Source organism: Kitasatospora sp. UYEF31 (assembly GCF_057291755.1).
Genome location: NZ_JBXAWK010000024.1, coordinates 1 through 57,278, shown reverse-complemented (window position 1 = coordinate 57,278; position 57,278 = coordinate 1). Strand labels below are relative to the sequence as shown.

Annotated in this window: 50 protein-coding genes (1 of these 50 running past the window's edge); 13 read left to right on the top strand and 37 right to left on the bottom strand. The window is 69.5% G+C overall.

Going from position 1 to position 57,278, the window contains the following annotated elements; genetic code table 11:
• The 3 genes from AC0Z36_RS14610 to AC0Z36_RS14600 all read right to left on the bottom strand — a co-directional run.
• Positions 1–123, bottom strand: partial view of a phosphatidate cytidylyltransferase gene (locus AC0Z36_RS14610; protein WP_485463283.1) — the 5' portion only. The gene continues 717 nt to the left of window position 1, outside the view; 123 of the gene's 840 nt are visible here — the first part of the coding sequence; its start codon is at positions 121–123; the stop codon falls past the left edge of the window.
• The gene (locus AC0Z36_RS14605; RefSeq protein ID WP_485463282.1) at positions 120–695 is read right to left on the bottom strand and encodes a CDP-alcohol phosphatidyltransferase family protein; all 576 of its coding nucleotides are present in this window, start codon (positions 693–695) and stop codon (positions 120–122) included. The genes AC0Z36_RS14610 and AC0Z36_RS14605 overlap by 4 nt, the downstream gene beginning before the upstream one ends.
• Positions 696–789: 94 nt before the next feature.
• Positions 790–1,407 (bottom strand): hypothetical protein, encoded by a 618-nt coding sequence (locus AC0Z36_RS14600; protein WP_485463281.1) that lies wholly within the window; start codon positions 1,405–1,407, stop codon positions 790–792.
• 124 nt (positions 1,408–1,531) lie between these two features.
• Here AC0Z36_RS14600 and AC0Z36_RS14595 point away from each other — a divergent pair, with 124 nt between their 5' ends.
• Together AC0Z36_RS14595 and AC0Z36_RS14590 are read left to right on the top strand one after the other, a co-directional pair.
• Positions 1,532–1,759: a hypothetical protein gene (locus AC0Z36_RS14595; RefSeq protein WP_485463280.1), complete on the top strand. Its 228-nt coding sequence runs from the start codon at positions 1,532–1,534 to the stop codon at positions 1,757–1,759.
• A 411-nt stretch (positions 1,760–2,170) separates the two neighbouring features.
• The gene (locus AC0Z36_RS14590; protein WP_485463279.1) at positions 2,171–3,400 is read left to right on the top strand and encodes a C40 family peptidase; all 1,230 of its coding nucleotides are present in this window, start codon (positions 2,171–2,173) and stop codon (positions 3,398–3,400) included.
• Between the two features lie 98 nt (positions 3,401–3,498).
• Here AC0Z36_RS14590 and AC0Z36_RS14585 read toward each other — a convergent pair whose 3' ends face one another.
• Both AC0Z36_RS14585 and AC0Z36_RS14580 read right to left on the bottom strand, forming a co-directional pair.
• Positions 3,499–4,152: a class II aldolase/adducin family protein gene (locus AC0Z36_RS14585; RefSeq protein WP_485463278.1), complete on the bottom strand. Its 654-nt coding sequence runs from the start codon at positions 4,150–4,152 to the stop codon at positions 3,499–3,501.
• A gap of 195 nt (positions 4,153–4,347) precedes the next feature.
• A complete protein-coding gene (locus tag AC0Z36_RS14580) occupies positions 4,348–6,087 on the bottom strand; it encodes a BCCT family transporter (protein ID WP_485463277.1) in 1,740 nt (579 codons plus the stop codon).
• Between the two features lie 384 nt (positions 6,088–6,471).
• On the opposite strand from AC0Z36_RS14580, the gene AC0Z36_RS14575 reads away from it, so the two are divergent.
• Positions 6,472–7,143 carry a hypothetical protein gene (locus AC0Z36_RS14575; protein ID WP_485463276.1) on the top strand — a complete coding sequence of 224 codons (672 nt, stop codon included), beginning with the start codon at positions 6,472–6,474 and terminating at the stop codon, positions 7,141–7,143.
• A gap of 9 nt (positions 7,144–7,152) precedes the next feature.
• Here the strand turns inward: AC0Z36_RS14575 and AC0Z36_RS14570 are convergent, their stop codons facing one another.
• The 3 genes from AC0Z36_RS14570 to AC0Z36_RS14560 are packed head-to-tail and all read right to left on the bottom strand — an operon-like array spanning position 7,153 to position 9,750.
• Positions 7,153–8,103: an ABC transporter ATP-binding protein gene (locus tag AC0Z36_RS14570; RefSeq protein WP_485463275.1), complete on the bottom strand. Its 951-nt coding sequence runs from the start codon at positions 8,101–8,103 to the stop codon at positions 7,153–7,155.
• Positions 8,100–8,900: an ABC transporter permease gene (locus AC0Z36_RS14565; protein WP_485463274.1), complete on the bottom strand. Its 801-nt coding sequence runs from the start codon at positions 8,898–8,900 to the stop codon at positions 8,100–8,102. Before AC0Z36_RS14565 ends, AC0Z36_RS14570 begins: the two co-directional genes overlap by 4 nt.
• Positions 8,893–9,750: an ABC transporter permease gene (locus tag AC0Z36_RS14560; RefSeq protein ID WP_485463273.1), complete on the bottom strand. Its 858-nt coding sequence runs from the start codon at positions 9,748–9,750 to the stop codon at positions 8,893–8,895. The genes AC0Z36_RS14565 and AC0Z36_RS14560 overlap by 8 nt, the downstream gene beginning before the upstream one ends.
• A 309-nt stretch (positions 9,751–10,059) precedes the next feature.
• Here AC0Z36_RS14560 and AC0Z36_RS14555 point away from each other — a divergent pair, with 309 nt between their 5' ends.
• Positions 10,060–10,836, top strand: coding sequence for a superoxide dismutase family protein (locus AC0Z36_RS14555; protein ID WP_485463272.1), 777 nt, complete (start codon positions 10,060–10,062; stop codon positions 10,834–10,836).
• 102 nt (positions 10,837–10,938) lie between these two features.
• On the opposite strand, the gene AC0Z36_RS14550 is transcribed toward AC0Z36_RS14555, so the two are convergent.
• Positions 10,939–12,000 carry a hypothetical protein gene (locus AC0Z36_RS14550; RefSeq protein WP_485463271.1) on the bottom strand — a complete coding sequence of 354 codons (1,062 nt, stop codon included), beginning with the start codon at positions 11,998–12,000 and terminating at the stop codon, positions 10,939–10,941.
• Between the two features lie 344 nt (positions 12,001–12,344).
• Here AC0Z36_RS14550 and AC0Z36_RS14545 point away from each other — a divergent pair, with 344 nt between their 5' ends.
• Positions 12,345–13,559, top strand: coding sequence for a nitric oxide synthase oxygenase (locus tag AC0Z36_RS14545; protein WP_485463270.1), 1,215 nt, complete (start codon positions 12,345–12,347; stop codon positions 13,557–13,559).
• Positions 13,560–13,645: 86 nt separating this feature from the next.
• On the opposite strand, the gene arcC is transcribed toward AC0Z36_RS14545, so the two are convergent.
• The 9 genes from arcC to AC0Z36_RS14500 form a co-directional block, all read right to left on the bottom strand.
• On the bottom strand, positions 13,646–14,581 hold the full coding sequence (gene arcC, locus AC0Z36_RS14540; protein ID WP_485463269.1) for a carbamate kinase: 936 nt from the start codon (positions 14,579–14,581) through the stop codon (positions 13,646–13,648).
• 170 nt (positions 14,582–14,751) lie between these two features.
• Positions 14,752–15,753 (bottom strand): ornithine carbamoyltransferase, encoded by a 1,002-nt coding sequence (argF, locus tag AC0Z36_RS14535; RefSeq protein WP_485463268.1) that lies wholly within the window; start codon positions 15,751–15,753, stop codon positions 14,752–14,754.
• A gap of 135 nt (positions 15,754–15,888) precedes the next feature.
• Positions 15,889–17,133 carry an arginine deiminase gene (locus tag AC0Z36_RS14530; protein ID WP_485463267.1) on the bottom strand — a complete coding sequence of 415 codons (1,245 nt, stop codon included), beginning with the start codon at positions 17,131–17,133 and terminating at the stop codon, positions 15,889–15,891.
• Between the two features lie 57 nt (positions 17,134–17,190).
• Positions 17,191–17,919, bottom strand: coding sequence for a nucleoside/nucleotide kinase family protein (locus AC0Z36_RS14525; protein WP_485463266.1), 729 nt, complete (start codon positions 17,917–17,919; stop codon positions 17,191–17,193).
• 98 nt (positions 17,920–18,017) lie between these two features.
• Complete coding sequence (locus tag AC0Z36_RS14520) at positions 18,018–20,636, bottom strand: polynucleotide kinase-phosphatase (protein ID WP_485463265.1); 2,619 nt, start codon at positions 20,634–20,636, stop codon at positions 18,018–18,020.
• A complete protein-coding gene (locus tag AC0Z36_RS14515; protein WP_485463264.1) occupies positions 20,633–22,126 on the bottom strand; it encodes a 3' terminal RNA ribose 2'-O-methyltransferase Hen1 in 1,494 nt (497 codons plus the stop codon). Before AC0Z36_RS14515 ends, AC0Z36_RS14520 begins: the two co-directional genes overlap by 4 nt.
• A 105-nt stretch (positions 22,127–22,231) precedes the next feature.
• Complete coding sequence (locus tag AC0Z36_RS14510) at positions 22,232–23,038, bottom strand: hypothetical protein (RefSeq protein WP_485463263.1); 807 nt, start codon at positions 23,036–23,038, stop codon at positions 22,232–22,234.
• 378 nt (positions 23,039–23,416) lie between these two features.
• A complete protein-coding gene (locus AC0Z36_RS14505; protein WP_485463262.1) occupies positions 23,417–25,027 on the bottom strand; it encodes a class I SAM-dependent RNA methyltransferase in 1,611 nt (536 codons plus the stop codon).
• Positions 25,028–25,222: 195 nt separating this feature from the next.
• A complete protein-coding gene (locus AC0Z36_RS14500; protein WP_485463261.1) occupies positions 25,223–27,277 on the bottom strand; it encodes an APC family permease in 2,055 nt (684 codons plus the stop codon).
• 355 nt (positions 27,278–27,632) lie between these two features.
• On the opposite strand from AC0Z36_RS14500, the gene AC0Z36_RS14495 reads away from it, so the two are divergent.
• The gene (locus tag AC0Z36_RS14495; RefSeq protein ID WP_485463260.1) at positions 27,633–28,295 is read left to right on the top strand and encodes a potassium channel family protein; all 663 of its coding nucleotides are present in this window, start codon (positions 27,633–27,635) and stop codon (positions 28,293–28,295) included.
• Positions 28,295–28,954 (top strand): potassium channel family protein, encoded by a 660-nt coding sequence (locus AC0Z36_RS14490; RefSeq protein ID WP_485463259.1) that lies wholly within the window; start codon positions 28,295–28,297, stop codon positions 28,952–28,954. The genes AC0Z36_RS14495 and AC0Z36_RS14490 overlap by 1 nt, the downstream gene beginning before the upstream one ends.
• Before the next feature lie 126 nt (positions 28,955–29,080).
• Here the strand turns inward: AC0Z36_RS14490 and AC0Z36_RS14485 are convergent, their stop codons facing one another.
• From AC0Z36_RS14485 to dut, 11 genes are all read right to left on the bottom strand, one after another.
• Positions 29,081–30,460: an NsdA family TPR-like regulatory protein gene (locus AC0Z36_RS14485; protein ID WP_485463258.1), complete on the bottom strand. Its 1,380-nt coding sequence runs from the start codon at positions 30,458–30,460 to the stop codon at positions 29,081–29,083.
• A gap of 235 nt (positions 30,461–30,695) precedes the next feature.
• Positions 30,696–31,505 carry a DUF3159 domain-containing protein gene (locus tag AC0Z36_RS14480; RefSeq protein WP_485463257.1) on the bottom strand — a complete coding sequence of 270 codons (810 nt, stop codon included), beginning with the start codon at positions 31,503–31,505 and terminating at the stop codon, positions 30,696–30,698.
• A gap of 8 nt (positions 31,506–31,513) precedes the next feature.
• Positions 31,514–31,912, bottom strand: coding sequence for an OB-fold nucleic acid binding domain-containing protein (locus AC0Z36_RS14475; RefSeq protein WP_485463256.1), 399 nt, complete (start codon positions 31,910–31,912; stop codon positions 31,514–31,516).
• Positions 31,913–32,106: 194 nt separating this feature from the next.
• Positions 32,107–32,781 carry a response regulator gene (locus AC0Z36_RS14470; RefSeq protein ID WP_485463255.1) on the bottom strand — a complete coding sequence of 225 codons (675 nt, stop codon included), beginning with the start codon at positions 32,779–32,781 and terminating at the stop codon, positions 32,107–32,109.
• On the bottom strand, positions 32,778–35,360 hold the full coding sequence (locus tag AC0Z36_RS14465) for a DUF4118 domain-containing protein (RefSeq protein WP_485463254.1): 2,583 nt from the start codon (positions 35,358–35,360) through the stop codon (positions 32,778–32,780). The genes AC0Z36_RS14470 and AC0Z36_RS14465 overlap by 4 nt, the downstream gene beginning before the upstream one ends.
• Positions 35,361–35,456: 96 nt before the next feature.
• Positions 35,457–36,188: a potassium-transporting ATPase subunit C gene (locus tag AC0Z36_RS14460; protein ID WP_485463253.1), complete on the bottom strand. Its 732-nt coding sequence runs from the start codon at positions 36,186–36,188 to the stop codon at positions 35,457–35,459.
• Position 36,189: 1 nt separating this feature from the next.
• On the bottom strand, positions 36,190–38,271 hold the full coding sequence (gene kdpB, locus AC0Z36_RS14455; protein WP_485463252.1) for a potassium-transporting ATPase subunit KdpB: 2,082 nt from the start codon (positions 38,269–38,271) through the stop codon (positions 36,190–36,192).
• Between the two features lie 44 nt (positions 38,272–38,315).
• The gene (gene kdpA, locus AC0Z36_RS14450) at positions 38,316–39,980 is read right to left on the bottom strand and encodes a potassium-transporting ATPase subunit KdpA (RefSeq protein ID WP_485463251.1); all 1,665 of its coding nucleotides are present in this window, start codon (positions 39,978–39,980) and stop codon (positions 38,316–38,318) included.
• Entirely contained in the window at positions 39,980–40,069 is a 90-nt protein-coding gene (kdpF, locus tag AC0Z36_RS14445) for a K(+)-transporting ATPase subunit F (protein ID WP_485463250.1), read from the bottom strand. The genes kdpA and kdpF overlap by 1 nt, the downstream gene beginning before the upstream one ends.
• A gap of 450 nt (positions 40,070–40,519) precedes the next feature.
• Positions 40,520–41,320, bottom strand: a complete 801-nt coding sequence (locus AC0Z36_RS14440) for a DUF3710 domain-containing protein (protein WP_485463249.1) — start codon at positions 41,318–41,320, stop codon at positions 40,520–40,522.
• A 117-nt stretch (positions 41,321–41,437) separates the two neighbouring features.
• Positions 41,438–41,920, bottom strand: coding sequence for a dUTP diphosphatase (gene dut / locus AC0Z36_RS14435; RefSeq protein ID WP_485463248.1), 483 nt, complete (start codon positions 41,918–41,920; stop codon positions 41,438–41,440).
• Between the two features lie 221 nt (positions 41,921–42,141).
• Here dut and AC0Z36_RS14430 point away from each other — a divergent pair, with 221 nt between their 5' ends.
• Together AC0Z36_RS14430 and AC0Z36_RS14425 are read left to right on the top strand one after the other, a co-directional pair.
• Positions 42,142–43,035, top strand: a complete 894-nt coding sequence (locus tag AC0Z36_RS14430) for an SDR family oxidoreductase (protein WP_485463247.1) — start codon at positions 42,142–42,144, stop codon at positions 43,033–43,035.
• Positions 43,036–43,106: 71 nt separating this feature from the next.
• Positions 43,107–43,562, top strand: a complete 456-nt coding sequence (locus tag AC0Z36_RS14425; RefSeq protein WP_485463246.1) for a DUF3093 domain-containing protein — start codon at positions 43,107–43,109, stop codon at positions 43,560–43,562.
• Positions 43,563–43,753: 191 nt separating this feature from the next.
• Here the strand turns inward: AC0Z36_RS14425 and AC0Z36_RS14420 are convergent, their stop codons facing one another.
• Positions 43,754–44,050: a DUF4193 domain-containing protein gene (locus AC0Z36_RS14420; protein WP_485463245.1), complete on the bottom strand. Its 297-nt coding sequence runs from the start codon at positions 44,048–44,050 to the stop codon at positions 43,754–43,756.
• Positions 44,051–44,727: 677 nt separating this feature from the next.
• Here AC0Z36_RS14420 and AC0Z36_RS14415 point away from each other — a divergent pair.
• Positions 44,728–45,444, top strand: a complete 717-nt coding sequence (locus AC0Z36_RS14415) for an ABC transporter permease (protein WP_485463244.1) — start codon at positions 44,728–44,730, stop codon at positions 45,442–45,444.
• Between the two features lie 146 nt (positions 45,445–45,590).
• Here the strand turns inward: AC0Z36_RS14415 and AC0Z36_RS14410 are convergent, their stop codons facing one another.
• From AC0Z36_RS14410 to AC0Z36_RS14400, 3 genes are all read right to left on the bottom strand, one after another.
• A complete protein-coding gene (locus AC0Z36_RS14410) occupies positions 45,591–46,541 on the bottom strand; it encodes an acyl-ACP desaturase (RefSeq protein WP_485463243.1) in 951 nt (316 codons plus the stop codon).
• Positions 46,542–46,763: 222 nt separating this feature from the next.
• Positions 46,764–48,185: a sensor histidine kinase gene (locus AC0Z36_RS14405; RefSeq protein ID WP_485463242.1), complete on the bottom strand. Its 1,422-nt coding sequence runs from the start codon at positions 48,183–48,185 to the stop codon at positions 46,764–46,766.
• Positions 48,182–48,853 (bottom strand): response regulator transcription factor, encoded by a 672-nt coding sequence (locus AC0Z36_RS14400; RefSeq protein WP_485463241.1) that lies wholly within the window; start codon positions 48,851–48,853, stop codon positions 48,182–48,184. The genes AC0Z36_RS14405 and AC0Z36_RS14400 overlap by 4 nt, the downstream gene beginning before the upstream one ends.
• 415 nt (positions 48,854–49,268) lie before the next feature.
• Between AC0Z36_RS14400 and AC0Z36_RS14395 the strand changes: the two genes are divergently transcribed.
• Complete coding sequence (locus AC0Z36_RS14395; protein ID WP_485463240.1) at positions 49,269–49,442, top strand: hypothetical protein; 174 nt, start codon at positions 49,269–49,271, stop codon at positions 49,440–49,442.
• Between the two features lie 54 nt (positions 49,443–49,496).
• Here AC0Z36_RS14395 and AC0Z36_RS14390 read toward each other — a convergent pair whose 3' ends face one another.
• Positions 49,497–50,315 (bottom strand): inositol monophosphatase family protein, encoded by an 819-nt coding sequence (locus AC0Z36_RS14390; protein WP_485463239.1) that lies wholly within the window; start codon positions 50,313–50,315, stop codon positions 49,497–49,499.
• Positions 50,312–51,508 carry a ferrochelatase gene (locus AC0Z36_RS14385; RefSeq protein ID WP_485463238.1) on the bottom strand — a complete coding sequence of 399 codons (1,197 nt, stop codon included), beginning with the start codon at positions 51,506–51,508 and terminating at the stop codon, positions 50,312–50,314. Before AC0Z36_RS14385 ends, AC0Z36_RS14390 begins: the two co-directional genes overlap by 4 nt.
• Positions 51,509–51,722: 214 nt before the next feature.
• Here AC0Z36_RS14385 and AC0Z36_RS14380 point away from each other — a divergent pair, with 214 nt between their 5' ends.
• Entirely contained in the window at positions 51,723–53,027 is a 1,305-nt protein-coding gene (locus AC0Z36_RS14380; RefSeq protein ID WP_485463237.1) for a D-arabinono-1,4-lactone oxidase, read from the top strand.
• 14 nt (positions 53,028–53,041) lie between these two features.
• Here AC0Z36_RS14380 and AC0Z36_RS14375 read toward each other — a convergent pair whose 3' ends face one another.
• Complete coding sequence (locus tag AC0Z36_RS14375; protein WP_485463236.1) at positions 53,042–54,175, bottom strand: hypothetical protein; 1,134 nt, start codon at positions 54,173–54,175, stop codon at positions 53,042–53,044.
• A 622-nt stretch (positions 54,176–54,797) separates the two neighbouring features.
• Between AC0Z36_RS14375 and sepH the strand changes: the two genes are divergently transcribed.
• Positions 54,798–55,838, top strand: a complete 1,041-nt coding sequence (sepH, locus tag AC0Z36_RS14370) for a septation protein SepH (protein ID WP_485463235.1) — start codon at positions 54,798–54,800, stop codon at positions 55,836–55,838.
• Between the two features lie 82 nt (positions 55,839–55,920).
• On the opposite strand, the gene AC0Z36_RS14365 is transcribed toward sepH, so the two are convergent.
• Entirely contained in the window at positions 55,921–56,763 is an 843-nt protein-coding gene (locus AC0Z36_RS14365; protein ID WP_485463234.1) for a sulfurtransferase, read from the bottom strand.
• Positions 56,764–57,278: the final 515 nt, after the last annotated feature.

Here is a 57,278-nt window from a genome sequence, read left to right as displayed (position 1 = left end):
GATGGCGACCCAGGTGGTCCACCGCTTGATCAATTCCTTCTGCCGGGAAGCCCCGACGGCCAGCCCGCCGGCGCCCAGCAGGCCCGCGAGGAGTGGCAACGCGTCCATGACTTCGGTGCTCACGACGCACACTCCCGCTGGACGCGGACCAGGCGGAGCAGCGCGGTCAGGACCGAACCGACGGCGACGACCCACAGGACGGGAACAGCCCAGCCGGTGGCGGCGGCCACGATCGCGAGCAGGCAGCGCTCGGTCTTGCCCACTGGGCCACCGTTGAGCCGCGGTGTCCCAGCGGCGGCTCCGGCGATGGAGACCCACGAGGGCAGGGTCGCCGCGGCGGCGGCGGACATGACCAGCCACAGCGGAGCCAGTGCGGCGAACGCAGCGATGACGATCAAGTCGGCCGTACGGTCGCCGAGTTCGTTGAGGACGCTGCCCCAGCGGCTCGTGCGGCCGGTCGCGCGGGCGAGTGCGCCGTCGAGGTTGGCGAAGGCCAGCCGCCCGGCGAGCATAGGAGCGACGGCGCAGGCGGCCCACGGAGCGGGCAGCCACACCAGGGCGGCGGCGGCACCGGCGGCGCAGGCGACTCCGGCGACCGTCAGCGTGTCAGGGGAGACGTGATGGGCGCTGAGCGCGTGCCGCGGTGCGGCGAGGCGCTCGGCGTACCAGGGCTTGAGTGCGTACAGACCGTTCATGGCTGTCAGCCTGGTCCGCGGACGGCTCAGCGCCGTGCGTACGGATACTCAGTTCGTTCGCACATGTGTACTTAAGAACAGCCGCACCACCACGTCAGACGTTGACACTCAGCGGGTACGGCAGCGGCTCCGGGGCGCGGCCGACCAGCGCGCACGCGGAGGTGTGGAGCTGGGCGATGTCGACGGCGGCGTCCCACGCCCAGTCGTCGGTGTTCACCATCAGTGCGGGGTCGGTGGCCAGACAGCGCAGCGCGAAGCCGGCGAGGTCTGCGACCAGGTCATGCTGTCCGCGTTCGTACAAACAGTCGAGCTGCACCGCGACTTCGTACACCCGGCGCGCGGTGCTGGTCGAGGCCTCCCGGCTGTCCGGCAGGCTGCGGATCAAGCGGCGCAGGCGGGGCAGGTCCGGTTGGTCCTCAGTGCCGAGGGCCGGTTCGAGCTGGGGCGGCCGGGGGCCCGCGCCCAGCGTCCGGCGCACCCCCGACGGGGGCAGTGCCACCGAAAGCCGGGCCCCCGGAAGCCGGGCCTCCGCAGACCGGACGGGGTGAGCCGCCGCGCCGCGCTCTGCGAGCAGCCGGTCGAGGGCACTGCCCTGGATCGGCGACCCCGTGCCGGGCGGTCCAGTGGTGGGAGACCCGGCGTCGGGCAGGACGGTGGGGAACGCCATCGCCGTGGGATCACTGGTCGTCCGTATGTCCGTGAGCGTTGCCATGCGTCCATGGAAACCCCGCACCACCGCCCGTGTGGCCCGATCACTCGAACGAGCGACAAAGAAGCACCTGGGAGTTGCGGAATTCCACCGGCTTCGGTAAATGCTGCGCAGCTGCTGTTCACGCATGACCGGATCTTCCCACTGGCACCTGTGGCGTCAGGACGACAACGGCGTGCGCTTCCTGATCGCTGTGCACGAAGAACTGGAAGCCGCCGAACGTCGGCTGGTGGACCTGGAACCGGGCGTCGCGCACAAGCAGCTCCACTGGACCGCTGAGGAGCCGGGCGGCGCGGCGCGGGTCCGGGAGCAGGTCCGGGAGCAGGCCCAAGGGCGGGACCGACAGCGGGACTAAAACGGCATTTCAACCAGCCGTGACGGTTGGTTCCCAAAACTCGGGTGGCTTGTATCCACCAGGCGTGCCGACCTGACGGTTGTTCAATGCCGGTCGCGGGTAAATCCGTTCGCCTGTCGCCGCACCAGCCGCTCCCGCCTGGGCTTTTGTGGATCTCCGCCGACCCCTGCCGTATCCGTTCCGGAGCCGAATCACCACCTCCGTCCCGGTTCGCGCAACGGAGCCGTGGATTTCGAAGACACCGGATCCGTACGTTCCGCAGGCTAAACCGGACGAATAGCACTGGATGTGACCTTCCTAATAGCGCTCCGCTTTTAGGCGAAACAACTCCCGTGCTCTCGCTCTACTGGGCCGGTCACGACTGTCAGGCCCCGGCAGGACCGGGGCCAACGGAGCGAGGAGGTACGGCACATGCCCGCACACGACGAAAACCGCTACGACGAAGACCGCTACGCCGGAGCCCAGCCAGACCACGGGCAACCCGACAACGGGCAACCCGACAACGGGCAACCCGACCAGCGGCACAAGGGGCAGTTCGGCGGACTGCAAGGAGCGGCGAGTGCCGACAGCGCGGGGCACCGGCCCGGGGCCGGAGACTGCACGGCGGCCCTCCCCCGGTTGGAGGATCCGACCACGGAACTTCCGCTGCTCACGGATTCCTCCGAGAGTCTCCTTCCTGGCCTCATCCCGGATTCCAGAACGCTCAGGTTGCGAAGCCTCCCGCCCCGTCGCGTGCGGCTGACCGCCGCTGCGGCGGGGCTGGTCCTGATCGCGTCCGCGGGTGTTGCGGTGGCGCTGACCGACGACGGCGGATCCCACCGGGGTGACCGCAGTGCGGCCGAGCCGCCGCCGGCCCTCTTCGCCGCGCCCGCACCGGCGGTGCCCGCACCGGCGCCCGCACCGGCGGTGTCCGATCCGGCGTCACCCCCGGCGCCGACGCCGCCGCTGGTGTCCGGCCCCGTGCCGGGCGGCACGGGGCCCAGCGCACCGGCTTCCGGCGCAGCGGACGCAGCGCCGGAAGCCGGTGCGTCCGCGGCGCCGGTAGCCCCGGTTGTAGTTCCCCCCGCCACCAAAGCTCCGGCGGGCAGGAATCCGGAACCCGCCAAAACCGCGACCAAGACACCGGTGAAGGCCCCGCCGGCCAGGAACACCCCTGCGGCCCCGCCCAAGAGCAAGGCCCCGGTCGCGCCCAAGCCCCCGGTCGCGCCCAAGCCCCCGGCTCCCAAGACGGCTCCCGAACCGCCGGCCGCGAAGCCGCCGGCGCAGAAGCCTCCGGTCCCCGTGTCCGCCGCGGACCGGGGTGGCAAGGCCGTGCAGTTCGCCTACTCGCAGCTCGGAAAACCGTACGCGGCCGGTGGAAACGGCCCGTCGGGCTACGACTGCTCGGGCTTGACGAGTGCGGCTTGGCGGGCCGCCGGGGTCACCCTGCCGCGTACCTCGCAGGGGCAGTACGGGGCCGGGCCCAAAGTGTCCAAGTCCCAGCTTCAGCCGGGTGACCTGGTGTTCTTCTACTCCGGGCTGAGCCACGTGGGGATCTACACCGGCAACGGCCAGATCATCCACTCGCCGAAGCCGGGTAGGCGTGTGGAGATCGTGTCGCTGGATTCGATGCCGTTTACGGGGGCTGTCCGGCCCGGGTGACCCCTCGACGGGGCCGGTGCGTCGATCATGCCCGGACTGCTGTGGACGGAGATCAATCCACCACGTTCGGAGCATGACCGGCGCGGCGGCGGGTGCGCCTACCCGGCGCGGCGCGGGAACACCGGCGCGTTGGCCATCCGTACAGTCACCGCGTCGAGTTCCGCCGCCGTGAGGATACGCGGGGTGCCGACACCGAGGGACCGGATGTACACCTCGCACAGCCACTCCAGGACCCGGGACTTCTCGAACGCGTCGGCGAGTGACGCCCCCAGGGTCACGCCGCCGTGGTTGGCCATCAGCGCCGCGGTCCGGCCACCGCTCAGCGCCGTACGTACATTTGTCGCCAAATCGTCAGTGCCGTACGTCGCGTACTCAGCGACCCGCACATCGTGCCCGCCGAGCAGCAGCACGTTGTAGTGGACCGCCGGGAGCACAGGCAGCGTGGTCGCGACGGTCGCGCCGAACACCGAGTGGGTGTGCACGACAGCGGCGGCGTCCGTGGAGTTGTAGAGCGTCAGGTGCAGCGGAGTCTCGGAGGACGGCTGACCTCCTCCGTCGACAAAGTGACCTTTGAGGTCCACCACGGGGCAGTCCCCGGGCGCCATCCGTTCCAGGTGCGCGCCGGACGGCGTCACGGCCACCAGGTCGCCCCGCCGTACGCTCAGATTCCCTGACGTGCCCACAACCAGGCCGGTCCCGACCATGAGCCGTCCGTACGCACACAGCTCTTCACGTTCCGCCTGCAGCAACAACGGTGGCCCTCCTCGGTGTGAACCGTGATCAAGGAGGGCCACCGTACAACTGTTCTCATCCGGGGCGGTTGAAGGAACGGGTCGGTCCGATGAGCCGGGCCGATCGATACGCCGAGCGATGAGCCGGGCGGTTGAACGAGCCGGCCAGTCCGCTGAACTCTGCGGGTCACCGGCCGGGCTGTTGCGGAACCGGCGTCAGAGCCCGCCGTGGTGCCGGTGGAACGGCTCGTCCTCCCCGTCCTCCTCGTCGCCGACGGCAGCGCGCACCGCGTCGCGCAGGCCGCGTTTCCGGCCGGCGCTGGCGTGGGCGACCATCGGGTCGCTGCGCAGGTCCTTCACCAACGACCAGCACAGGGCCAGCATCACCAGGACGAACGGGAGCGAGACCAGGATCGTGGCCTGCTGCAGACCCTTGAGACCACCGGCGAGCAGGAGCACCGCGGCGACCGCGCCGATCAGTACGCCCCAGGTGACGACCACCCAGGACTTCGGCCGCAGTGAACCGTGGCTGGTGAGCGAACCCAGGACCAGCGAGGCCGAGTCGGCGCCGGTGACGAAGTAGAGGCCCACGAGCAGCATCGCGACGACGGCGGTGAGGCCGTACATCGGGAGCGCCTCCAGCATCGCGAACAGCGCCGACTCCGCGCCTTCCTTGGTCTTGGCGACCAGGTCGGCGGTGCCGTCCGTCTGGATGCGCAGCGCGCTGCCGCCCATGACGGCGAACCAGACGGTGCTGGCGGCCGACGGGACGAGGAGGACGCCGACGAGGAACTCCCGGACGGTGCGGCCACGGGAGATGCGAGCGATGAATGTGCCGACGAAGGGCGCCCAGGACAGCCACCAGGCCCAGTAGAAGATGGTCCAGGTGCCCAGCCAGTCGTGGCCGCCGAAGACTCCGGTACGGGTCGCCATGGACGGGAAGTTCTGCAGGTAGGAGCCGACCGAGGACGGGATCATCCCGAGGATGTAGACGGTCGGCCCGACCACGAAGACGAAGAGCATCAGGACCAGCGCGAGCACCACGTTGGCGGTGGACAGCCACTTGACGCCGCGGTGGATGCCGCTGAACGCGGAGACCACGAAGGCGGCGGTCAGCGAGGCGATGATGACGACCTCGACGGTCTTGCTGTCAGTGACGTCCATCGTCAGGTTGAGGCCCTTGGCCACCTGCAGGGCGCCCAGGCCGAGTGAGGTCGCGGAGCCGAAGACGGTGGCGAAGATGGCCAGCAGGTCGATCGCCCGGCCCGGGTTGCCGTCGGCGCGCTTGCGGCCGATGAGCGGGACGAAGGCGGAACTGAGGCGGTTGCCCCGGCCTTTGCGGAACGTCGCGTACGCGAGGGCGAGTCCGGCGACCGCGTAGATCGCCCAGGGGTGCAGGGTCCAGTGGAACAGGGTGTAGCGCATGGCCGAGGCGGCGGCTTCGTCGGACATCGGCGCGCCGTTGGCGCCGGGCGGCGGGGTGGCGAAGTGCTGGATGGGTTCGGCGACGGCGTAGAACATCAGGCCGATGCCCATGCCCGCGCTGAACATCATGGCCACCCAGGCCAGGGTGGTGAACTCCGGTGTCTCGTCGTCCTTGCCGAGGCGGATCCTCCCGAACCGGCTGGCCGCGAGGTAGACGGCCAGGATCAGGAAGATGTCGGCGGCGATGATGAACAGCCAGCCGAAGGTGTCGATCGCCCAGGACAGGCCGTTGGTGCCGGCGGTGTCCAATGAGTCCTTGCCGAACACTCCCCAGAGCACGACCGCGAGGACTACGGCGAAGCCGATGGTCGCGACGAACGGGTCGACCTTGTTGCCGTTGCGGTTGTCCGCCGCGTGTTCGGGAGTGGTGCCCGCTGTGCCCGCTGTGGCCGTTGCGGCGTCGCCGGCGTTGGGACCGGCTTCGACTGGTGCCGCTTCCGTCCTGTTTTCGCCTGGATCTGAGTTACTCAAGGCTTTTTTCCCCTTCGTGCGCATCCGGGGAAGCTATCGTCCGATGCGCAAAGCGGGATATACCGGGGCACGCCGATGATTTTATGAGATATCACCCGGACGGCTCAAATCCAGGTGGTATATCAACGATTCGGACTACCGTTGCGGCCCCGTGCCGCGCGGCACGGGGCCGCAGACCGGGAGGCACGAAGCCTCAGCCCGGGCACCACGGCGCCTGCGTGCGGACGGGAAGACCGCAGCCGGTCCAGCGTCGACATTTACCCCGCACAGACGAAACCCGGTGCATCCCATGATTGATCACGCCACGGCTGCGCCGGGAGAATGGGCAACTGACCTACAACGTAAGGATCTTGCAAGCTCATCCCCGGAAACCGCGCGTCCCTCTTGGGCATAGCCGGTCTGGCCGTCGTCAGCTCCCTGACGCTGGCCGGGTGCAACAGCAGCAGCGACGGCTCGTCGAAGTCCGCCACCACGCCCGTAGCGTCAAATCCGCCGCCGGCCACCCCCGCCGCGAACGGGGGCACCGAAGGGAGACCGACTCCCTCTTCGGCACCGTCCACCGCGCCCACGGCCGCCGGCGCCGGGGGCGACGTCGCCAAGGCAGGTCAGGCCATCCCCCTCGGTCAGGCAGCCAAGGTCAACTTCACGAGCGGGTCCACTTCCGGGGTCATCAGCCTGAAGGTCACCTCGATCGACGCGGGCACGCTGTCGGACCTCGACGCGTTCAAGCTGGGCGACAAGGTGACGGGCAAGGTGCCCTACTACATCAAGTACGCGGTCACGAACGCAGGTACGACGGACCTGTCGTACGCCTCCGCCAGCTTCGTCAAGGGCCTGCTGGCCAACGGCACCGAAGCCCAGACGGTGTCCGTCATCAGCAAGTTCGACAAGTGCCCCAACAACAGTGCGCCCAAGGATTTCACCGCGGGCAAGACGTACGAGACCTGCGCGCTGGCACTGGCCCCGACGAACGCGGAGAAGGTCGTCGGGGCCGAGTGGTGGGGTGAGCCGTACACGCTGGGCAAGGGCGTGAACTGGGGTGTGGCCGCACGCTGACGGTGCCGGTCACCCCGCGTACAGCCGCGCCACCACCTCCTCGATGTCCGGCTCGCGCACCGCGATGTCGCGCAGGCCGCCCGTCCGCGCGAGCGAAGCGATCAGTTCCCCCGCCGGGACGCCGTCGAGCGCGAAGGTGATCCGCCGTCCGTCGGCCTCGGACTGTTCGACCGTCACGCCTGGCATCTCGACACCGTCGTACGGGCGGTCGAGGTCCACCACCACCCGGCGCCGTGACCCGTAGCGCTCGTGCAGTTCCGCGAGACTGCCGTCGTGCACGACACCCCCGTGGTCGATGACCACCAGACGCCGCGCCAGCGCCTCGATGTCGGCCAGGTCGTGCGTGGTCAGCACGATGGTCACGTCCCCGGACGCCCCCATACCGGCGAGGAACGCCCGCAGTGACTGCTTGCTGACGACGTCGAGCCCGATGGTCGGCTCGTCGAGGAACAGCACCCGCGGACTGTGCAGCAGGGCCGCGGTGATCTCGCCGCGCATCCGCTGGCCGAGGGAGAGCTGCCGTACGGGGGTCTCCAGGAAGCCGTCCAGGTCGAGCAGTGCCCTGCACTCCTTGAGCCGGGCGGCGTGCTGGCCCGCCGGGACGTCGTACACGTATTTGAGGAGCCGGAAGGACTCGGCCAGCGGCAGGTCCCACCACAGCTGGGACCGCTGGCCGAAGACCACGCCGATACGGCGGGCCAGGTTCCGGCGCTGCGGTACGGGTTCGAACCCGCACACCCGCAAGTGACCCGACGACGGGCTGAGCACCCCGGTCAGCATCTTCAGCGTGGTCGACTTGCCCGCCCCGTTGGGGCCGATGTAGCCGAGCAACTCCCCCTCGGCGACTGCCAGGTCGATGCCGTCCACGGCGGTGACGGTGTGTTTCTCCCGTCGTACGCGTCCTTTCTTCTTCGTGATGGTGAAGTCCTTGCGCAGTCCGCGCGCCTCGATGACGTTCATGAGCCTGTACTCCTGTACTGCCGGATTCCGGTGCGCCAGAAGAGAAGCGCGAGGGCCCACACGACGGCCGCCACGACGGGACCGCACCAGGCCAGCCAGCCCGGGGCCCCCAGCGGGTCGGCGCGGCCGAGCAGGGCGAGGGCCGGCAGGTAGCCGGTGAAGGCCAGGCCCAAGCCGTAGGCAAAGGGCACGCGCAGCCACGGTTCGTAGACGGTGATCGGGTAGGTGGCGAACTGCCGTCCGCCATAGGTGAAGGCGTTCGCGGACTCGCCGGAGTCGACCCACCAGAACGCCACGCACGGGCCTGCGGTGAACACCGCGCCGAAGAGCAGTGCCCCGGCGAACGGGGCCGTGAGGGCGAGCGCCGTGCGGCCCGGCGTCCAGTCGATCCCGGCGATGACGAGGGCGGTCCCGTACACAATCAGGGACTGGACGACGCGGCCCGCCTTGCGCAGGGAGAAGTCGGCGACCAGGAGTTGCCCGAGGACCGACAGCGGGCGCACGAGGACCGCGTCGAGCCGGCCCGTGCGGATGTAGTCCTTCAACTGGTCGACCTCACCGAAGATCATGTCAGCGGTCTGGAAGCCGAGCCCGCTCAGCGCGCTCATCAGGACGACCTCGCGCACCGGGAAGCCGTCGAGGGACGGGGCGACCTGGAACATCGCCAGTACGGTGACGATCTCGAACAGTGACACGAAGCTGGTGACCAGCAGGTTCGTCCAGAAGGAGACGCGGTACTGGAGCTGGCCGCGTACGTGCGCGCCGAGGAGTTTCCAGTACACGGTCGCGCTACCCACCCTGCACCACCAGGTGATGTACAGCCTTGCGTTGCACGACCACACAGAGGGTCAGCAGGACTCCGGCCCAGGCCCCTTGCAGCACCAGCATCGCCAGGGAGGTCAGGGAGTCCGTGCGTTCGACGAGGATGTCGAGCGGCACCTGGAACAAGCTGGGGAACGGGGTCGCGCACCACAACACCCACTGCGCCCACTCCGGCAGGAAGCGCAGCGGGAAGTAGGAGCCGGACAGCACACCGGCGGCCAGGACCCACGCCGTGTGCGGGCCGCGGATGTCGACGATGCGGAAGGCCGCCAGGTTGACGAGGTACCGGCAGCCGAAACTGACGGCGGTGGCGAGCACCGCGGAGACCGCGAACAGCAGGTAGCCGACGGCGTGCCGCGGCAGGTAGAGGTCGAAGAACACCAGAGCGAAGACCACCGGGGCGAGGAATCTGGTCAGCGCCGCGAAGGCGAACCGGCCGACGTCGGCGGCGGCGTACGCGATGAGCGGGTCCAGCGGGCGCAGCAGGTCGGCGGTGATGTCGCCGGTGCGGACCCGGTCGGCCAGTTCGGTCCAGTTCCACAGCCACACGGTGTTGAGCAGGCCCTGGCCGACCCACACGAAGGTGATGAGCTGTGCGGCTTCGTAGCCGCCGGGCCGGTTCCCCGCGCGGGCCACGGCGATCATGACGTAGCAGAGCATCGCGCCGAAGAGGATGTTGGTGAACGCACCGGCGACCATGGCCTGCCGGTAGGTGGAGTAGCGGCGGAACGAAGCTCCGGCGAGCGCGGCGAAGCAGCGCAGTGCGGGAGTCCGGGAGCCGGGTTTCGGTGGTGTCGGTTTCGGGCGTGCGGAGGCGGGTGCCATCGCGTTGAGCCTCTTGGTCGGAGCCGGCAGGGGCGTGACGCACCACGGCCGTGCGGGGAGCGTCCGGCCGGGGAGCGTGGTCGCTCTTGGTTTCGCCGCGGCGGACTCCTGATGCGGTGTCGGAGGACCACCGCCGGATTCACGCCGGGCACCCCGGGCAGAAGGCTGGATTTTAGCAGCCGGGTAGGCCGTTCGACGGCATTTGCCACTCGTACGGATTACCCGGGCGGCCAGGATTTTGGCAGCGGCCGCACATCCCTCCTACAACAGAGTCCCGCTCCCGTCCGTCCTGCTCTCCGGAGGCTTCCCGTGCCCGTACCCACCCGATGGCTCGTTGCACTCTCGGCGGCCGGGACGCTGGCCCTTCCGGCGGCGCCCGCGGCAGCGGACACCAGGCACGGCGCGGACGACGTGCAGGTGGTGAGTGTGCAGTCGCAGTTCGCCCCGCCGAACGCGTTCGTGCCGGCCGACGCGGTGACGTACGACCAGGCGCGGGTCCCGGCCGCCGCGTTCGCTTCGGCGGTCGCCGCGACCAGCAGCGGCGGCACGTGGGTCACCCTGGGGCTGAGCGGTCTGCTGCCGGCCCGCACGTACGGCGCGCATGTGCACCAGTACGGCTGCGGCACGGACCCGGAAAGCGCAGGGCCGCACCTGCAGCACCTGCCGGACCCCGTGCAGCCGTCCACGGATCCGGCGTTCGCGAACCCCGGCAACGAGATCTGGCTCGACGTCACGACCGACGGGCACGGTTCGGGGGTGTCTACGGTCCGGTCCGGTTGGCGGATCCCGGACGCGGGCGCGCGGTCGATCGTCCTCCACGAGCGCGGCACCGCCGCGGACCCCGGTCACGCGGGGACGGCGGGCGTGCGGGTCGGGTGCGTCAACCTGGCGTTCCCCGGTCGGCCGACGCCCCGTCCGGGGCGCGTGCCGGAGGACATGCTGACGGGCTTCAACTCGGATCTGACGAACTCTCAGGACACGGACGGCCCGGGCCGGGGGCCCGGGACGTTCGGCTGGACCGCCTACTCGCCGATGTCGGCCAAGCCGGTCACCCGGGACGCACTGCCGGAGTGGCACCAGGGCTGACGAGTGTGGATTCCGTACGGAATTCCCCTGCTCAGGCCCCGCGTCGAGGGTGGGATGAACCGGCTGCCGGAGCACCCCGGGCGGGGTTTCCGGCAGTCGGCCTCAGCGCCCCTGTAGGTCGTCCGGGTGAGTCCCCTCCGGGCGCACCCCGATGCCCGGCAGGTCGATGTAGCCGCCGCTGGTGAAGCAGCGCAACCGCAGTTTGCGGGCCTCGCCGACGCCCCACACCGCGAAGGCGTCGAGCATCAGTGCTGCGGCGGACCTCCCGTGTTCGGCTCCGGGACGGAGCCACACATGGCGTCCTGAACCCGGTACGCCGCCCAGTTCCAGGCGGTCCTGGCCGATCCTCAGTTCGACGCTCTGACTCATGCCACTGACGGAGCCGATCACCAGGAGCACCGGCTCCACCCAGCCGACCAGTGGCATCTCGGTGAGCAACGCCGTGAGCAGGCCGGGTAGTTCGGTGCAGAACTCGGTCCAGTCGGCCGGGTCCGGGCCGAACGGCAGGAAGAGTTCGGCAAGGGCGAGGTCGGGGCGGCTGACGCACCAGCGGTACGGGAGTCCGGCAAGTCCGGCGGCGTCGGCGAAGAGGTCCTGGTCGCGCAGTTCCGCGGGGAAGGTGGGGAACAGGTCCATGACGAGGGTGCCGGGTTCGCGTTCACGGGAGATCCGCAGGGTCAGCTGCGGGTTGCGCCAGCGCAGCCACGCGCCGGGGCCGCCGCGCCACGGCGCGGCGCCGAGCGAGGTGGTGAGTGCGGCGACCAGGCGGGTGTGCGCGGCGTCGATCTCCCGCCCCCGGTCGCGTTCGTAGCGGTAGCCGTAGCCCGCCGGGCTGCCCCACGGGCCGGCGCCCGGGGCGCCGCCGAAGCCCATGCCGTACGCGGGCTGGCTCGGCGACTGGTCGGTGTCGCGGTCCGGGAGTGTGGCGGTCAGCCGGACCAGCGGACAGGGGTCGGTTTCGGACGCGGGGGTCCACTGCCCTGTCAGTCCCGGCACGGCCGGGTCGAGGGTGGCGGTCCCGGACGACAGCGTGCCCGTGCGCCAGCCCAGGACGGCCGCGGCGGAGCGGACGGACTGGTCGGACCAGTCGCCCCAGTCCGCGTCGCGGGCGGCCAGGAGTAGTCGGGTCAGGGTGTCGGCGGCAGGCATTGCGGACACGGCCATATCACCCATGGTCGCACTGGGGCCGCACGCACACTAGGGGCAGGAACGTACATTCCGGCATATTTTCCCGCCGCTGACGCATCATCGGCAGCCACCGCTTAGCGCACAACGGACACTTGCGGGCGCGAACAGCAAATTTTGGCTACACATAGATGCGGATTGAAAGCGGAGGGTTAGACTTCCCCTCATCCCGGACCCCCGGGGCGCATTCCCGGACACCTTCGCGTCCCCTCCACGCTCGTCCCCCGGCCGGTCCCGCGCTCACTTTCCCCGTTCCCGGCACGGGTGGACACCAGTGTCGGTGCTCCTGGCGTTGCCTCATGTTCTTTGCAACCGGAGGCGTTATGACGCAGCCCGCCCTCGCCCCTGCCCGCGACTCCACCGTCGTCACCGAGTCCGCCGCCACCGAGTCGACTGTCACCCAGTCGGCTGTCACCGAGTCCGTCGACGCCGTCGACCCGGCCGAGGCCGCGGACTTCCTCGACCAGTGCTACCACGAGCTGGACCGCTCCGACCTGCTGTCCGCACGACTGGCCGAAGTCCTCGCGGAGATATCCACGTCGGGGACCTACCAGCACACGAAGGCCGAACTCGCCCACGGCGCCCGGATGGCCTGGCGCAACTCCGCGCGGTGCATCGGGCGGCTCTACTGGCAGAGTCTGCGGGTCCGCGACCGACGGCACGTCAGCTCCGCCGAGACGGTTGCCGCCGAGTCCGTCGCGCACCTGGACGAGGCCACGAACCACGGCCGGATCCGTCCGGTGATCACCGTGTTCGCGCCGGACAGGCCAGGGTTCCGCGGCCCCCGGTTCCTCAACGAACAGCTCGTCAAATACGCCGGTTACACCCGCACGGACAGCACCGTGCTCGGCGATCCGCACTCGGTCGGGCGCACCGGGGCCGCGCTGGGCCTGGGCTGGCCCGGCGGCATGGGGACGCCGTTCGACCCGCTGCCGCTGATGATCGTCCCCGGCGGCCCGGCGGACACCCCGGCGGCTCCTCGCTGGTTCTCGCTGCCCCCGGAGAGCGTGCGCGAAGTCAGGCTCACGCACCCGCACTTCCCGTCGTTCGCCGACCTCGGGCTGCGGTGGTACGCGGTGCCGGCAGTCGCAGACATGTGCCTGGAGATCGGCGGGGTCCACTACCCCGCCGCGCCGTTCAACGGCTGGTACATGGGTACGGAGATCGGGGCCCGCAACCTCGCCGACACCGAGCGCTACGACCTGCTGCACACCGTCGCGCGCCGGATCGGTCTGGACACGACGGACGACCGTTCGCTGTGGCGGGACCGCACCCTCGTCGAGCTGAACATCGCGGTGCTGTACAGCTACGACCTGGCCGGGCTGAGGATGTCCGACCACCACAACGAGTCCCGGCACTTCCTGACGCACCTGGCGAAGGAGGCCCGTGCGGGGCGTCCCGTGCCGGCCGACTGGTCGTGGATCGTGCCGCCGATCTCCGGGGCCGCGACGGGGGTGTTCCACCGGACGTACGAGAACGCCGACCTGCGGCCGAATTTCGTCCGGCACGGGGGGCGGCCGGGCTGTCCGATGGGGTAGACCCGTACGAAACCGGTTTGTTCTCAAGGTTGTTCACGCAGTGGGGTCCGCCACGCGATGCGTGGCGGACCCCGCTGTGCGCAGGTCTACAGTGAACCCGTCTCCGGGTATTTCCCGCTCGGGGTCACGATCGTGCCCGCGAGGCCCGCGACGATGTCGACCGCGTCCTCCAAGGAGCCGATCGCCGCCATGTCCCCCGTCATCTCGACGAAGCGGGACACCGCCTCGACCTTGGGACCCATCGAACCGGCCGGGAAGTCGTACGAACGCAGTTCCGCGGGCGTCGCGTTGACGATATCGCGGGCCTCGTCCGTGCCGAAGCCGAGCTGCACCCGGGACACGTCCGTGAGCAGCAGGAGGATGTCCGCCTCCAGCGCCTCGGCCAGCAGAGCCGCCGTCAGGTCCTTGTCGACCACGGCTTCGACGCCCGCCAGTCGTCCCAGGTCGTCACGGATCACCGGGACCCCGCCGCCGCCCGCGCAGACTGCGATGGTGCCGGTCTGGAGCAGTTTGCGGATCAGCCGGGTCTCGATCACCCGGCGGGGCTGCGGTGAAGGGACGACCCGCCGCCAGTACTCGCCGTCGGCCTTGACGGTCCAACCGCGTTCGTCCGCCAGGTGCTTGGCTTCGGCTTCGTGGTACACCGGGCCGACGAACTTGGTGGGGTCGTCGAACGCCGGGTCGGCCGCGGAGACCAGCGTCTGGTTGATCAACGCGCACACTTGACGCCCTGGCAGGGCGTTCTGCAGTGACTGGAGCAGCCAGTAGCCGATCATGCCCTGGGTCTCGGCGCCGAGGACGTCGAACGGGTACGGGACGGTCAGCGACTTGTCCGCGGCCGACTGAAGGGCGAGCAGTCCCACTTGTGGGCCGTTGCCGTGGGTGAAGACGACCTCGTGCTCGCGCGCCAGCGGCGCGAGGGAGCGGACGGCGGCGCGGATGTTGGCGAGTTGGATGTCGGCGTCGGGCTTGTCTCCGCGCTTGAGCATGGCGTTTCCGCCGAGGGCGATGACGATACGCATGAAGGGGGTCTCCCTACCTACGAAGAAATGGGGACGGCCCGGCCGGGACTGTCTTTGATCGAAAAACAGCCCGGCCGGGCCCGGTCTCGCCTGGTGGTGATTTTTCAACAGCGCTGTAGTGCTGCGCCTTGGTCGCCGAGTGCTGCGCCTTGGTCGCCGAATGCTGTGCCTTAGTCGCCGAGTGTCGCGACCATGACCGCCTTGATCGTGTGCAACCGGTTCTCGGCCTGGTCGAACACGAGCGAGAAGTCCGATTCAAACACTTCGTCGGTCACTTCGAGGGCATCCGTGCCGTATTCCTGGAAGATCTGTTCGCCCACTGTCGTCTCCCGGTTGTGGAAGGCCGGGAGGCAGTGCAGGAACTGCACCCCCGGGTTGCCGGTGGCGCGGACGACGTCCATGTTGACCTGATACGGCATCAGCTGCTCGATGCGCTCCGCCCAGACTTCCTTGGGCTCACCCATCGACACCCAGACATCCGTGTAGAGGAAGTCGACGCCCCGGACGCCTTCGCTGACGTCTTCGGTGAGCAGGATCCTCGCACCGGTGGTGGCCGCGATGTCCTTGGCCTGCGCCACGATCGTGTCGTCGTTCCACAGGGCCTTGGGCGCGACCATCCGGACGTCCATGCCCAGGAGCGCCGCGGTGACCAGCAGCGAGTTGCCCATGTTGTAGCGCGCGTCGCCGAGGTAGGCGAAGGAGATCTCGTGCAGCGGCTTGTCGCTGTGCTCCCGCATCGTCAGCACGTCGGCGAGCATCTGCGTGGGGTGCCACTCGTCGGTCAGGCCGTTCCAGACCGGCACACCCGCGTGCGCGCCCAGGGTCTCGACAAGTGCCTGAGCGCTGCCCCGGTACTGGATACCGTCGTACATCCGTCCGAGCACCCGCGCGGTGTCCTTCATCGACTCCTTGTGGCCGATCTGCGACCCGCCGGGGTCCAGGTAGGTCACGTTCGCGCCCTGGTCGTACGCGGCGACCTCGAAGGAGCAGCGCGTACGGGTCGAGGTCTTCTCGAAGATGAGTGCGATGTTCTTGCCGCGCAGCCGGGGCTGCTCGGTGCCCGCGTACTTGGCGGCCTTCAGCTGGGCCGACAGGTCGATCAGGAAGCGGAACTCCTTCGGGGTGAAGTCCAGCTCCTTGAGGAAGTTGCGGTGCCGCAGGTTGAAGGCCATGGTTCCCCGGGTCTCGAATCAGTCGGTCGAGCTGTTTTGGTCGAGCTGTTTTGGTCGAGCTGTTTTGGTCGAGCTGTTTTGGTCGAGCTGGAAAGGAGCCAGCGTACGGGGCGGTTTTTGCCGCCGCCCACCGAGTTACCCCGACACTGCTTCGCGCTCCACCGGACAGCTCATGCAGCGCGGCCCACCACGCCCCCGGCCCAGTTCGCTGCCCCGGATGGTGATGACCTCGATCCCGTTGCGGCGCAGGAACGTATTGGTCGTCACGTTGCGTTCGTAGGCGACGACGACGCCTGGTTCGACGGCCAGGACGTTGCACCCGTCGTCCCACTGCTCGCGTTCGGCGCTACGGATGTCCTGGGTGGCGGTGAGCACCTTGATGTCGTCCAGGTCGAGCGCGCGGGCGATCGCCTTGTGCATGTCCTCGGCCGGGTGGTCACTGATCTTGAGGTCGTCCGGGTCGCCGCCCGGTTCGATCGTGTACGAGGGGAGCATGCCGAGCCCGGCGTACTTGGTGAAGGTCTCCCCGTCGAGCATCGTCATGACGGTGTCGAGGTGCATGAAGGCCCGCGCCTTCGGCATGTCGAGGGCCACGATGCGCTCGGCGGCGCCCGCCGCGAACAGCTTGCGGGCCAGGGATTCGACGCCTTGCGGGGTAGTCCGCTCGCTCATCCCCACCAGCACTGCCCCGTTGCCGATGACCAGGACGTCACCGCCCTCCATCGTGGCGGGGAAGCTGGCCTGGCCTTCGTTCCAGACGTGGAACTCCGGCTCCGCGCTCTGCTTTCCACGAAACATCGGGTGGTGCTTGTAGACCGCCTCGAAGTGCACGCTCTCCCGGCGCCGGGCCATCTTGCGCATCGCGTTGACCGCGACGCCGCCGTAGACCCAGCACGAAGTGTCGCGGGTGAAGATGTGGTTCGTCAGCGGGTTCAGCAGGAACTCGTCGATGCCCAGGACGTGGAAGGCCATGCTGTGCGGCTCCGGAGCGCGCTCCAGGAACTCGCGCTTGGTCATACCGCCGATCAGGTTGCGGGCCAGGTCTCCGGTATCCATCGACTCGAACGCCGACCGGAGGCCGTCGACCGCGAGGTGTCCGTAGGTCCGCTCGTCGAAGACCCGGTCGAGTACGAGCGTACGGGCCTGATCGATTTCCAGGGTCTGCTGGAGCAGGTCGGCGAAGAGGTGGACTTTCACGCCCGCGTCCCGCAGGACGTCGGCGAACGCGTCGTGCTCCTCGCGGGCCCGCTTGACCCACAGGACGTCGTCGAAGAGAAGTTCGTCCTTGTTGGTCGGAGTGAGCCTTTTGAGCTCCAGGTCCGGCCGGTGGAGGATGACCTGCTTGAGTCTGCCGGTCTCCGATGCGACATGGAACGCCATGTGTGGGGCCTCCGCGTGGGGGTCTCGGTTGCTCACATCATGCCCGCTGGAGGGTGGTCATGACTCTTTGAGGCGGATCACACGCGAGCAGTTCCCGCGCGACCGCTTCACGTACTCGCCGTTGGGCCCGTCGTTGGTGTCCAGCCAGGCGCGGGCTTCGTCAGCGGTACGGCCACCGGCGCGCTGGCGGTCGAGCAGGCGTTCGTCGCGTACGGGGTCCGGAACCTCGACGTACCAGAGCTCGTCGATGTGCTTCCTGGCCGCGGTCCAGCCGGGGCCGTCGTCGGCGAGGTAGTTGCCCTCGGTGACGATCAGGCGGGCGGTCGGCGCGATCAGGTGCCGGGCGGCGACCGGCTCGTGCAGGGTGCGGTCGTAGTCGGGCGCGTAGATGTCGTGGTCCGGGCCGGTGCCGTCCGGGCCGGTGCCGTCCGGAGCAGTGCCGTCTGAAGCAGTGCCGTCCGGAGCAGTGCCGTCCGGCGCAGTGGCGATGCGGCGGAGCAGGGCGGCGTAGCCCCACACGTCGAAGCTCGGCTCGGAGCCTTTGCGGGCGGTCAGGCCGAGGCGGTCGAGCTGGAGGTTGGAGAGGTGGAAGCCGTCGAGGGGGACGTACGCGGCGGCTGCCCCGTTGGTGAGCCGCGTGTTGACGAGCCGCTTGTTGACCGCGGCGACGAGTGCGACGGCGAGGGTGGACTTGCCGGCGGCGGGGGGTCCGGCGAGGCCGAGGATCACCCGGGGGCCCCGGTCGAGTAGCCGCACGGCGTCGTCGGTCAGCTGGGCGATCTGCATGGCCGCGATTCTAGGGAAGCCGGGTCGGTCTTGAGTGGAACGTCACCGGTGGGCATGACGTTCCACTCAAGACCGGGTCTGGTTCCCCCGTGAAGCCCCTACAATCGCGGGTCCACCGGCTCCGACTCCAGGGCGAGCACCCCGAACACCGCCTCGTGGACACGCCACAACGGCTCCCCGGCCGCCAGACGGTCCAGGGACTCCAGGCCGAGCGCGTACTCCCGCTGGGCCAGCGACCGCTTGTGGTTCAGGCCGCGCTCGCGCAGCCGGACCAGGTTCTCCGGCTCGGTGTAGTCCGGACCGTAGATGATCCGGAGGTACTCCCGGCCGCGCACCTTGATACCGGGCTGGACCAGGAACTTTCCGCCCTTCACATAGGACGCGAGCGGTTTGACGACCATGCCTTCGCCACCGGTGCCGGTCATCTCCTCCCACCACTCGCAGGCCGCCGCAACCTGCGCCTCGTCGGTGATGTCGACGACGAGCCGCCGGGTGGCGGTGAAGATGTCGGAGTCCTGCGCGATGAGCGAGTCGATCCACGCGAGGTGCTCACTGTGCGCGCGCACCGCGAGGTTGCGGCCCTGGACGGCGAGGATCTGGAACGGGGCGAGCTTGACTCCGGCCAGGCCGTCGACCGGCCAACAGTAGCGGCCGTACGCGGCATCGAACGCTTCGGCGTTGGTGACCCTGGCGGTGGTGCGGTCCAAAAGATCACCGACGTCGATGCCGCGGGCCGAAGCCGCGGCGAGCGATGCGGCGGCGGCGGGCAGGACCGTGCGCGCGGCAGCGCCCACCGCGGCGTACTGGTTCTTCAGCAGGTCCACAGCCTTTGCCGACCACGGCATCAGCTCGGCGTCCAGCAGCAGCCAGTCGGTGGCCAGTTCGTCCCACAGTGCGGCCTTGTCGGCTGCGACTCTGACCTTGCCCAGGAGCTCTTCGGTGAGTGCGGGCCTGTCGAAGAACGGGCGGCCGGTACGCGTGACGACCACGCCGGTCGTCCCGTCGGTGACGCCGAAGCGCTCCGCGGCGACGTCGGCGTCGCGGCACACGAGCACATTGGCCCGCGAGCCCATGTGCTTCTCCTCGCAGACCACCTGCGTGACCTTCTCGTCGCGGTAGTACGCGAACGCCTCGGTCGGGTATTCGAGGTAGCCGTCCCGCTTCGCCGTCGCACACGGCGACATGGTCGGCGGCAGGTGCGTGAGCCAGCGCGGGTCGACGGCGAAGCGGGACATCACTTCGAGCGCGGCGGCTGCGTTCTCGCCTCTGATGGTGACGGTGGAGCCGTGCGAGGTCTGGATGTGCCGTCGGCCGGTACTGATTCCCTCCGGGGGACGACCCCCGGGCCCCCCGGCCGGCCCCGTGGAGATGTCCAGGACGTCGGCGATGTCGAGCGTACGGCCGTCCCGTGCGCCCGGGGCCGCGGCCGCGAGCGGCTTGACCGGCTCGTACCAGACCTGCTCGGCCCCGACGGTGACGAACTCCTTCTCCGGGTAGCGGAGCGCGGTGAGTTCGCCGCCGAAGACACAGCCGGTGTCCAGGCAGACGGTGTTGTTGATGAAGGTCGCCTGGGTGGTCGGGGTGTGGCCGTACACGACCATCGCCCGGCCGCGGTATTCGTCGGCCCACGGGTAGCGCACCGGCAGGCCGTACTCGTCGGTCTCGCCGGCGGTGTCGCCGTACAACGCGAAGGACCGTACCCGGCCTGACGTACGGCCGTGGTACTTCTCGATGAGCCCGGCGTGCGCGACGACCAGCTTGCCTCCGTCGAGCACGTAGTGGCTGACGAGGTCGTGGCAGAACGCCTTGACCTCGGTGATGAACTCCTCTGACTCCAGGGCGAGTTGGTCGACGGTCTCCTGGAGGCCGTGCTTGAACTGCACTTTCTTGCCGTTGAGGTGCTTCAGCAATTTGTTCTCGTGGTTGCCGGGCACGCACAGTGCGTGCCCCGCGCCGACCATGCCCATGACCAGGCGCAGCACACCGGGCGAGTCCGGGCCGCGGTCGACCAGGTCGCCGACGAAGACGGCCTGCCGCCCGTCGGGGTGGACGGCGTCGACGGCCCGGCCGTTCTCGTCGTACGCGATCTCATAGCCCAACCGGCCGAGCAGCGTGCGTAGTTCGGACGCGCAGCCGTGGATGTCGCCGATGATGTCGAACGGACCGGCGAGGTGGGTGAGGTCGTTGAAGCGCTTCTCCGTCGTGACGACGGCGTTCTCGACCTCCTCGACGGTGGTGAGCACGTGCACTCTCCGGAAGCCCTCACGCTGGAGCCCGCGCAACGACCTTTTGAGGTCCCGTCGGTGACGGCTGATCACATGGTGCGGGAAGTTGCGGTCGTCGCGTGCTTCGTTGCGCTCGCGGCAGACGCCCTCGGGCATGTCGAGGACGATCGCGACGGGGAGTACGTCGTGCTCGCGGGCGAGCTGGACCAGCTGGCGGCGGGACTCGATCTGCACGTTGGTCGCGTCGACGACGGCGATGCGGCCGGCGGCCAGGCGCTTGCCCGCAATGTAGTGGAGTACGTCGAAGGCGTCACTGGTCGCGGTCTGGTCGTTCTCGTCGTCGCTGACCAGGCCGCGGCAGGTGTCGGAGGACAGGACCTGCGTGGGCGGGAAGTGCTTGCGCGCGAAGGTGGACTTGCCGGAGCCGGACGCCCCGATGAGGACGACGAGGGACAGGTCCGGGACCGGGAGGGTGCGTTTGTCGTCGGTCATGCCGTTGCCTTGTCTATTACTTCATCGGTCTCGGTACGGGCGAACACGGCCAGCTGGGTCGGCGGGCCGACTTCGGGGTCGTCGTCGCCCACGGGCACGTAGGTGACCGCGTAGCCGTAGGTGGCCGCGATGTCGTCAGCCCAGGTACGGAACTGCCCACGGGTCCACTCGAACCGGTGGTCGCTGTGCCGGACGTCCCCGGCGGGCAGGGTCTCCCAGCGCACGTTGTACTCGACGTTGGGTGTCGAGACGATCACCGTCCGCGGCTTCGCCGAGCCGAAGACGGTGTACGCGAGCGCGGGCAGCCGCGGCTCGTCGAGGTGCTCGATGACCTCACTGAGCACCGCGGCGTCGAAGCCCTTGAACCGGGGGTCGGTGTACGTGAGCGCCCCTTGGAAGAGGTGCACCCGCGCGCGCTGCCGTTCGGGCATGCCGTCGAGTTTCAGCCGCCGCGAGGCGTACTGGAGCGCGCGGGCGGACACGTCGGCACCGGCGATGTACGTGAAGTGACTGTCCTTCAGCAGGTCGTGGATCAGGGCGCCTTCGCCGCAGCCGAGGTCGAGTACGCGGCTGGCCCCGGCGGTGCGCAGAGCATCGATGATGGCGTCGCGGCGCTGCTGGGCGAGGGTCCGCTTGCGCTCGGCTTCGGGGGTCGGCACGGTCTCGCCGACTTCCTCGGCCACTGCGTTGTCGAGGTTCTCGACCGGGGTGTCGTCGCTGTCGGCGAGCCGTTCCAGGGCGGCCTGTTCCAGCTGCTCCAGGGCGAGCCGGGACATGGCGTGGGAGCGCGCCAGGTAGCGGCGCGCGATCAGCGCCCTGGACGGGTGGGCGGCCAGCCAGCCTTCGCCGGCGCGGACCAGCTTGTCGACCTCGTCGGGTGCGACCCAGTAGTGCTTGCCGCCGTCGAGGACCGGGAGCAGGACGTAGAGGTGGTTGAGGGCGTCGGCGAGCCGCAGTTCACCGCGCAGGGTGAGGCTGACGTAACGCGATTCGCCCCACTCCGGGAAGCGCTCGTCGAGGACCGCGGGCACGGCTTCGACCTGCCAGCCGAGCGGTTCGAACAGGCTGTTGACCAGGTCGGCCCCGCCGCGCGCGGCCAGCGCCGGGATGCGGATCTCCAACGGGAGCGCGGTCTGCGCCAGTTCAGGGCGCAGTTCGCAGCGTCCACGCAGCGCCGTGCGGAAGGTCGCGCCGAGCGCGACGGCCATGATCGAACCCGCCGCGTAGGGGCGGTCGTTGACGTACTGCTCAAGGGTTCCCTGGGTGCCACCGTGCGGCCGCTTGCCTCTGCCGCCCTTGCCTCGCACGAGCGCGACGGGGTCGACGTCGAGGAGCAGTGCCGCCGTACAGTGGTCTTCGGACGCTTCGGGGTAGAAGACGTGCGCGTCGCCGTACGCGGTGCTGAACCGCTGGTGCTTGTCCGGGTGCTTGTGCAGCAGGAAGCCTAGATCGGTGGCCGGTTCTCGGGTGGTTGAGATCGTCAGGAACACCTGTCGAGTATGCCTTCCGGTTTTGTCCGGATGCCATGGAGTTTCCGGCGCGGGGCATCCTCCGGCGCGGTGGGCGACCCGCAGCCTCCACCGCGCCGGGGCACTTCAGCAGGCCCGGTCCGGTCCGTCGCCGGATGGACCGCCGGACCGGGCTGACCCGGAACGGGCCCGGCGGCGGGCGCGGGCCAGGTCGAGGGGGATGACCTGGGCCGACGGCCCGTCGTCCGGGTGCTCTCCGGTGGACCCGGCCCGCCCTGCCAGGCGCTGCCGCACATCTCGGCGGACCGCCGCGCCGCACCCGCTGACCCGGGTGCCGGCGGGCCCCGGGCCGGCCCGGTGTTCGGGGCACTCGTCGTGGAACACCGTGACGCCGGTGCGCCCGGCGGCCCCAGCGGCGGCCAGCCAGACGGATTCGTCCTGACGGGCCCGCAGCCGGGCCATCGCCCGGAAGGCGAGCCCGCAGGCCCGGGTGCAGTCTGCCCCCGCGTCTGCGGGCAACGGTTCGGTGTCACCCGCCAGCCCGCCGCGCGCGACGCGGTGCAGCAGCCGGACTACCCGGCCCAGAATCCTGGCGGCGTCGCCGACCGGGATGTGCGCCGGATCCTGCGGCAACGGCGGGCCCGGCGCGACTTCGGCCCCGGCACCGGCCCGCCCGGCGGCTGCGCGGAGCAGCTCGCGGGCCGCGCCGACATCTGCGGCGACCTGGCACAGGCAGAATTCAGCCGTCGCGCGCCGGTTGCGCTCCCGTACGACGTCTTCGATCATCCACAGGGCCCTGGCCAGCACGGGCAGCGCGCGTTCCGCGGAGTCCACGGTGGCCAGCTCGTCGTCGAGGTCGCGCAGCGGCCCGGGACCGCGCAGCCCGGTGGAATTCGGGTCGGTGGGGCTTGTTCTCAGGTGTACGGGATGCATGGTGGAACCCCCGGGTGTCCGTGGAGGGCGCAGGCCCGTCCTGCGCTTCGCCTGCGGTCCACGGTGCACCCGCGCCGGGGCTCTCCCATCCGGTTTCCGGCCGTCTGTGGACAACTCGGGGGCACACCACTCCCCCGGGTGAACCGGCCGGCGAGTTGTCCCCAGAACGTATGAACGAGCGTGACCGACGTGGCTTTCAGTCGTTCCGTACGCCCGAAAATTCTCAGCACGCAAAGAATGCCCAGCACGCGAAAAGACCCCGCCCGCAAAAAAGCTGGACCGCAAAAAAGCTGGACCGCAAAAAGCCGGACCGCAGATAGCCGGACCGCGAAAAAGCCCCGCACACCGGAAAGGCGTGCGGGGCTTCCAGCTGTCTTCCTAGCGGTGCGTCGCCCGGATCGCGGCGTACGACGGAGTGTGGCTCGGGCCGCTCGGACCACCCTTGGCCGGGCGCTTGGCCTTCTTCTTGGCGTCCTTGGCCGCCTGCGCGGCTGCCTTGGAGGCTGCGGCGCGCTTGGCGGTCGCCTCCGGGTTCACCGGCACGAGCAGTGCGACGCACTCGACGTGCTGGGTGTTCGGGAACAGGTCGAAGGCCCGCAGCGAGCGCAGTTTGTAGCCGTACTTCGCGAAGTAGGCCACGTCGCGGGCCAGCGAGGCCGGGTCGCACGCGACGTACGCGATGCGGCGCGGGGCGAGCTTCGCGATGCCTTCGACGACGTCCTTGCCGGCGCCCGCGCGGGGCGGGTCGAGGACAACGATGTCGGCGCTGGGCAGGAAGCCCTTGCGGCCGAGCACGCGGTCGACACGGCCGGCTTCGAAGCGGGCCGTGGTGACATCGCGCAGGTTGTGCACGGCGTCTTCGACGGCCTGCTTGGAGGTCTCGATGCCGAGCACCCGGCCCTTGTCGCCGATCCGGTCGGCGATGGCGCCGGCGAACAGGCCGACACCGCAGTACAGGTCGAGGGCGGTGTCGCCCTCCTGCGGCTGCAGGGCCTTGAGCACGGCCTGGGAGAGGGTGTCGGCCGCGGCCGGGTGGACCTGCCAGAACCCGCCCGCGCCCACCCGGAAGGTGCGGCCCGCGGCGGTCTCGCGGACGCCGGGGCGGCCGTGGACCTTCTGCACGCCGCCGTTGGCGTCCGTGCGGAAGACCGAGACGGGCTCGTTCAGCTCGACGATGGGCATCCGGCCGGTCTCGGGCACGGGTGCGCCCTCGACCTTGGCCTCAGTCTTCGTCCCCGCCTTGGCCGGTGCCTTCGTCTTCGCGGGCACCTTGGGGTTCACCTGCTCGGGGGCTTCGCCGTCTTCGATGACAGCCCGCGGGTTGCGGCGGCGCATGCCCGCCGGGGTGAGCACCACGGCGCGGTCGGACGAGCCCGAGGAGGCGATGGCGTCGAGTTCGGCGACGCCCTCCCACGTGCGGGATTCGATGCCGAGCTCTTCGATGCCGTCGTAGGCGATCAGGCAGCGGTCGATCACCTGGACGTCGTGCGAGCGGTGCTTGCGCAGCCCCGCCTTTCCGCTGACCGGCTCGATCGCGAACTGGACCCTGGTGCGCCAGCCGAGGCCTTCGGGCACGCCGGGCTCGACGGGCACGGACTCGACCTCGACCGTGAGGTCGATCTTCGCCAGGCGCTGCATCTGCTCGGTGACGACCGCGGCCTTGAGGCGGCGCTGGGCCGCCGGGGTGGCGTGCTGCCAGTCGCAACCGCCGCACAGGCCGGGGCCCGCGAACTCGCACGGGACCGGGACGCGGTCCTCGGAGGCCTTGAGGACCTCGACGACGTCGCCGCGCAGGAACTTCGACGTGGACCCGCCGTCAGTGATCTTGACGATCGCGAGCTCGCCGGGCAGGCCGTGCCGGACGAAGATCACCCGCCCGTCGTGCCGGGCGACGCAGTGGCCGCCGTGCGCGACGGGGCCGATCTCCACCTCGTAGCGCTCGCCGACCAGCGAGGTCTCGGGGGCGGTGGCGGCTGCGGACTGGGTCACGGAACTCCTCAGACTGAAAACATACGAAAACGTGAAGTTATAGATGTGGGTTCCAGCGTACGGCCATCTGTGGGTCGTGCCCGCCGGGCCGGGATCTCCGCGGCCGGTGAAGAGGACGTCGTACGGGACGGAAAAAACCGCCGGCCGGGTCTTCAGCGTGGTGCGTGAAGACCTGCCCGGCGGCCTGATATCGGCTTACTTCTCCGAGTCTCCGGGGCCGCCCTTGCGCAGCAGCGGCTTGGTGTCGCCGCCCTTCGCGGACTGCGCCGGGTCGCCGCGGCGGACCGAGCCCGGGGCGTTCCAGGTCTTGCCCTTCTTGAGGCGCTCCGAGGACACCAGCTGCCACGGCACCGACACCACCATGACGCCGGGCATGAACAGCAGCCGGCCCTTGAGCCGCAGTGCGCTCTGGTTGTGCAGGATCTGCTCGTACCAGTGCCCGACGACGTATTCCGGGATGTAGACCGTGACGATGTCCCGCGGGCTGGAGCGGCGCACGCTCTTCACGTAGTCGATGATCGGCCGGGTGATCTCGCGGTACGGCGAGTCCAGGACCTTCAGCGGTACGTCGATCCCGTGGTCCTGCCACTGCTGGTTGATCGCTGCGGTGTCGGCCGGGTCGACGCTGACGGTGACCGCTTCGAGCACGTTGGGGCGGGTGGCCCTGGCGTACGCGACGGCCCGCAGGGTCGGCTTGTGCACCTTGGAGACCAGGACGATGGAGTGCACCCGGGAGGGCAGCTTCATGTCCTCGTCCGGGTCGGCCGTCAGTTCGATGGAGACCCGGTCGTAGTGCCGGCGGATGGCCTTCATCATCAGGAACAGCACCGCCATGGCGGCGATGGCGATCCACGCGCCTTGGAGGAACTTGGTGACCAGGACGACGACCAGCACCGAGCCGGTCATGCACAGGCCGAGTGCGTTGATCGCGCGACTGCGCGTCATCCGGCCGCGGGTCCTGCTGTCCTCTTCGGTCTTCAGCAGCCTGGTCCAGTGGATGATCATGCCGGCCTGGCTGAGCGTGAAGGACACGAAGACGCCGACCACGTACAGCTGGATCAGCTTGGTCGGTTCGGCCTGGAAGGCCACGATCAGCACGATCGCGAAGCCGGCCAGCAGGATGATGCCGTTGGAGAAGGCCAGCCGGTCGCCGCGGGTGTGCAGCTGACGGGGCAGGTAGCGGTCCTGCGCGAGGATCGAGCCGAGCACCGGGAAGCCGTTGAAGGCGGTGTTGGCGGCCAGCACCAGGATCAGGCCGGTGACGGCCAGCACGACGTAGAAGAACGGGTGCGCCCAGGTGCCGCCGAAGACTGCGTCGGCCACCTGAGCGACCACGGTCTTCTGCTCGTAGCCGGCCGGGGCACCGGTGATCTGTTTCACCGGGTCCTCGGCGAAGTGCACCTTGGTGATGTTGGCCAGGGCCAGCATGCCCATCAGCATCGTCACCGACAGGACGCCCATGAGCAGCAGCGTCGTCGCGGCGTTGGTGCTCTTGGGTTTGCGGAACGCCGGCACGCCGTTGCTGATCGCCTCGACACCGGTGAGCGCGGCACAACCGGAGGAGAACGTCCGCAGGAGCAGGAACACCAGCGCGAGGCCCTCGAACGAACCTTCGGACTCGATGCCGAACCCGGAGCTTTCCGACTGCATCTCAGCGCCGGTGAAGTACCGGACCAGCCCGAACAGGGTCATGCCGACGATGGCCATCATGAAGGCGTACGTGGGGATGGCGAACAGCGAGCCCGACTCCCGTACGCCCCGCAGGTTCATGGCCATCAGCAGCAGGACGAGACCCACCGCGATGATCACCTTGTGCGAGGCCAGCGCCGGTACCGCCGAGGAGATGTTGGCCACGCCGGAGGAGATCGACACGGCCACGGTCAGCACGTAGTCGACCAGAAGCGCGGCGCCCACGGTCAGGCCCGCGGTGCCGCCGAGGTTCTTGGTCGCGACCTCGTAGTCACCGCCGCCGCTGGGGTAGGCGTGCACGTTCTGCCGGTAGGACGCCACGACCGTCAGCATGACGATGACGACGCAGAGACCGATCTTCCAGGAGAAGTGGTACGTCGCCAGACCTGCCATGGACAGGGTCAGCAGGATCTCGTCCGGGGCGTAGGCCACGGAGGACAGGGCGTCGGAGGCGAAAACGGGCAGCGCGATGCGCTTGGGCAGCAGAGTCTCGCCGAGTTTGTCACTGCGGAGCGCTCGGCCGACAAGAATGCGTTTGGATAGATCGGTCAGTCTTGACACGCAGGCGATGGTAGGCCCTGCGATTTACCGGGGTACGGCCGCCACCCCGTCGGGCCACGTGTAACGTCGTGCGCTGGTCGGCCGTCGGGACGACGGGGACCACCCGGCATACTCGGGAGCACACCGGATTACCCGGGAACACGCCGGAACACTCGGAGAACAACGACTCCACCGATTGCCGCGTGGATACGGGCGACCGATCAGGTACCACCCTGTTGCAACCGGCGGAGATTGTTTCCTCCGACCGGGTCACCAGGATTTTCGGCTGGGATCCGGAGCCCGCTGCGGCAGCCGCAGCGGGCAGAGCTTCCCCGGGTGGACACAGCATCAGCGGAAAGAAGCCGGAAGGACGGCCGTGCACATCGTCATCATGGGGTGCGGGCGCGTGGGATCCACGCTGGCCCAGACCCTGGAGGAACTGGGCCACTCGGTCGCCATCATCGACCAGGACACGGCGTCGTTCCGACGTCTGGGCCCGCATTTCTCCGGCCGCCGGATCACCGGGGTCGGATTCGACCAGAGCACCCTGCGCCAGGCGGGCATCGCGGAGGCCGGCGCCTTCGCGGCGGTGTCCAGCGGTGACAACTCCAACATCATCGCGGCCCGGGTGGCCCGCGAGACCTTCGGTGTGGAGAACGTCGTCGCCCGGATCTACGACCCGCGCCGGGCCGAGGTCTACCAGCGCCTCGGCATCCCCACGGTCGCCACCGTGCGGTGGACCGCGGACCAGATGCTTCGCCGGCTGCTGCCCAGCGGGGCCGAGCCGATGTGGCGGGACCCCAGTGGGACCGTGCAACTGGCCGAGGTCCACGTGAACCCGGCCTGGGTCGGACAGCGACTGTCCCGCCTGGAGGAGGCGTCCGGCGCGCGCGTGGCCTTCCTCACCCGGATGGGTGAGGGGATGCTGCCTTCCGCGGACTCCGTCCTGCAAGAAGGCGACCTGGTGCATGTGGCCATGCTCCAGGCGGATGTGGCCGCCGTCGAGGCGGCGTTCGAGAAGGCCCCGGAGGAGAACTGATGCGGGTCGCAATCGCGGGCGCCGGCCAGGTGGGACGGTCCATCGCCGCCGAGCTGCTGGAGAACGGGCACGAGATCCTGCTGATCGACAAGCAGGCCGCTGCCATCAAGGTGGAGAGCGTGCCGCAGGCCGAATGGCTGCTCGCGGACGCCTGTGAGATCGCGTCGCTCGACGAGGCCGCGCTGCAGCGCTGCAACGTCGTGATCGCCGCGACGGGTGACGACAAGGTCAACCTGGTGGTGTCGCTGCTCGCCAAGACTGAGTACGGCGTGCCGCGCACGGTGGCCCGGGTGAACAACCCGAAGAACGAGTGGCTGTTCAGCGAGGCGTGGGGCGTGGATGTGGCCGTGTCCACACCGAGGCTGATGTCCGCACTGGTCGAGGAGGCGGTGAGCGTCGGCGATCTGGTCCGGCTGCTGCGCTTCAGCCAGGGCGGCGCGAACCTCGTGGAGATGACCCTCCCGCAGGACGCCACGCTGGTCGGCACCCGGGTCGGGGACGTGGCCTGGCCGGAGGACACCGCGCTGGTCACGATCATCCGTGAGGGCCGGGTCCTGGTGCCGAGCAAGGACGACTCGCTCGAAGGCGGTGACGAGCTGCTGTTCGTGGCCGCGCCGGAGCGCGAGGAGGAGCTGGAAGAGCTCCTGTCACCACGCTGAAGAATTCAGTACGGATTTCATCCGGCAGGGCCCCGCACAGTGTCGTTGACGACATTCTCCGGGGCCCTGTCCGCTTTCCGCCACTGTGCTCACGCCACTCACGGCACCGTGCTCACGCCACCGTGCTCACGCCACCATGGCCGCCATCAGCTCGTCGGCCTCCGCGCTGAACTCGATCACCCGGCGTTCGCCCTCGAACGGCTTGAGGCGCTCACGGAAGTCCTTGAGGAAGTCGGTGCACTGCTGGGAGCTGAGGCCGCTGGCGATGTGCAGCGCGTCGGTGGCCTTCTGGCAGGCCGCCTCCAGTTCGCGCTCCTCAAGGAAGGCAGCCGCCATGAAGGTGGTGTCCTGCGCGCAGCGCCGGGTGAAGCCGTCGGCCCGCTCCTTTATCGCTTCGTCCGCGAACTGGTGGGTCTCCTTGGGCTTGTTCAGGTCGCGGTTGCAGTGCGCGATCTCGTGGGCCATTTCGGACCGGTCGAAGTACCGGCACCAGACCGGGTCCTCCACACTGCCGGCCTGGTCGAGGTAGCGCTCGGCTGCGAGCAGCGCGCCCGCGCAGGCCTTCTCGTCGCCGACCGCCGCGTGCCCGCGGGCCTCCATGGCGAGCACGATCGCCATGCCCCGGGGGGTCAGCGCGCCGCGGGTGCCCTGCTGGGCGGCGCGGGCCAGTTGCACGGCCTCCCAGCCGTGGTTGAGGTAGCCCGCCTGGCAGGCCATGTTCGCCAGTACGTATGCGCCGTACGCCCGGTCGTCGGCGGCCTGGGACAGCCGCAGGGCCTGGATGTGGTAGCGCTGCGCGAGGGCGTGGCGGCCCGAGTCGAAGGACAGCCAGCCGGCGAGTTCGGTGAGCTCGGCGACGGCGCGGTAGAGCCTCCGGCCGACGTCCTCGCCGTAGCTGCCGCCCAGTTTCGCGCGGGCGACCCCGTGCAGGTGGTTGATCACCGTGTCGCGGAGTTCGCCGCCGCCCTGGGCGCGGTCGAGTCTGCGGAAGGCGAGCACGGTCTGGTTGATGCGTTCCACATCTGTGTCGCGCACTTTGCCGGGGCCTGTGTGGGACACGGGCTCCCGTTCGTCTTCTGCCCCCATGGCGGTCGACCAGAACAGCGCGGGCGTGGAGAACGCCGCTGCGCTGAACGTCGATCCGAGGAGGAAGTTTCGGCGGTTCATGTCTCTCCCCGACAGCTCGGCCACGGAACTTGTGATGTCTTTCGTGGTCCGGGCGACACTCAATCCGTCGAACGGGTCCGGCTCCGGGGGACGGTGGTCCTTCAGCCCCAGGTCGGTGACGGACAGTTCGCAGCCGAGTTTGCGGCCCAGGACCTCGACGAGGAGGTCGGGGATGGGCCACCGGGGTTGCGCGCCGTCCAGCCACCGGGCTACTGAGGTGTGACTGCACCCCAGATGCCAGCCGCGTCGTTCGGCCAACACGTTGATCCAGCGGGCGAGCTCCCGCCGGGACACCTGCGCTTCGTCGAGCAGTGCGCTCAGGTCACCGTTCCCAGCCACCGTCCCCGCCTCCGGACTCACCCCCGCTTTCGCGGAACGGGCCCATTCCCGCCCTTCACGTAACGCAAGGTCTAACAACGAAGGTAGGCACGCGGTTACGCCGATCGCGTGAAAAACCAGCTGGCATTCACATAACGACCAAAAATGAAACGGCGGCTCCGGCTGTGTTCAAAAAAACACTGCCGGATAACCGCCGTTGCCAGGTTTTTGGTTGTTTTGCGAGCCTTCAGGGCTCTCAGAGAGTTTCCGTCCGAGGCTCGCGTCCGGTTTTGACGTCCATCGGTTCCACTGTCGTCTCCGTGGTCACAGCACTGGCCGAACCAGCCTCCGGGGCATCCGTCGCGCCGTCCGCCGGATCGCCCTCCGCAGCCGCCTTCACCGGCGGCGGCGCCTTGGACAGCAGCAGCCAGGACAGGTAGATGGCCACCAGCCACGGCGGCACGCCGAGCGCGGCCTTGGCCACCCCGAGCGCGGTGAACTGGTCCGCCCAGTACAGCGGGAACATCACGACGATCCGCAGCACGAACATCGCGACCCAGATCCAGCTGGCCTTGGTGTAGGCGGCGAGCCGGGCCGGGTGCTTCCGCCATTCGAAGTTCTCGCCGAGGACCGGGCCCAGGAAGACGCCGAGCAACGGCCACTTGACGAGGATCGAGACGACGTACGCCACCGCGTAGCCGACCGAGAGCAGCATGCCGGTGAGGTAGAAGTTCTTCGCCTCGCCGGACTTGTACGCGACGAAGGCCGCGATGCCCACGCCGAGGAACCCGCCGATCGCGTGCTGCAGCGTCTCGCGGCGCAGCAGTCGCAGCACCGCTATGGCGGCGGCGAGCCCGACGGAGATCCACACGGAGGTGTTGAGCGACTTGGTGACCGTGTAGGCGACCAGGAACACCAGGCCGGGCACCGTCATGTCGATCATGCCGCGGAGGCCGCCGAAGGCGTCGATGATCGACGGGGCTCCGTCGCCGGACGCCGGGGTCCCGGTCGGCAGGAACCGACTGCGGGCCTTGGCGGGCTGGGGGTCTTCCAACTCCGGGGTCACGCTGATCCTCACTCCCGACCGGTCGGGCGCAGTTCGTAGCGGGGGTTGAACAGGACCGGGCGGCCCTGGGCTGTGGTGACCCGGCCGCGGGCGACCAGCTGCCGGCCCGGCTCGATCCCGGCGATCTTCCGCCGACCCAGCCAGACGACCGACACCGCGCCGCTGCCGTCGTACAGTTCCGCCTCGAGGGCGGGGACTCCGGCCCGGGGCCGGAAGGTAACTGTACGCAGTGTGCCACCCACAGTGACCAGCTCCCGCTCGACCACATCGGCGATCCGGGTGCACCCCAGCTGCTGGGCGTCCTGTTGCAGCTCCTCGGCGTGCAGTTCCTCATGCGTGGAAGCCCAGCGGCTGAACATCCGCTTCAGGCGACCCTGACCCCGCTCGACCCCGGCAGTACCACTCATACGAGCGAGGTTACCGGGTCGGCCCGCGGGACCGCCCGGGTGGAAGGCCCTGGAGCTCCACACCCGCTCAGAGCTCAGAACACCAGAGCCCGAAACCCAGAGCTCGAAACACCAGAGCTCAAAACCCAGAGCTCAAAACCCAGAGTTCAAAACCCAGAGTTCAAAACCCAAGGCCCGGACCCAAGGCCCGGAGCTCAGGCCTCGAAGCGGTATCCCATCCCCGGCTCCGTCAGCAGGTGCCTGGGGTGGGCCGCGTCGGTCTCCAGTTTGCGGCGCAGCTGGGCCATGTAGACCCGCAGGTAGTTGGTCTCGGTGGTGTACTGCGGGCCCCAGACCTCCTGGAGGAGCTGCCGCTGCCCGACCAGGCGCCCCGGGTTGCGGACCAACACTTCGAGGAGATGCCACTCGGTCGGGGTGAGCCGGATGTCGACGCCGTCGCGGGACGCCTTCTTCGCGGCCAGGTCCACGGTGAACGACGCGGTCACGACCACGGCCAGTTCGTCGGCGGGCGCGGCCCGGCGGACCGCCGCCCGGAGCCGGGCGAGGAGCTCGTCCATGCCGAACGGCTTGGTCACGTAGTCGTCGGCTCCCGCGTCGAGCGCGGCGACCTTCTCCTGGGAGGCCTGCCGGGCGGAGAGGACGATTATCGGCACCTTGGTCCAGCCGCGCAGGCCCTTGATCACCTCGACGCCGTCGATGTCGGGCAGGCCGAGGTCGAGGAGTACCGCGTCGGGGTGGGTGTCGGCGGCGAGCTGGAGTGCGGTGGCTCCGTCGTACGCGGTCTCCACTTCGTATTTGCGCGCTTTGAGGTTGATGGCGAGCGCGCGGACGATCTGCGGTTCGTCGTCCACGACCAGGACCCTGGTCATATGAGTGTTCCTTCTGTGGGTTCCGTGTGGACTGGGGACTGGGCTGGAAACTGGACTGGGGACTGATCCGGAAGATCGGCCGGGGACCGCCCGGTCTGCAGGCTCAGGACCATCGTGAGCCCCCCGCCGGGTGTGTCCTCCGCGGTCAGCGTGCCGCCCACGGCCTCGGCGAAGCCGCGGGCCACCGCGAGTCCGAGTCCGACGCCGTTGCCCGCGGGTGCGTCGCCGAGCCGCTGGAAGGCCTCGAAGATCTGCTCCTTGGCCTCGTCGGGCACGCCGGGGCCGCGGTCGGCCACCCGGAGTTCGACGCGGTCGAGGACGGCCCCCGCCGACACGTGGACCCGGCGGCCCGCCGGGGAGTACTTGACCGCGTTCTCCACGATGTTGGCCACCGTACGTTCGAGGAGCCCGGCGTCGGCCAGCACGGTCGGGGTGGTCTCGGGGATGTCCAGGACCACGGAGTCGGGCGGCACTCCGGCCAGCGCTCCGGGGACCACCTCGTCGAGGGAGATCTCCTCGACGATCGGGACGACGGTGCCGGTCTGGAGCCGGCTGAGGTCGAGCAGGTTGCCGATGAGGGCGTCGAGCCGGTCCGCGCCGCCCTCGATCGATTCGAGCAGTTCGGCCTGGTCCTCGTCGGAGAACTCCACGTCGTCCGCGCGCAGGCTGGAGACGCTCGCCTTGATCGTCGCCAGCGGTGTCCGCAGGTCGTGGGACACGGCCGCGAGCAGTGCCGTACGGATCTTGTCGCCTTCGGCGAGGCGCCGGGCCTGCGCGGCTTCGGCGACGAGTTTGCGCCGTTCGAGGACCACCGCCGCCTGGGCGGCGAAGGCCGCCAGCACCCGCCGGTCGGCGGCCGGGAGTACGCGTCCGCTCAGCGCGAGCGCGAGGTTCTCGGACACGGGGACGTCCACATCACCGTCTTCCGGCCTAGTCACCGGATCGTCCCCCGTACTCCCGACGCACGTCCACGGGCCGCGGCCTCCAGTGCGTTCCAGGAGCGCCACCGACGACATGCCGAAGGTCTCCCGGACCCGCTCAAGAAGCGCGGGCAGTGCCTGCTCGCCGCGCAGCACGCTCCCGGCCAGGAAGCTCAGTGTCTCGGCTTCGGCCTGGCTGCGGGCGGCCTGGCGGGTGCGCCGGGCCCCGAGGTCGACCGCCGAGGCGACTGCGATCGCGACGAACAGGAACACGCCGAGCGCGAGCATGTTCGCCGGGTCGGAGATCGTGAACGTGTGGGTCGGCGGGGTGAAGTAATAGTTGAGCAGCAGCGACGCGACGACGGCGGTGACGGACGAGGCGATCAGCCCGCCGAGCAGCGCGACGGCCACCGTCAGGGTCAGGAACGACAGGATCTCGGTGGGCAGGTCGTGCGAGTCGCGGGTGGCGGTGAGCAGGACGGTCATGGCGGCCGGGCCGACGACGGTGAGCGCCCAGGAGACGATCCGGCGTCTGCGGCCGACGGCGGACCCCGGGGGCCGCCAGGCGCGGCCTACGCCCGCCTGCTCGTGCGTGACGATGTGCGTGTCGATGTCGTCCCCGGACAGCGCCGCGACGGTCGCGCCGACGCCGGGGCCGAAGAGGTACTGCCAGGCCTTGCGGCGGGACGACCCGAGGACCACCTGGGTGGCGTTGGCGCCGCGCGCGAAGTCGAGCAGGGCCCGGGGGACGTCGTCGCCGATGACGGAGTGGTAGGTGCCGTCCAGGGATTCGGCCAGGGCCCGCTGTTTGGCCAGCGCGGCCGGGTCGGCGCCGGTGAGGCCGTCGCTGGAGGCGATGTGGACGGCCATCAGCTTCCCGCCTGAGCCGCGGGTGGCGATCCGGGCGGCCCGCCGGATCAGGGTCTCCCCCTCGGGCCCGCCGGTGAGGCCGACCACGATCCGTTCGCGGGCCGGCCAGGTGGCCCGGATGTCGTGCTCGTGCCGGTAGTCCTGGAGGTATTCGTCGACCCGGTCGGCGACCCACAGCAGCGCCAGCTCGCGCAGCGCGGTCAGGTTGCCGGGCCGGAAGTAGTGCGACAGTGCCGCGTCGACTTTCTCCGGCGCGTAGATGTTGCCGTGTGCCATCCGGCGGCGCAGCGCCTGCGGCGACATGTCGACAAGCTCGATCTGCTCCGCGCGGCGGACGACCGCGTCGGGCACGGTCTCGCGCTGCGGGACCCCGGTTATCGACTCGACGACGTCGTTGAGTGATTCCAGGTGCTGCACGTTGACCGTGGATATGACGTCGATGCCCGCGTCGAGGAGTTCCTCGACGTCCTGCCAGCGCTTGGCGTTGCGGGAGCCGGGGACGTTGGTGTGGGCGAGCTCGTCTATCAGCGCGATGCGGGGCTTGCGGGCGATGACCGCGTCGGTGTCGAGTTCGGTGAAGTACGCGCCTTTGTATTCGACGCTGCGGCGCGGGACGACTTCGAGGCCGTCCAGGACTTCTTCCGTACGGGCTCTGCCGTGGCATTCGACGAAGCCGACCACGATGTCTGTGCCGCGCTCGGCGCGGCGGCGGGCCTCGCCGAGCATGGCGTAGGTCTTGCCGACGCCGGGTGCCGCGCCGAGGTAGATACGTAGTCTGCCGCGTGCCATGGGGCTCATTCTCTAGGATCCAACTGCGTCGATCATGTACAAAATCCCTTTAATGATCTCTGTAGGGGCATTTTGCACATGACCGACGCGGCAGACTCAGCCGGACTGCTTGGCCAGGGCCGCATTCAGTTCGAGCACGTTGACCCGCTTCTCCCCGAGGAAGCCGATCACCGGCGACTGGACGTGGTCCTCCACCAGTCTGCGCACCTTCGCCGGGTCCAGGTGCCGGGCCTCGGCCACCCGTGCGGCCTGGAGCCTGGCGTACGCAGGTGAGACGTGCGGGTCGAGGCCCGAGGCCGACGCTGTGACGGCGTCCACCGGAACAGCCGTTTCGGGTACGGCGTTGAACTGCGCGACCTGGCTCTTCCTGGACTTGATCGAAGCGACCAGGTCGGCGTTCTCCGGACCGAGGTTGGAAGCACCGGACGCCAGCGGGTCGTACGAGCCCGCCGAAGGGCGCGGCTGGAACCACTTGGGGTCGGGTGCGGTGGACACGCCCGCGGCCTGCTCTGAGGTCAGCGGTACCCCGCCGGCGATGTAGGTGTACGAGGTGCCGTCCTCACCCGCGAGGACTTCCTTACCCTCGCCGTCGAAGAGCACCGGGGTGCCCTTGGCGTCGAGGAGGTCGAACGACTGGCCGAGGAGCGAGGATCCGACCTCCTTGCCCTTCGCGGTGACCTTGGAGCCGTCGGCCTTGTCGGGGAAGACGGCCTGGGCGATGCCGGTCATGAGCAGCGGGTAGGCGATGCCGAGGATCACGGTCAGGACGAGGAAGCCGCGCAGGGCCGCGCCGAAGACGCGGAGCCGGGTGCCAGCGGTGGTGGACATATCAGCCGATCCCAGGGATGAGCGAGACGAGCAGGTCGATGATCTTGATGCCGAGGAACGGGGCGACCAGGCCGCCGAGCCCGTACACCAGGAGGTTGCGGGAGAGCATCTTGTCGGCGGACATCGGCCGGTAGCGCACGCCGCGCAGGGCCAGCGGGATGAGCACCACGATGATCAGCGCGTTGAAGATGACCGCCGAGACGATCGCCGACTCGGGGGTGGCCAGCCGCATGATGTTGAGGGTGTCCAGTCCCCCGAGTCCGCTGATACCGGCGAACATCGCGGGGATGATCGCGAAGTACTTGGCGACGTCGTTCGCGATCGAGAACGTTGTCAGCGCGCCGCGGGTGATCAGCAGTTGCTTGCCGATCTCCACGATCTCGATGAGCTTGGTGGGGTCGGAGTCCAAGTCCACCATGTTCCCGGCCTCTTTGGCGGCCGAGGTTCCGGTGTTCATGGCCACGCCGACGTCAGCCTGGGCCAGCGCGGGGGCGTCGTTCGTGCCGTCGCCGGTCATCGCGACGAGCTTGCCGCCGGCCTGTTCGCGCTTGATCAGCGCCATCTTGTCCTCGGGCGTCGCCTCCGCGAGGAAGTCGTCCACTCCGGCCTCGTCCGCGATCGCCTTGGCGGTGAGCGGGTTGTCGCCGGTGATCATGATGGTCTTGATGCCCATGCGGCGCAGTTCGTCGAAGCGGGCCCGCATGCCGTCCTTGACGACGTCCTTGAGGTGGATCACGCCGACGACGCGGGCGCCTTCGGCGTCCTCCACCGCGACCAGGAGCGGGGTGCCGCCGGCACCGGAGATCGCCTCGACCGTTTCGGCCGTACGGGTGGGCACGTGGCCGCCGCGCTGCTCGACCCAGGTGATGACTGAGGCGGTGGCGCCCTTGCGGACCTTGCGGCCGTCCACGTCGACGCCGCTCATACGGGTCTGTGCGGTGAAGGTGATCCACTCGGCGTGGAGCAGCTCGCCCTCGTGCCGCTCCCGCAGGCCGTACCGCTCCTTGGCCAGGACCACGATGGACCGGCCTTCGGGCGTCTCGTCGGCCAGCGAGGAAAGCTGGGCCGCGTCGGCCAGTTCGGCCTCCGAGGCGTCACCTACGGGTACGAACTCCGAGGCCTGCCGGTTTCCGTACGTAATGGTGCCGGTCTTGTCGAGCAGCAGCGTGGACACGTCGCCCGCCGCTTCGACCGCGCGGCCCGACATGGCCAGGACGTTGCGCTGCACCAGCCGGTCCATGCCGGCGATGCCGATCGCCGACAGGAGCGCGCCGATCGTGGTGGGGATCAGGCAGATGAGCAGCGCGACCAGGACGATCATCGGCTGTTCGGCGTTGTTGTAGACCGCCATCGGCTGAAGTGTGACGACCGCGAACAGGAAGACGATCGTGAGCGCGGAGAGCAGGATGTTCAGCGCGATCTCGTTCGGCGTCTTCTGCCGGGCCGCGCCTTCGACGAGGGCGATCATCCGGTCGATGAAGGTCTCGCCGGGCTTGGTGGTGATCTGCACGACGATCCGGTCGGACAGCACCTTGGTGCCGCCGGTGACAGCCGAGCGGTCGCCGCCGGACTCCCGGATCACGGGGGCGGACTCGCCGGTGATCGCCGACTCGTCGACCGAGGCGACGCCTTCGACCACATCGCCGTCGCCGGGGATGATGTCCCCGGCCTCGCACACGACACGGTCGCCGATGCGCAGTTCCGTACCGGAGACTTCCTCCTCGCCGGTCGCGGTGAGGCGGCGGGCGACGGTGTCGGTCTTGGCCCTGCGCAGCGATTCGGCCTGGGCCTTGCCGCGGCCTTCGGCCACCGCTTCGGCCAGGTTGGCGAAGACGACGGTGAGCCACAGCCAGACGGTGACCACCCAGGCGAAGACGCTCGGGTCCTTGCAGGCGATGACGGTGGTGAGGACCGAGCCGATCTCGACCACGAACATGACCGGCGACTTGACCATGACGCGCGGGTCCATCTTGCGGACCGCGTCGGGCAGCGACCTGATCAGTTGGCGGGGTTCGAACAGTCCGGCGCCGACCCGGGAGGGTTCTTGTTCTGTTACCGGTCCGGCTTCAAGGGTGGTGGTCATCGGGCGCTCCGCGACGGGGGGTTTCATCTGGGACGGTGCACGGTTCATGACAGACCCTCAGCGAGCGGTCCGAGCGCGAGCGCCGGGAAGTAGGTGAGTCCGGTGATGATGAGGATCACGCCGATGAGCGTGCCGACGAACAGCGGCCGGTAGGTCTTCAGCGTTCCCGCCGTCTGTGGGACGGGGCTCTGTTCGGCCAGGCGTCCGGCCAGGGCGAGCACCAGGGTGATGGTGATGAACCGTCCGATGAGCATCGCGAAGCCGATGGCGACGTTGTAGAACTCGGTGTTCGCGCTCAGTCCGGCGAAGGCGCTGCCGTTGTTGTTGGCGCCGGAGGTGAAGGCGTAGAGGACTTCGCTCATGCCGTGCGGTGAGTCCGCGTTGAGGATCGAGGCACGTTGGCCGGGCATCGCGAGGGCGATGCCGGTGAAGGTGAGGATCGTGGCGGGGACGACGAGGATGTACAGCGCGACGATCTTCATCTCCGCGGCGCCGATCTTCTTGCCGAGGTATTCGGGCGTACGGCCGACCATCAGTCCGGCGATGAACACCGCCATGACCGCCATGATCAACATGCCGTAGAGGCCGGATCCGGTGCCGCCCGGGGCGATCTCGCCGAGCATCATGCCGACGAGCGTGATGCCGCCGCCGAGCCCGGTGAAGGACGAGTGGAAGGAGTTGACCGCACCGGTCGACGTCATCGTGGTGGACACCGCGAAGACCGAGGAGCCGGGGATGCCGAACCTCTGTTCCTTGCCCTCCATCGCGCCACCGGCCAGTTCCGGCGCGGTGCCGTGGCCGTTGGCCTCGCTCCACCACATCAGCAGGACGGCGGCGAACCAGATGGTCGCCATCACGGCGAGGATCGCGTACCCCTGCTTGACCGACCCGACCATCCTGCCGAAGGTGCGCGGCAGCGACATCGGGATGATCAGGATCAGGAAGATCTCGAACAGGTTGCTGACCGCGTTCGGGTTCTCGAAGGGGTGCGAGGAGTTGGCGTTGTAGAACCCGCCGCCGTTGGTGCCGAGTTCCTTGATGACCTCCTGCGAGGCCACCGGGCCGCCGGTGATCGTCTGGGTGCCGCCGGAGAGGGTGTTCACCGTGTGCGGGTCGGCCAGGTTCTGGATGGTGCCGTTCGCGACCAGCACGATCGTGCCGATCACCGCGATCGGCAGCAGGATCCGGAAGCAGCCGCGGACCAGGTCGACCCAGAAGTTGCCCAGTTCGCCGGTCCTGGACCGGGCGAACCCGCGGACCAGCGCGATGGCGACGGCCATGCCGACGGCTGCGGAGACGAAGTTCTGTACGGTCAGCCCGGCCATCTGCGCGGTGTGGCCCAGGGCCGTCTCACCGGAGTAGGACTGCCAGTTGGTGTTCGCGGTGAAGGACGCGGCGGTGTTGAACGCCTGGTCGGCCTTCATGCCGGGCATGCCGAGGCTGAACGGCAGGTGGTCCTGGAGCCGCAGGATCCCGTACAGGCCCAGCATCGAGAACAGCGAGAACGCCAGGATGCTGCGCAGGTAGATGCCCCAGCGCTGCTGGTTGTCCGGGTCGGCCCCGATCGCCTTGTAGGTCCAGCGCTCCACCCGCAGGTGCTTGGGGCTGGAGTAGACGCGGGCCATGTAGTCGCCGAACGGGACGTGCACCGCGGCGAGCAGGGCTATGAGGAGGGTGAGCTGGAGGGCCCCCGCCAGGGTGGAGGACATCAGAACTTCTCCGGGAAGATCAGGGCGAACACCAGGTAGCCCAGCAGGGCCACGGCGACACACAGACCGGCGATCATTTCGGCGCTCACAGTCGCGAGACCCCCTTGGCGAGGGCCGCTACTACGGCGAAGAACGCGACCGTGACGGTCACGAAGAGAAGATCAGCCATGGCGCGGGATTGCTCCTTGAAACCGGACGGGCCCTTGCGGTCCGTCGCAGGCTCATTGATAGCAACGTCAAAACGGACAAAATTCGCAAAACTGGTTCCGTTATCGCGCCCCTGACACTGCGGGTCGGCATCTTGACGCCGTCTTGACGCAGGGTGGCGCCGAACCTCCCCTACAGGGCTCCGACCAGCGGGAACGTTGCCTCTGACGCTCTTTATGCCGGAGCGGATAACGGCGTAGGGAACGACCCGCGCGAGTGGCTTCCCGCCACGTGGCGACCCGTACGCCCGTCTTGGAAACGCAAAGGCCCGGGGCCACCTGCGAACAGGTGGCCCCGGGCTCTGTATCTTCTGCTGCCTTCTACTGCACGCGCTAGCGGAGCTCGGAGATCTCCGGGCCGCGCGACATGAGGCTTATGTCGCCCCCGAAGCGGCTCTGCTCGGTCGGCTGGGAAGCCCCGCCCGGCTCGGGCAGGACAGCGCCCGCGGCGGAGTCCAACTGCGCGTTCTCCGGCAGCTTCAGCAGGACCGGCTCGCGGGGGGCCATCGGGTCGTTGCCCCGGATGACCACGGTCTCCCGGAACACCTCCTCCAGGACCGGCCCGGCGGACGGCTCGACCGCGGCGCGTCCGGAGATCACACCGCGCAGGAACCAGCGGGGACCGTCACAGCCGACGAAGCGCACCAGCTGAGCGCCCGTCGTGCCGTCCGGCAGCTGCACCGGGACCTGCGAACGCAGCTCCCAGCCGAGGTTGCCCTCCTGCTCGTCGACGATGCCGCCCTGCGCCGTGATGCCGGCGCCGATCTCCTTGCGGATCTCGTGCCACAGGCCCTCGCGGCGCGGCGCGGCGAACGCCTGGAGCTGCACGGCGCTGTCCCCGATGATCACGGTGGCGGCGACGATCTGCTCGCCCGCGACCTCGACCCGCAGTTCCATCCCCTCGACGGCCGGGATCATCAGGCCACCGAGATCGACCCGTCCCTCGGCCGGGTCCTCCAGCTCGGAGGGGTCCCACGGCCCGTCGGGGCGGGGCGCCGGCGGAAGCACACGGTGGACGTCGTCGTCTACGGCGTCCTCGTCCCCGTCCGCGGCCACTTCGGCGGTGTCGAGGTCAGTGGTGACCTCCTCCACCGCCTCGGCGGAGTCCTCTTTGCGTCGACGACGTCCGAACACGTCACTTTCCTTCCCGGTCGGCGGCCGTCGCTCGCGGGTTTCTCCCCGCGCGGCCTACCCCCATCATCGGTCCTGCCAGTGCTGACGCACTACTACCTGTTCCGCTACCTGTTCCGGTCAACCGATACCAGCCCCGGCTGCGTGCCCGCCGGTCGACCCGAATCCGCCTTCGCCCCGGTCTGAACCCGGAAGTACGCCGACCTCGTGGAAACGTGCCCGTTCCACCTTCTGGACGACCAGCTGGGCGACCCGGTCGCCGCGGCTGAACGTGACATTGTTGCGCGGATCGAGGTTCACCACGATGACCCGGATCTCGCCACGGTATCCCGCGTCGATGGTCCCCGGGGCGTTCACCAGTGCGATTCCGTAGCGGGCCGCCAGCCCGGAGCGCGGGTGCACGAACGCGGCGTAGCCGTCGGGGAGCGCGATGGCGATCCCCGTGGGCACCACCGCGCGCTCGCCTGGGGCGAGTTCGACGTCCACCGTCGTACGCAGATCGGCCCCCGCGTCACCGGGCAGCGCGTACGCCGGGAGGTCGATCCCGTCGTCCAGGCGCTGGATCAGCACGTCGACGGGGTCGTTGACAGGGTCGGAGCCCACAGATCCACCTCGGAATATTCGGCTGCGGGCCCTGCGGCACATGGTTCGCCGCAGCCGGGGCCCGCGCCCGGAGAGCCTACCGGCGCGGCGACCCGGGAGGGCGCTGCCCGGATCTTCAGCGCCCTCCCGGCACCGGCACAGGTTGGTGGTGCGGCGACCCGTACGACTACGGTCGGTGCCGACCGGAAGCTCCACCACCGCACCAAGGAACGGGACCCCGTATGACCAAGAGCGTGGTCGTCACCGGAGCTACCAGCGGGATCGGCCTGTCCACCGTCCTCGAGCTCGCGGGGGCCGGTTTCGACGTGATCGGTACGGCCCGCGACGCGGACAAGGCCGAGCGGCTGCGCGACGCCGCCGAACGCGCCGACGTGGGGGTCCGCACCGTCCTGCTCGACGTCACCGACCAGACCTCCACGGTGCGCGCGTTCACCGAGATCGCCACGATGACCGGCGGCGGCCCGTGGGCGGTGGTGAACAACGCCGGATACGCCCAGCCCGGAGCCATCGAGGACGTGGACGACGACCAGGTGCGCGCCCAGCTGGAGACCAACCTGATCGCCCCCGCCCGGATCGCCCGCCTGGTGCTGCCGCAGATGCGTGAGCGGCGCAGCGGCCGGATCGTCAACATCTCGTCGATCTCAGGGCGGGTGTCCGCCCCGTTCCTCGGCTGGTACTGCGCGAGCAAGCAGGGTCTTGAGGCGATGACCGACGCGCTGCGCATCGAGACGGCGCAGTTCGGGGTGAAGGTGGTGCTGATCGAGCCGGGCAGTTTCGGCACGAACATCTGGGAGTCGAGCGCCGACCGGCTGCCGCCGCGTAAGACGTCGGCGTACAGCGATTCGTACGACGTGGCCGACGAGATCCTGGGGCGGGCCAAGGACCTGCCCGATCCGGCGCCGGTGGCCAAGGCGGTGCGGCTGGCTCTGACGGTGCCGCGGCCGCGGGCGCGTTATCTCGTGGGGAACGACGCGAAGACGGGTGCGGTGCTCGATTCGCTCGCGCCGACGACGGTGTCTGACTACGCGAAGGCGGTGGCGACCGGGGTGCGGAACCCGCCGGAGCGGGTGGGTCGGATTCTGGACACGCTGAGCCGCCGGCGGCGGGTGCGCTGACCCGGGTGCCGCGGCGACGGGGCGGCCCAGCCGGTCGGCCTGCTGCGCCGGGCAACAAATAGGCTGCCCCCATGCAGGCATACAGCGAGCGACTCAGTGTCCCCGGTTCCTGGTGGGCCCTCGCCCTTCTCATGGGGGCCTCCTTCGGGCTCGTGGCCCTGGGCTTCGGCCCGGTGGCGGCGGTGCTCTCCGCCGCAGCGGGGGCGGCGCTCACCGGTGCCGCCCTGATCGCGTACGGCAGACAACGGCTCACCGTGTCCGGCACGGAACTGACCGCGGGCCGGGCCCGGATCCCGCTGAGTGCCCTGGGCGAGGCCCGCGTGCTGGACCAGGAGGAAGCGCGGGCCCTGCGGATGGAGCGCTCCGACGTGCGGGCGTTCATGCTCCTGCGCAGCTACGTGAAGACGGCGGTGAAGATCGAGGTCGTCGATCCGGCCGACCCCACGCCGTACCTCTACATCTCGTCGCGGCGTCCGGCGCAGCTGGCCGGGATCCTCGACGCGGTCCAGCGCAACGCGCGCGTCTGAGACCGGGAAGCCAGCCGTGCAGTCCCCGGGCAGCCCGCCGGGCAACTCCCGAACACCCCGGGCAGCACGCGGGAACCCCCTGAAACGCCAAGAACGTCCGCCGTGTACCTGGCGGACGTTCTCTGTTTTCGCGGGCACTGTGCGTGCCACCGATGACCGTTACGGGTCGGGCGTGCTGCTGTTCCTACTGCTCAGGAGCAGTCGCGGCAGGTGAACTGCCCGTCCTTCTCCTTGGCCAGCTGGCTGCGGTGGTGCACCAGGAAGCAGGACGAGCAGGTGAACTCGTCGGCCTGGCGCGGCAGCACGCGGACGGACAGCTCCTCGTTGGAGAGGTCCGCTCCGGGCAGCTCCAAGGATTCGTTGGCGTCGAACTCGTCGATCTCGACGGCTCCGGCGGACTTGTCGACGCGGCGGGCCTTCAGTTCCTCAAGGCTGTCCTCGCTGAGGTCATCATCGGTTTTGCGCGGGGTGTCGTAGTCGGTGGCCATGTTGCTCCCCCTCCGGGTAGATCTGCCAATCGGTGTATCAGTTCAGTGGGTCGCGTTGAACGCTGTCCTCAGCGCACGTAACGCTTCGGAGGCCGAAGTTGTGCCCGACCTGAAGCGGAAATTTTGCCGCACATCAAGGCGTGTTACTCAATCGACATCCAATCGAGCCCCGAAAGGGTGACCGAATCCGGTTTCTGCCCCGCGTTGGGCGGCTTCATGCTGCACGCAGTGGGGCTCTTTCTCACCGGAGGTCCGATCTCGGGCCTCGTACATACGGTGACAACATCGTCGCTCGGCGAGGTGTCGGGCGACACTATAGCGCCATAAAGGCGTCCATATTCCGACAGAAGCCGTGGCACCGTCGAGTTGATCTTCCAGCGGTTCGCCGCGCCCCCTCCCCCAGGCGGGGCCGGCCCCCCGGGGGCGGCGGCCGACGGGAGTGTATCCGCCACGTAGATCGTTGATCAGCGGGGGCCCACGGGGGGAACCGGCCCCGGCCAAGGGTCGGGGGTCGGGTACGGAATGCGCGCGCGACGCGCCGGGTGACCGGGCGGGAGTGTGGCGGACACGGTGCCGCGACCGGCCCGGACGTGACTGTCGGCATACCGACTTGACGTTTGGTCATGGCGCGTTCTCCGCAGGAGAGTTGTGAAATATCACATGTTCGGAGGAGTGCGGTGCGCGAACTGCGCAACGGCGACCGCGGCGTCCGCTACCGGGTGGAGGTCGACGGGGCCGCCGCCGACTGGGCCGGCGGTCTGACCGGCGTACGGGTCGTCTCGTACGACCCGGCAGGCACCCTGGTGGAGCTGACGGACGGCACCGACGAGCAGGCGTTGCTCGACGTCGCGTTCGCCGGGCCGCAGCAGCAGCGCTTCGAGCAGGTGGTGACGGCCCCCGCGCTCGCACTGGGCGTCAAGGTGCGGGTGATGCCCGCCGGGAAGATCCTCGGCATCGGGCTGCTCGGGCTCCTGCAGATGCTCCTGACGGCCGCGGTGGGCCTGATCTCCGTCCAGCCGACGGGCACGGCGTCACCGGACGGCTCGATGGTCTACCCGGCCGTCCTGGTGGTGCTGTGGTTCGTCCTGGGCTACGGCTTCTACGCCTGCGTGTTCGCGATCGCCGCGGCCCGGGTCTCCCGGCAGGAGGACCCGCAGAACGTCCTCGGCCCGGCCACGAGCCTGCTGGTGGGCAGCTCTGTCCTGGTGTTCGCCGTCGGGCTGAGGAGCGGGAACTCCGCGGGTGAGGCGCTGGCGTACATCCCGCCGTTCTCCGCGATGCTCCAGCCGGTCCTGACCGCCGGCGGCGACATGCCACTGCGGGGCAATCTGGTCGCGGTGCTGCTGACCCTGGCGTCGATCGCCGTCATGGTGGGCGTCGCAGGCCGGACCTAGGAGGGTGCGGTACTCAAGATGGGCGGCAAGATGGGCGGCAAGGTGTCCCTGAAAGACGCTTGGAAGTCCAAAGCCTGCGCTCTTGTACGGATGAGGGGCCCGACTGCACGTCGCAGTCGGGCCCCTCATCCGTACGAAAAGATTGTTCAGCGACCGCGCGCCGCCTGGCGGGCCAGGTACTTCGCCTGGGTCTCGTCGAAGCGCTTGGCCTGGCTCTCGATCTCGATGAGGAACGCGGCCAGCTGCTCGCGGGCCAGTTCACCCTCGGGGCCCAGGTCGGTGCGCTCCATGACCTTGAGGTTGCGCAGCACCGGCATGATCACCTCGTCGAGGTGGATGCGCAGGTTGTAGACGTTCCCCACAGCCATCTTCACCGCGGCGCGCTCGAAGCCGGAGATTCCGTGGCCGGGCATCCGGAAGTCGGTGACCATGTCGGTGACCGCCCGCATCGCCGCGTCAGGCGCCAGCTGGAACGACTCCTTGAGCAGGTTGCGGTAGAAGACCATGTGCAGGTTCTCGTCGGTGGCGACCCGGGCGAGCAACTGCTCGGCGAGCGGGTCGCCGCACACGCGGCCGGAGTTGCGGTGCGAGACGCGGGTGGCCAGCTCCTGGAACGTCACGTACGCCACGATGTGGAGCGGGTTCGACATGTCGCCCTGGTAGCCGGCCTCCATGTGCTCCATGCGGGAGCGCTCCAGCATCACCGGGTCGACGGCGCGGGCGGCCATCAGGTAGTCGCGGATGACGATCGCGTGGCGGCCCTCCTCCGCGGTCCAGCGGTGCACCCAGGTGCCCCAGGCCCCGTCGCGGCCGAACATGTTCGCGATCTCGAAGTGGTAGCTGGGGAGGTTGTCCTCGGTCAGCAGGTTCAGCGTCAGCGAGACGCGGCCGACCTCGGTGAGCGAGGACTGCTCCACGTTCCAGGCCTCACCGCCCGCCAGGACACCGTCGAAGTCGCGGCCCAGGCTGTAGGGGACGTACTGGTGCGGGAACCACTCCTTGGCCAGCGACAGGTGGCGGTCGAGCTCGCGGCCGACGACCGGCTCCAAGTCGCGCAGGAGGTCGATCCCGGTGGGCGCGGATGCGATGAGGGTCACGAGGTCTCCAGTGTGCGGGGTGAGGGCCGGACGGGGCCCGGTCGGGCCCCTTACGGTGTCGTAACTTACGACACCGTAAGTTGAGCTCTGCCCTTTCGGCAAATGTCCAGGCACACCGCGTGCTGTGACGACAGTCACGCGCCCGCCGGGAACGCCGGAAGGGACCACCGCACGGCAGTCCCTTCCCGTTGTACGTATTCAGCCAGGCCGTGCCGGATCAGGTCAGGCCGTAGGCGCGGAGGCCGGGAGGCCGATCCGCATGATCAGTCCGCCCTCGGCCCGCGGCTCGACCTCGATCCAGCCGTCGTGGGCGCGGACCACCGAGCGCACGATGGACAGCCCGAGCCCGACGCCCTTGTCCGACGCGGTGCGTTCGGTGCGCAGCCGCCGGAACGGCTCGAACATGTTGTCCACTTCGTACGCCGGGACGATCGGCCCCGTGTTGGACACGGTCAGCAGCACGGTGCCGTTGGCGCTCGCGGTCCCGACCTCCACCCAGCCGTCGGGCGCGTTGTACCGGACGGCGTTCTGGACGAGGTTGAGTGCGACGCGTTCGAGCAGCACACCGTTTCCGGCGACCACCGCCGGGGCGATGTTGTCCCGCAGGACGACTTGCTTGTCCGCGGCCTCGGCGACCGTCTGGTCCATCGCGCGCCGGGCGACTTCGCCCACGTCGACCGGCTTGCGGTCGGTGAGTTCGTTGTCGCTGCGGGCTAGCAGGAGCAGCCCTTCGATGAGCCGTTCACTGCGTTCGTTGGTGGCCAGGAGCGTCTTGCCCAGCTGTTTGAGCTCCGGTGGCGCCTCAGGGTCGCCGAGGTGCACTTCGAGCAGGGTCCGGCTGATGGCCAGCGGCGTACGGAGTTCATGCGACGCGTTGGCCACGAATTTTCGTTGCGACTCGAACGACCGGTCGAGGCGGTCGAGCATGTCGTCGAACGTGTCGGCCAGTTCCTTGAGCTCGTCGTCCGGGCCGTCCAGGTCGATGCGCCGGTGCAGGTTGGAGGAGGCGACCTCACGTGCCGTCGCGGTGATCCGGCCCAGTGGGCGCAGCACCCGCCCGGACATGAGGTAGCCGAAGCCGAAGGCGATGACGGCGAGCAGCACCAGGGCGATCAGGGACTGCTGGAGCAGGGAGTTCAAGACGAGGTCGCGCTGCCGGTTCTGCAGGGAGTCCTGCCACCGCTGGGCCTGTTCGGGGGTCAGTTCGCGGTTGCCCGACATCAGCACGACGCCCGGACCGAGCTCGGGAAGGGTGAGCCGGCCTTCCTGCAGCCGTTGGCGGACCAGGAGGTAGACCGTGCTCAGGAGCAGCACCCCGGCGATGAGGAACATGCCGCCGTACAGCGCGGTCAGCCGCATCCGGATCGAGGGCCGCAGCCACTCGGGGCCGTAATAGCCGTGCCGGGACGTCGCTTCGGCTGATTCACGGCCCAGGACGAGACGCCGGGCGACCGGCGCTCTGACGGGAGGGGTGGGCCGCGGGGGGGCGCTGGGGCGGGGCGGCCGGCCGGGCCGCGGCGGGGTCGCGGCGGCGGCCGGGGCTGCGGTGCCCTTCTGGCCCGTGGTGCTCCCAGCGTCCGCGGTGTTCCCCGGGCCTGACGTGTTCCCCCGGTCTGCCGTGTTCCTCGGGTCTGCGGCGCTCATGCCGCCTCCTGCGGTCTCAGCCGGTAGCCGGCCCCCGGCACGGTGACGATGACCGGCGGTTCGCCGAGCTTGCGGCGCAGTGTCATAACGGTCACCCGTACGACGTTGGTGAAGGGGTCGGTGTGCTCGTCCCAGGCCTTCTCCAGAAGCTGTTCGGCGGAGACGGCCGCGCCTTCGGCGCGCATCAGCGTCTCGAGTACGGCGAACTCCTTGGGTGACAGGCTGACGTCGCGGCCGTCGCGGGTGACCTCGCGTTTGCTGGGGTCGAGGCGGATGCCCGCCTCTTCGAGCACGGGCGGCAGCGGCGAGACCGCGCGGCGGCCCAGCGCGCGGACGCGAGCGATCAGCTCGCTGAAGGCGAAGGGCTTGGGGAGGTAGTCGTCCGCGCCCAGTTCCAGGCCTTCGACCCGGTCGGACACGTCGGCGGCGGCGGTGAGCATCAGGATGCGGGTGGGCAGCCCTGTCGCGATGATCTCGCGGGCCACGTCGTCGCCGTGGACGAGCGGGAGGTCGCGGTCCAGGACGACGACGTCGTAGTCGTTGACGGCGATCCGCTCAAGGGCGGCGTCCCCGTCGTAGACGACGTCGACGGCCATCGTCTCCCGGCGGAGGCCGGTGGCGATGGCGTCGGCCAGGAGCTGCTCATCCTCGACGACGAGAACCCGCATGTTCCGGTCTTCCTCACTGCTGGTGGTGCGCGGTCTCCACCGGACGGGGCAGGCTCCACCCGTGCGGTGTTCCAGAGTTGGCCCGTCGGCCGCTGTCCTCGGTGGGCCTCAAGAAGCCGTTCCTCCCGCTGGCAGGAAATCACGCCTGGGGGACTGCGTCCGACGGTGCTGCCATCGTGCACCACGGGACGGTAAAGCCAGGTTAAGAGCGCGCCGTACAGGTCGGACAGTGCCGGAGCGCGTCAGCCGACACGAAAAAGGGAATCATCCTGCTACTGCTCCGTAAACGTCCGTGTTGTTTCGAAATGTTCACCGACAGGTCGCGACACGGTTGCGTTCCGTGGTTTCCGGGGCGTTGCACTTGGGGTAGACCGTCCGAAACCGCCGACGGCATAGCGACTTGGGGTACAGCGATATGGACGAGTTCACGGCCGGCGTACTCCGCCGCATACGAGACACCGAGACGGCCCTCAAGCTGGCTGTCGACAACGGCGACGACTTCCTCGCGGAGGTCGAACAGGCGGAGCTGGACGATCTGCGCCGCCTCGCCACAGAGCACGGCATCCAGGTGTTGAGCGACGCGGCGTAAGCCGTTCCGCCTGCTGACGCAGCGGCCGGGCGCAGCACCCGGACGCCGTGTGCGCTACGCGGCAAAGCGCGTCAGTGCCTCTTCGAGTTCCTTGTACGTTCCGGGCCCGGCGGCCAATGTCAGCACTGAGCCGTCGGCCTGCGGCAGGATGTCCGCGGCCAGTCCACCGGCCTCGCGGACGATGAGCATCCCGGCGGACTTGTCCCACGGGCTGAGCCCGCGTTCGTAGAACGCGTCGAGCCGGCCGCAGGCGACGTGGCACAGGTCCGCCGCCGCCGCGCCGAGGCGGCGGATGTCCCGGCCTTCGGCCAGGAGCTGCGCGACCGCGGCGGCCTGTCGTACGCGACGTTCCTGCACATAGGCGAACCCGGTGCCGATCAGCGCCTGGTCGAGGCCGGTGTCCTGGTTGACCGAGACCCGCACGCCGTTGCGGAACGCGCCGCCGCCGCGGACAGCGTGGAACACCTCGCCCAGGCTGGGGACCGCGACCGCGCCGGCGAGGGCCTCGCCGTCGAGTTCCGCGGAGACCGACACCGCCCAGCCCGGCAGGTCGTACAGGTAGTTCACCGTGCCGTCGACCGGGTCGATGATCCAGCGCACACCGGAGGTGCCGGGCTCCCCCGCGCCCTCCTCGCCGAGGAAGCCGTCGAGCGGGCGGTGCGAGCGGATGAGGTCGACGATCAGCTTCTCCGCGCGGGTGTCCATCTCGGTGACCACATCGACCGGGGACGACTTGGTCGCGGCGACCCGCAGATCGGCGGGGCGTTCGGAGACCAGCATCGAGCCTGCGGCGCGGGCGGCTTCGAGGGCCACCTCGAGGAGCCGGGACGTCAGGTCTTCTCGGTCGGTCCTGTTGTCGTCAAGGGTGCTCATTCCTTGATCCTCCCACCCCGGTCCGCCACAACCTCCTGGGTCAGCGCCGCCCCGCGCGGCGCGGGTGCCGCCGCTGCCGCGCCGGGCCGCAGGGAGCGGGGGTCCGGACAGCACCCGGGGCGGCACACGTCCCAGGCAGCGCCGGGGTCCACGGGCGCACAGCGCAGTGACTGCTCCCCCCGTACGGCCGCCGCCCTTTCGAGGACCAGCTCGGTCACGGCCGCCGCGAACCGGGGGTCGTCACCGGTGGTGGCCGCGCGGGTGAGGGTGATGCCCAGGTCGGCAGCGGTCCGTACGGCCTCGACATCGAGGTCGAACACGACCTCCATGTGGTCGGACACAAAACCGATGGGCACCAGGACCACGGCCTGCTCGCCCTTGTCCTTGAGGGCGGCCAGGTGGTCGTTGACGTCGGGTTCCAGCCACGGGACCTGCGGCGGGCCGCTGCGGGACTGGTAAACGAGGTCGTACGGGTGTTCCCGCCCGGTCTGCGCGGCCACCCCTTCGACGACAAGACGGGCGACTTCCTGGTGCTGGGCGACGTACGCGTCGCCGTCGGGTCCCGAAGTGCGGGCGGTCGCCTCGGGCACCGAGTGGGTGGTCATGACCAGGCGGGCGTCGTCCCGTACCGCTTCGGGCAGTTCCAGCAGGGCCGCCACGGTGTGGTCCACCAGCGGCGCGATGAAGCCGGGGTGGTTGAAGTAGTGCCGCAGTTTGTCCAGGACCGGCGCCTGGGGGCCGACTTCGGCACGGGCCGCCAGCATGTCCTCGTGGTACTGCCCGCAGCCCGAGTACGAGGCGTACGCGCTGGTGACGAGCACCGCGGCGCGGCGCACCCCGTCGTCGGCCATCGTCCGCAGGGTGTCGGCGAGGTAGGGGCGCCAGTTGCGGTTGCCCCAGTAGACCCGCAGGGCGACGCCGCGCCGGGCGAAGTCCTCCTCGATGACGGCGAGCAGCCTGCGGTTCTGCCCGTTGATCGGGCTGACCCCGCCGAACGCGAGGTAGTGCTCCACGACCTCGTCGAGCCGCTCGCGGGGGACGGCGCGGCCCCGGGTGACATTCGACAGGAACGGCAGCACATCGCCGGGGCCCTCAGGGCCGCCGAAGGAGAGCACGAGGAGGGCGTCGAACGGCTCGGCGTCCTGGGCCGAGGAGCCCCGGGGACCGGACACGGGTGGCTGCGGGAGTTGCATACGTCGATCCTCGCACTGCCGTGCCCGCGTGGCGCGCAGGCGCCCATCACCGCCGGGTGACGCCTTGTGAGATACGCCCTTCCGCACACACGTGACCCGCGGGTATGGTCCCGTCAACCTCGTTGCTTGGCCGCCTGCACCCGCGTTCGCACCGACGCCAGGGCGGGCGGGTCCTTACGCATCACAGGAGGCACCGGCCTTGAGCTCCGCTCCGATGACAACCCCGTCCGTCTGGCACAACTGGGCCGGGAACCAGACCGCGCAGCCACGCCGGGTCGAGACCCCGGGCAGCGCCGAGGAAGTGTCCGCCCTGGTGCGTCGGGCGGCCGACGACTGCATGCCGGTCAAGGCCGTCGGCGCCGGGCACTCCTTCACTTCCGTCGCGGTCACCGACGGTGTCCAGGTGCGCCCGGAAGGGCTGACCACCGTGCACACCGTGGACCGCGAGGGGGGCGCCGTCACAGTCGGCTCGGGGCTGCGCCTGGGCAGGTTCAACGAGATCCTCGACGGGCTCGGTCTGGCGCTGACCAACATGGGCGACATCGACGCGCAGTCGCTGGCCGGGGCCACCAGCACCGGGACCCACGGGACGGGCCGCGCGTCGGCCGCACTGACCGCGCAGATCCGCGGCCTTGAGCTGGTCCTCGCCGACGGCGAGATCACCACCTGCTCGGCCACAGAGAACTCCGGGCTGTTCGCCGCCGCCCGTCTGGGCCTTGGCGCGCTCGGGATCGTCACCGCGCTCACCTTCGCGGTGGAGCCGTCGTTCCTGCTGACGGCCCGTGAGGAGCCGATGCGCCTGGACACGGTCCTGGGGTCGTACGACGAACTGCGCGAGGACAACGAGCACTTCGAGTTCTACTGGTTCCCGCACACCGAGGACTGCAGCGTCAAGCGGAACAACCGCAGCTCGGGGCCGGCGAAGCCGCTGTCCAGGGCCCGGCACCTGTTGGACGACGAGATCCTGTCCAACGCGGTGTTCGGCGCCCTGTGCAGGCTGGGGAAGGCCGCCCCGCGCACCGTCCGCCCGGCGGCCCGGATCTCCAGCAGGGCGCTGAGCGCCCGGACGTACACCGACGCGTCCCACAAGGTGTTCGTCAGCCCGCGCCGGGTGAAGTTCACCGAGATGGAGTACGCGGTCCCGCAGGAGGTGGTGCCCGCCGCGCTGCGTGAGGTCAAGGACCTGATCGACCGCTCGGGCTGGGACATCTCCTTCCCGGTGGAGGTGCGCACCGCCCCGGCCGACGACGTGTGGCTGTCCACGGCGTACGGCCGGGACACCGCGTACATCGCAGTGCACACCTACAAGGGGTCGCCGAACGACGCGTACTTCACCGCGGTCGAGAAGATCATGACCGGCTACGGGGGCCGCCCGCACTGGGGAAAGATGCACACCCGTACCGCCGCCGACTTCGCAGAGCTGTATCCGAAGTTCGGTGAGTTCACCGCACTGCGCGACCGGGTCGACCCGCAGCGCCGCTTCGGCAACGACTACCTGCGCCGGGTGCTGGGCGACTGAGTCCCAGCGGGCTCCTACGGAATCGGGCGGTTGCGGGTGTTCCCCGTACCGCCCGCTTCCTGTCCGGTGCCGCCCGGGCCCCCGGCGGCCTGCCCGGCTGTGGTGCCCTGACCGGCTGTGGTGCCCTGGCCTGCTGTGGTTCCCTGGCCGCCGGCCGCGCCGGTTGAGGTCCCGGCGTTCGCGCCGCCGGTGCCACCAGCCGTACCACCCGCAGTGCCACCGGCGGTCTGACCGCCCGTGGCCGCGCCGGGTGAACCGGCCGGGTCGGGGGTCCTACTGCCCGGTGTGCCGGACGGGGTGCTGCTCGGTGTGCCGGACGGCGGTGTGCTCCCGCCGCCGGTGCCGGGGGTGGACGACGGGTTCGTGCCCGAGCCACCCGGGGCCTGCGAGCCCCGGTTCCGCGGGTCCGGCGACTTGTCCGCGCCACCGGGGACCTTCTGCTGCCGGTCCTCCTGCTTCGGAGTACCGCCGCCGCCGCTGAACGTGTCACCGATGGATGTTCCGCCCTTGTCGTCGTGGCCGAAGACACTGCCGAGGGACCGGCCGATGCCCAGTTCCACCAGCGTGACCACCACCATCGCGACGACGAACACCACCGCGCCGGCCACCGCGGAACGCACCAGCCATGTACGGCCCCGGGCCCGGCCGCCCGGAGCCACGTCCGGACCCGCGGCGGGGGTGCCCTCCGTCGGGCCTTCCAGGACCTCGGTCACCGGGAGCATCGTGGTCGCGTCCAGGTCACAGGCGGCCCCGGGACGCCCGCTGTACGTGACCGGCTGCGGGCCTTCCTTCGCCACCATGTGCGGCAGCTTGGCGCTGATGTCGACGATCTGTTCCTTGGTGCGGCGGAACACGTGTGAGTACACCGCGCTGCCCACCGTGGCCATGAACGAGGTGATCGCCGCTCCGATGACCGTCCCGGCGGCGCCGAGGGTGGACAGCAGGACCGCCGCGGTCACTGCGGCGAGCGCGCTCGCGCCCACCTGGAGCAGGCTGACCTCGATCCGCGTCTTGCCGCCCGGTTCGGGGACGGCATCCGACCGCTCGGCGGGCCCGGCGCCGGGGCCCGTTGCTGGCTCCGATCCAGCGGTCGGTTCCGATGCGGGTCCGCTGTCCGGTCCGGTCCTTCGTTGCCGCTCCTGCATCACGTTCCTTGCACCTTGCTGTACTGCCTGTGCGGAAAAGATTGGAACAGTTCGGGAATAAGGGATGTTCCCTAGTTTTTCCGGGCTTTCCGCTCTTTCAGTGGGATCTCACCTTGAAGACCCCCAGACATCTCGTTTCCGTTCCATCGGACTCGAATTTGTGACCTAGATCACGCTGCCCGGATCGGGCGGACCCGGCGCAAGCCGGACGTGCCCATCCGGCGCGCTGAGTCCCGCAAGAACCCCCGAATGGAGTACGGTTACGCGCAGGTTCTCCACCTGTGCGGAGAGGGGGCAGCACGGCACAGCCGGTCGGCGGGACATTGCCGACCGGGTTCGTACGGGTCCGCCGGACACCGCGCTCCGGCTCGGGGTCACCGGTTCGGCCCAGTGCGACAACCGTGCCGGTCAATGCGCCGAGACGCGGGGGCGACTGTGGCGGTCTTCCGATTTCCGCACGAATCGACTCGGAATCCCCTGGTCCGCACCCCTGAGCCTCATTCGCCAGGGATCAATTGCGACAAAACGGAGTGTTGGGATAAATCCGACACGCCAGACAACTCGGTCAGGTTGTGGCACGCTGCCAGCTGGGCAGGTCACACTCGTAACGGGAGCAGCGACGCAGGTGACGTCGGCAGGCACCACCCGGGAGGTCCCTATGCCCGAACTGCGTGTCGTGGCTGTCAGCAACGACGGCGCACGATTGGTGCTGAAGGCTGCCGACGGTACTGAATACACCCTTCCTATCGACGAACGGCTTCGCGCCGCCGTCCGGGGTGACCGCGCCAGACTCGGCCAGATCGAGATCGAAGTGGAAAGCCAACTGAGGCCGCGTGACATCCAAGCACGGATAAGAGCAGGCGCGACCGCCGAAGAGGTGGCCCAACTCGCCGGGATCCCCGTCGACCGGGTCCGCCGTTTCGAAGGTCCCGTGCTCGCCGAACGCGCCTTCATGGCCGAACGCGCCCGCAAGACGCCGGTGCGTCGGCAGGGCGAGTCGACCGGGCCGCAGCTCGGGGAGATCGTCACCGAGCGACTGCTGTTGCGCGGCGCCGAGTCCGAGTCGGTCCAGTGGGACTCGTGGCGGCGCGACGACGGCACCTGGGAAGTTCTGCTGCTCTACCGCGCCGACGGCGAGATGCACTCGGCGAGCTGGTCCTACGATCCGCCGCGGCGCATGGTCACCGCGAACGACGACGAGGCCCGTTCGCTGATCGGCGAGCAGACTCCGAACACGGAGACGCCGTTCCCGTTCCGGCCGCGTCTCGCGCCGATCCCGCGCGACATGGGTGAGGACGACGACGCGATCACGAGCCTGCTCGACGCGGTTCCCGGACTGCGCGGCGAGCCGCCGGTCCGCGAGGCCGCCCGGATCGACATGCCCGGCGAACGCTCGAGGCTGAGGCCGACGGTGGTCCCCGGTCTAGAACCGCCCCATGTCGACCAGGAGCAGGAGCCTGCTGCGGCCGCCGGTGTCGCGGCGTCCACCGCGGGTTCGGCGTACGAGAACGTCCTGGTGCCGCGGGTGGTCACACCGCACCGTGAGCGCCTGGTCGGCACCACCGACCGGCAGGCCGAGGCGGACGGAGTCCGTCCGGGCCGCCGGGCGACGGTGCCGAGCTGGGACGAGATCGTCTTCGGCAGCAGGCGCAAGAAGCACGACTGAACACGACTGGACCAAGCGAAAACGCAGTACGGAACAGGGCCCGCAGCTTCTTCAGCTGTGGGCCCTTTTGCGTGACTGCCCGTCACTTCCCCACGGCCACCGGGCGGTTCGGGTCGGTGATCCAGCCGCTCCACGAGTCCGCGTACAGCGCGGCGCGCACACCGGCGGTCTCCAGAGCCAGCACCTGGTGCGCGGCCGTGGTTCCCGAGCCGCAGTACACACCCACCTCGACGCCGGGACCGGCCCCGAGGCCGGCGAAGCGGTCGCGCAGTTCACCGGCGGCCCTGAAGTGCCCGTCCGGGCTGACGTTCTCCGCCGTCGGCGCGCTGACCGCGCCGGGGATGTGTCCGGCCACCAGGTCGATCGGTTCCACTTCGCCCCGGTAGCGCTCCCCCGCGCGGGCGTCGAGCAGCGTGCCGGTCACGGCGAGCTCCGCCGCGGCCTCCGCGTCGAGCAGCGGCATGCCGCCGGGGACCGCGGTGAAATCGCCGGTCCCGGTCTGCGGCTCATCGGTCGTCACCTGCTGATCTGCGGCGGCCCAGGCCTGGAATCCACCGTTGAGCACCCGGACCCGGTCGTGCCCGAAGTAGCGCAACAGCCACCAGCACCGCGCCGCGGCCATGGAGTTCCCGCCGTCGTAGACCACGACGTCGGAGTCCTTCCGTACGCCGAGATTCCGCATCGCCGCGGTGAACGCCGCGGCGTCCGGCATCGGGTGCCGCCCGCGCGGGCCGCCCGCCGGGGCGGCGAGGGCCGACTCCATGTCGACGAAGCGGGCTCCGGGCAGGTGCCCGGCGCGGTAGTCCCCGATCCCGGGCGGCCCGCCCAGGGTCCACCGGATGTCCAACAAAACCGGCGGCCGTCCAGACGCCAGTGCGTCCGCGAGTCCGCCCACCTCGATCAATGCTCTGTTCGCTGCGTTCATACCGACCATCCTGGCCGGTTCGGCGTAACGGGGTCGAGCGAAAGAGTGACCGCTTCCCCGTCCAGTCGGGCAATAAATGGAGCAAAACTGATCATTCCGGGCGGCTGACTCCCGCCGCCGCACCCGCCACCCGGGCGCCTGGCGTAAAGTCCCCTGCGCAGGAACCGACTATTCGAGGGGGTCCACCATGGGCAAGTTCTTCAAGATCATCATCTCGCTCGCCGCAGTCGCCGGTGTCGTACTGGTGCTGAAGAAGCGTCAGCAGGCCTGACCGGCACAGCCGAAAGCCCTCCGACCACAATGGTCCGGAGGGCTTTCGGCTGCCTGCGTCCGCCCGGCCCGCCGCGTCGGTCGTGTACAAAAGTGCCCTCCGGAGATCGTTCAGGGCACTTTTGTACATGATCGAAGCGGCAGGTGGAGCTAGTGCAGCGCGTCGGAAGTCCTTTGCCGGTCGCACCGGCTGCCTTGATCACTCTTGGTAGTCGGCGAGGTGGATGAGGGCGGCCGTCTCGAAG

What these genes read in the sequence shown, in the direction of transcription:
- AC0Z36_RS14550 (WP_485463271.1), bottom strand. Translation starts at nt 12,000, where the DNA reads ATGGCCGTGTCCGCAATGCCTGCCGCCGACACCCTGACCCGACTACTC.
- argF (WP_485463268.1), bottom strand. Translation starts at nt 15,753, where the DNA reads ATGGCCTTCAACCTGCGGCACCGCAACTTCCTCAAGGAGCTGGACTTC.
- AC0Z36_RS14525 (WP_485463266.1), bottom strand. Translation starts at nt 17,919, where the DNA reads ATGCAGATCGCCCAGCTGACCGACGACGCCGTGCGGCTACTCGACCGG.
- arcC (WP_485463269.1), bottom strand. Translation starts at nt 14,581, where the DNA reads ATGCGTATCGTCATCGCCCTCGGCGGAAACGCCATGCTCAAGCGCGGA.
- AC0Z36_RS14430 (WP_485463247.1), top strand. Translation starts at nt 42,142, where the DNA reads ATGACCAAGAGCGTGGTCGTCACCGGAGCTACCAGCGGGATCGGCCTG.
- AC0Z36_RS14545 (WP_485463270.1), top strand. Translation starts at nt 12,345, where the DNA reads ATGACGCAGCCCGCCCTCGCCCCTGCCCGCGACTCCACCGTCGTCACC.
- AC0Z36_RS14605 (WP_485463282.1), bottom strand. Translation starts at nt 695, where the DNA reads ATGAACGGTCTGTACGCACTCAAGCCCTGGTACGCCGAGCGCCTCGCC.
- kdpB (WP_485463252.1), bottom strand. Translation starts at nt 38,271, where the DNA reads ATGACCACCACCCTTGAAGCCGGACCGGTAACAGAACAAGAACCCTCC.
- AC0Z36_RS14560 (WP_485463273.1), bottom strand. Translation starts at nt 9,750, where the DNA reads ATGGCACCCGCCTCCGCACGCCCGAAACCGACACCACCGAAACCCGGC.
- AC0Z36_RS14595 (WP_485463280.1), top strand. Translation starts at nt 1,532, where the DNA reads ATGACCGGATCTTCCCACTGGCACCTGTGGCGTCAGGACGACAACGGC.
- AC0Z36_RS14420 (WP_485463245.1), bottom strand. Translation starts at nt 44,050, where the DNA reads ATGGCCACCGACTACGACACCCCGCGCAAAACCGATGATGACCTCAGC.
- AC0Z36_RS14510 (WP_485463263.1), bottom strand. Translation starts at nt 23,038, where the DNA reads ATGCATCCCGTACACCTGAGAACAAGCCCCACCGACCCGAATTCCACC.
- AC0Z36_RS14400 (WP_485463241.1), bottom strand. Translation starts at nt 48,853, where the DNA reads ATGCGGGTTCTCGTCGTCGAGGATGAGCAGCTCCTGGCCGACGCCATC.
- AC0Z36_RS14530 (WP_485463267.1), bottom strand. Translation starts at nt 17,133, where the DNA reads ATGGCGTTCCATGTCGCATCGGAGACCGGCAGACTCAAGCAGGTCATC.
- AC0Z36_RS14365 (WP_485463234.1), bottom strand. Translation starts at nt 56,763, where the DNA reads ATGAACGCAGCGAACAGAGCATTGATCGAGGTGGGCGGACTCGCGGAC.
- AC0Z36_RS14475 (WP_485463256.1), bottom strand. Translation starts at nt 31,912, where the DNA reads ATGAGTGGTACTGCCGGGGTCGAGCGGGGTCAGGGTCGCCTGAAGCGG.
- AC0Z36_RS14590 (WP_485463279.1), top strand. Translation starts at nt 2,171, where the DNA reads ATGCCCGCACACGACGAAAACCGCTACGACGAAGACCGCTACGCCGGA.
- AC0Z36_RS14600 (WP_485463281.1), bottom strand. Translation starts at nt 1,407, where the DNA reads ATGGCAACGCTCACGGACATACGGACGACCAGTGATCCCACGGCGATG.
- AC0Z36_RS14385 (WP_485463238.1), bottom strand. Translation starts at nt 51,508, where the DNA reads ATGCAACTCCCGCAGCCACCCGTGTCCGGTCCCCGGGGCTCCTCGGCC.
- AC0Z36_RS14460 (WP_485463253.1), bottom strand. Translation starts at nt 36,188, where the DNA reads ATGTCCACCACCGCTGGCACCCGGCTCCGCGTCTTCGGCGCGGCCCTG.
- AC0Z36_RS14380 (WP_485463237.1), top strand. Translation starts at nt 51,723, where the DNA reads ATGACAACCCCGTCCGTCTGGCACAACTGGGCCGGGAACCAGACCGCG.
- AC0Z36_RS14405 (WP_485463242.1), bottom strand. Translation starts at nt 48,185, where the DNA reads ATGAGCGCCGCAGACCCGAGGAACACGGCAGACCGGGGGAACACGTCA.
- AC0Z36_RS14395 (WP_485463240.1), top strand. Translation starts at nt 49,269, where the DNA reads ATGGACGAGTTCACGGCCGGCGTACTCCGCCGCATACGAGACACCGAG.
- AC0Z36_RS14425 (WP_485463246.1), top strand. Translation starts at nt 43,107, where the DNA reads ATGCAGGCATACAGCGAGCGACTCAGTGTCCCCGGTTCCTGGTGGGCC.
- kdpA (WP_485463251.1), bottom strand. Translation starts at nt 39,980, where the DNA reads ATGTCCTCCACCCTGGCGGGGGCCCTCCAGCTCACCCTCCTCATAGCC.
- AC0Z36_RS14570 (WP_485463275.1), bottom strand. Translation starts at nt 8,103, where the DNA reads ATGAACGTCATCGAGGCGCGCGGACTGCGCAAGGACTTCACCATCACG.
- AC0Z36_RS14520 (WP_485463265.1), bottom strand. Translation starts at nt 20,636, where the DNA reads ATGACCGACGACAAACGCACCCTCCCGGTCCCGGACCTGTCCCTCGTC.
- AC0Z36_RS14465 (WP_485463254.1), bottom strand. Translation starts at nt 35,360, where the DNA reads ATGGCACGCGGCAGACTACGTATCTACCTCGGCGCGGCACCCGGCGTC.
- AC0Z36_RS14390 (WP_485463239.1), bottom strand. Translation starts at nt 50,315, where the DNA reads ATGAGCACCCTTGACGACAACAGGACCGACCGAGAAGACCTGACGTCC.
- AC0Z36_RS14490 (WP_485463259.1), top strand. Translation starts at nt 28,295, where the DNA reads ATGCGGGTCGCAATCGCGGGCGCCGGCCAGGTGGGACGGTCCATCGCC.
- AC0Z36_RS14470 (WP_485463255.1), bottom strand. Translation starts at nt 32,781, where the DNA reads ATGACCAGGGTCCTGGTCGTGGACGACGAACCGCAGATCGTCCGCGCG.